Raw genomic sequence first — 57,671 nt, 5'->3', positions numbered from 1 at the left:
TGGCGTCGCCGCCGGCGTGCGCGATCCGGTCCCGGTGGTGGCCGCCCTCGCGGGTCAGCGACAGCTCGCCGGTGTCGGTGTGGTCGAAGTTGGTGCCCAGCGCGATCAGCTCGCGCACGGCCTCGGGCCCCTCGGTGACCAGCGCGCGCACGGCGGCGGAGTCGCAGGCACCGGCTCCGGCGACCAGGGTGTCCGCCTCGTGCTCGGCCGGGGTGTCGCCGGGGCCGAGCGCCGCCGCGATGCCGCCTTGGGCCCACTGGGTGGAGCCGGCGTTGAGCACCGCCTTGGTCACCACGAGGACCTTGTCGACCTGCCCGCGCAGGCGCAGGGCCGCGGTCAGCCCCGCGATCCCGGAGCCGACGATGACGACGTCGGCGCGGGTGGTCCAGCCGGGGTCGGGCGCGACGAGACGACCGGGAAGGCGTCGTACGGCGGCGGGCACTCCCTCAGACCCCTCAGGCATCCCTGCAGGCTACTTCGGCGGCCGGCTCAGCGGCCCGCGGTGACGTCGCCGCGGGACAGCGAGGCGTCGCCGAAGGTCTCCGCCGGGTCGAACCCGGTGGCCAGGATCTTGTTGTCGACGTCGACGAAGACGACGTGCGGCTGGTGCTCGCGCGCCTCCTCGGTGCTCATCTGGCCGTAGCCGATGAGGATGACCAGGTCGCCGGGGTGCACGAGCCGGGCGGCGGCGCCGTTGATGCCGATCACGCCGCTGCCGCGCTCGCCGGCGATCGTGTAGGTCTCCAGCCGGGCGCCGTTGGTGATGTCGACGATGTGCACGAGCTCGCCCGGAAGCAGGTCTGCGGCGTCGAGGAGGTCCTCGTCCACGGTCACCGAGCCCACGTAGTGCAGGTCGGCCTGGGTCACCGTCGCGCGGTGGATCTTGCTCGTCATCATCGTGCGCAGCATCAGCTGACTCCCTCGTCGGTGTTCTCGGAGCGGGCGGTGGCGCCCGCAGGTTCGCGCAGGACCAGGTCCAGGTTGTCGATCAGTCGGGTGGTGCCCACCCGGGCCGCGACCAGCGCCCGGGCCGGGGTGCCGGGGGCGGGGTCCGCGTCGAGCTCGTCCAGGCCGGGGCCGAGCACGGTGAAGTAGTCGACCTCGACGCCCTCGGTGCACGCCAGCTCCTCACGACCCGCGGCCAGCGCGGCGGCGAGGCCGTCGGCGGCGCCGGCGGCGCGGGCGGCGAACAGGGCCCGGCTGAGCGCGACCGCGGCCCGCCGGGGCTCGTCGTCGAGGTACCGGTTGCGGCTGGAGCGGGCCAGGCCGTCGCCCTCGCGGTCGGTGGGCGCGCCGAGCACCTCCACGCCCAGGCACAGGTCCTCGGCCATCCGACGGATCAGGGCGAGCTGCTGGAAGTCCTTCTCGCCGAACACGGCGGCGTCGGGCCGCACGAGGCCGAACAGCTTGGCGACCACGGTGAGCACGCCACGGAAGTGGCCGGGCCGGCTGGCGCCCTCCAGGCGACCGGCGATCGGGCCGGGGTCGACGGTGACGGCGTTGGAGGCGCTGCCGGGGTGCGGCACGCCGTCGGGGTACATCTCCTCGACGCTGGGGGCGAACACCACGTCGACGCCCTCGGCGGCGGTGAGCTCGAGGTCGGCCTCCAGGGTGCGCGGGTAGCGGTCCAGGTCCTCGTCGGGGCCGAACTGCAGCGGGTTGACGAAGATGGACACCACGACCGAGCCGTCGGCGCCGGCGCGCCGCCGGGCCGCGCGCATGAGCGTGGCGTGCCCCTCGTGCAGGGCGCCCATGGTGGGCACCAGCACGACGGGACCGGGACGCGAGCGCAGCGCGGTGAGCAGGCTCGCGAGGTCCGCCCGGCTGCATGCGACAGCGGGCTGGGCGGCGTCGGTCATGCCTGCTCGGCCTCGAGGCGGGTGCGCATCGCGGCGTGGCCGCGGGCCAGGTGCGGGTTCTCGTCGTACCCGGCGAGGACGCCGGCCATCGTGTGCGCCCGGATCGGCAGCAGCCGGCCGTCGGTGACCGCCCGGTCGAGGGTGGCCCACGCCATCGCGACGTACGACGGCAGCGTGTCGGGCGCGTTGGCGGCGATGTCGGCCAGGTGGGCCGCCACCGTCTGCACGTCGCCACGCACGATGGGGCCGGTCAGGGCGGCATCGCCGTGCGCCAGCGCGTTGTCCAGCGCGGCGTCGAGGAGCGGGCGCAGCGTGCCGGCGGGGTCGTCCACACCGGCGGCGGCCAGCAGGCCCATCGCCTCGCTGACCAGCGTGACCAGGTGGTTGGCACCGTGCGCCAGCCCTGCGTGGTAGAGCGTGCGCATCGACTCGGGCACCCAGTTGGCGGTGCCGCCGAGGTCGGCGACCAGCCCCTGGGCGATCTCGCGCTCCTCGGGGCCGGCGGTGAGGCCGAACACGCAGCCGTGCAACCGGTCGAGGTCCACGGCGGTCCCGGTGAACGTCATGGCGGGGTGCAGGGCGATCACCCGCGCGCCCAGCGCGGCGGCGGGGGCGAGCACGGCCAGGCCGTGCCGCCCGGAGGTGTGCGCCACGACCTGTCCGGCGTGCAGGGCGCCGCTGGCGGCCAGCACCTGCACCACGTTGGGCAGCATGTCGTCGGGGACGGTGAGCAGCAGCAGCTCGGCGTCGCGGGCGACGTCGGAGGGCTTGCGCAGCACGACCCCGGGCAGCAGGTCGGCGGCGCGGGAGCGGGAGGCGTCCGACTCGCCGGCGGCGGAGACGACGGTGTGGCCGGCGGAGCGCAGCCCGGCGGCGAGGACGGATCCGACGCGACCAGCGCCGATCACGCCCACACGGAAGGGGTGGGACATGGTGTGAACCTTTCGTTCCCGTCCCTCCGACCACTCCGCCCCTGCGGGCCGGAGCCGGTGTGGGTACCGGACGTTGTGCTCAGCTTGCGCCCCGGGGGCCCGGAGCGGGGCCAACGGTACGCCCAGACCGAAGCGGTGGATACCGCCCGGACGGTGGCCTGCATCACAGCGTGGGCGCCGGTCGGTGCCGGTGCGGCGCCGGTGCTTCGGGGAGGCCGGCCTCGCTGTGGGAGACTCGCGACGCCCCGGGGCGGTCCCGGGACGCGAACGGGAAGGACCTGGCTGAGCATGTCGACACCTGTGAAGAACGTGGGGGTGCTCCTCGCAGGCGGCGTCGGCAGCCGGGTCGGCCTGGACATCCCCAAGCAGCTGATCAAGGTGGCCGGCAAGACGCTGCTCGAGCACACCCTGGTCGCGTTGCACGACCACCCTGACGTCGACGAGGTCCTGGTGATGATGACCCCGGGCCACACCGACGCGGTGCGTGACATCGTCCGCAAGGCCGGGTTCGAGAAGGTGACCGCGATCCTGGAGGGCGGGGAGACCCGCAACGCCACCACCCAGCGCGCCATCGACCACCTCAGCGCGCAGCACGACCCGGCGTCGGTGCGGATCCTGCTGCACGACGCGGTCCGGCCGCTGGTCACCCCGCGGATCATCGGCGAGTGCTTCGCCGCGCTGGCCGACTACCCGGCGGTCGACGTGGCGATCCCCTCCGCCGACACCATCATCGAGGTCGCGCCCGACGACACGATCCGCAGCATCCCGCCGCGGGCCGCGCTGCGCCGCGGCCAGACGCCGCAGGCGTTCCGGCTCGACGTGCTGGCCCGCGCCTACGAGCTCGCCGACGCGGACCCGGACTTCACCGCCACCGACGACTGCAGCGTGGTGCTGCGCTACCTGCCCGACGAGCCGATCATCGTGGTGCACGGCGACGACCGGAACATGAAGGTCACCGAGCCGATCGACGTCTTCATCGCCGACAAGCTCTTCCAGCTGACCGGCATCGACCTGCCGCGTGGCCGCGACGAGGCGGGCTACGCCGAGGCGTTCAAGGGCAAGACGATGGTCGTCTTCGGTGGCAGCTACGGCATCGGCGCCGACATCGCCGCGCTGGCGTCGTCGTACGGCGCCACGGTGCTCAGCTACAGCCGCTCGACCACGGGCACCGACGTGGGCCGGCGCGCCGACATCGCCGCGGCCGCCGAGGACGCGATCACCAAGGCCGGCTCCATCGACTTCGTGGTCAACACCGCCGGCGTGCTGCCCCGCGGCTCGCTGCTGGAGACCAGCGAGGAGACGGTCTACGCCGCCACCGACATCAACTACCTCGGCCCGATCTTCATCGCCCAGGAGTTCTACCCGCACCTGCTGGCCTCGAAGGGCTCGCTGCTGCTGTTCACCTCCAGCTCCTACACCCGCGGCCGGGGCGGCTACAGCCTCTACTCCTCGGCGAAGGCGGCGACGGTGAACCTGACCCAGGCGTTGGCCGACGAGTGGGCCGAGGACGGGGTGCGGGTCAACTGCATCAACCCCGAGCGCACTGCGACCCCGATGCGCACCAAGGCGTTCGGCGCCGAGCCGCCGGGCACCCTGCTGGAGTCGGAGGCCGTCGCGCGCACCTCCGTCGACGTGCTCCTCTCCGACCAGTCCGGCCACGTCTACGACGTGCGCAAGGACGACCCCTTCGCCCTGGACTGAGGCCGGACCGCACCTGAGCCGGCTCAGCGGCGCCGCAGCCGGCGGCGCACGCGCCGGGCGAGCTCGCGGGCCAGCTCCCGACCGCCGGCGTCCTCGAGGGTGCGGCCGCTCGGCGTCGCGGACGGCGGCGGCTCGGTGAGCGCGACGCGGAAGAGCTCGTCGAGCATCCGGCCGGCGGAGTCGAGGTCGACCTGGGCCGGCACCGCGGCCTCGTCGGGGAAGCGCTCCGGGTCCACCAGCAGGTGACGCACGTCGCCGACGACGGTGGCCGCGGAGGCCGCAAGCGCCTCACCCCAGGCGTGGGCGTACTCGTTGGCCTGCTCCGCGGCCCAGCGCGGCACCGTGATCGGGTACGGCGTCGCCCCGTCGGCGATGTCCTGGAGCCCGACCCGGCGCAGGTCGCCGGCGGTGCGCATCCACGTGTCCCGGTCGCCGCCGGCGCGGGCGTAGTGCGCGGCGAAGCGGCGCAGCAGCTCGGCCTCGGGGAACGGCAGGGAGCGGTTGCTGCCCGCAGGTGCCTGCAGCAGGCCGGCCGGCACCCCGAGCAGCCGCTCGAACACCCGCAGCACCCCGTCGCGATCGTTCGGGGCGGGGATGACGAACACCAGGTTCTCCTCGCCGTACACCGCGCCCCACTGCTCGAGGATCCGGCGCGGGCTGAACCGGTGCAGCACGAGGTGCTCGGCGGGGCCGGTGGCGTGCACGGTGCCGTCGACCCCGACCTCGGCGAACCGCTGGCGCAGCCACGTCTCCAGGCCGGCGGTGTTGCCGCGGCGCAGGCCCTGCTGCCAGCGCGAGGACAGCTGGGGTGCGAGCGCGCGCAGGGTGGTGACGATGTGCGCCCGGTCGCCGAGCTGCTCGGCCAGGTAGGCGATGCGCTGCGGGGAGGCGGTGGACAGCGACTCACTCGACCAGAACGTCACCCGGGACGGACAGGTGCGGAACTCCAGGGCGAGCTCGGCCCAGCGTGCCTCGGCCGGTGCCCAGTACGACGGCACCTCACCGGTCGCGGTCAGCGCGACCCGGCGCTCGTGCTGTCCGCGGGAGACGTTGTGCGCGCCGCGGGCCTCCAGCTCGTCGCGGGTGTTCCACAACGCGGCCTGCAGCGCGGTCGTGCCGGTCTTCGGCAGTCCGATGTGCAGCAGCCGGCCACCGTCGGGCAGGACAGGCACGGCGTCGAGGTGCTCGGTCACGGCTCAGTCGGTGCCGGCGGTGTCCCGGCGCACCGCACGACGGGCCCGCTGCGCGGCACGGCGGCGCAGCTCGGCGAGCATCTCCCGGCCGCCGTACTGGCCGAGCTCGGTGCGCAGCAGGGTGCGCCGGTTCGCGGCGTGCTGCTCCATCGCCGCCACCAGGACGTCGGCCATCCGCCCGGCGGTCTCGATGCTGACCCGGGTCGGGGTGTCGGAGTGCTCGGGGTAGTCGAGGGGGTCCACGAGCAGGGCGGAGAGGTCGCCGACGACGGTGGCGTCGGACTCCTCGGCGGCCAAGATCCAGTCGGCGGCGTAGTCGTTGCACAGCTCCGCAGCCCAGCGCGGCGGCCGGATCGGGTAGGGCTCGGCCTCCAGCGCCAGCTCACGCAGGCCGGCGCGGGCCAGCGTGCCGATCGCCAGCATCCACTCGCCGTGCTCGCCACCGCGGTCGGTGTAGGCGCGGTTGAACGTGCGCAGCATCTCCGCCTCGGGGTAGGGCAGCGACGCGTTGTCCAGCACGGGGGCACGCAGGATCTCCGGCACGCCGGTGAGCGCCTCGAAGGAGCGCAGGTTGCGGGTGCGGTCGTGTGCGTCGGCGACGACGAGGACCAGGTTCTCCTCGCCGAACACCGCGCCCCACTCCGCCACGACCCGGCGCAGGCTGAACCGGTGGATCTGCGGCATCACGCGGTCCCACTCGACGGTGACCTCGCCGTCGGGGCGCACCGCGTCGAAGTGCTTGCGCAGCCACGGGTCCAGCGGCTCGGTCCCGCGCCGGCGCAGGATCTCCTGCCACTGCGAGACCAGCAGCCGCGCCAGCGGGCGGACGGTGACCATGATCCGGGTGTCGGGCCCGAGGCGCTCGGCGAGGTGGGCGATCCGGTCCGGCCCGGCCTGGCTCAGCGCCTCGCTGGACCAGAAGGTGCACCGCGCCGAGGAGGTGCGGAACTGCTCGGCGAGCTCGTCCCAGCGCCGCTCCCAGCGCTCGCGGCGCCAGTCCGGGTAGTAGCCGGGCAGCGTGCCGGCCGCGACCATGGCGACCTCGAGCTCGTGCGCGTTGGTGCTGACGTTGTGGACGCCGAGCTCCTCGAGCCGGTCGCGGGCGGCGTCGACGGCCCCCTGCAACGCGGTCGTGCCCGTCTTCGGCATCCCGATGTGCAGCAGTCGCGCACCCTGCGGGAGTGCTTCGGGCAGATCCACCGAGCGCACGTAGGACCAGCTCCCCCTAGATCGGCACCAACTGCCTTGCACCCTACAAAGGGAGTCCTGTCACCGGCTACACGGGTCGCCGACCACCCGCTGCACAGTCACCCGGGTCACGGGCCGGTCAGGGGGTGTCGAGGAACGCCCGCGCCACCCGCTCGGCGGCGTGGCCGTCCTGCAGGTAGTTGAACCGGTCGTGGAAGGCGGCCAGCTCGCCGGCGTAGCGCTCGGCCAGGCCGTCGACGTCGCGGAGCAGCTCGATCACCTCGGCGGCGGTGTCGACCATCGGCCCCGGCGCGGTGGGCGGGTAGGGGTAGAGGAAGCCCCGGACGCCGCCGACGTAGGAGTCGAGGTCGGGCACCAGGAAGATGATCGGCCGTCGGGTGAGCGCGAAGTCGAAGCGCAGCGAGGAGTAGTCCAGCACCGCGGCGTCGGCGGCCAGGATCAGGTCGTTGATCTCCGGGTACTCGGTGACGTCGAGGAACCGCGCACCACCGGTGGCGGCGGCCGCCGGGGCGTGGAAGCGGTGCCCGCGCATCAAGAAGACGTAGTCCTCCCCCAGCTTGCGGCTGGCCACCTCCACGTCGAGGTGGTGCTCGGCCTCCGCGGCACGCCAGTTGGTGGCCTTGTCGTCGCGCCAGGTCGGGGCGTAGAGCACCGCCTTCTGGTCGGGGCGGATGCCGAGGCGGCGTCGTACGTCGTCGCGGACCTGCTCGGCGTCGGGGGCGAGCAGCGCGTCGTCGCGCGGGTAGCCGGCGCTGTGGATCTCGCCGTCGTAGTCGTACTCGCGGCGGTAGTACTCGTCCATCTCCGGGGCCGGGGTCAAGATCAGGTCCCACTGCCGGGAGGTGCGCATCAGCTCGGACTCCAGGCGGCGCGGGGAGTACCGCTTGGCCTGCCACATCCGCAGGCCCATCGACTTGGCCGGGTAGCCGTGGAAGGTCTGCAGCAGCCGCTGGCCCGGGCGCTTGCGGAACCAGCGCTCGGGGTCGATGTTGAGGCACAGGTACTTCGCGGTGCTCAGCACGCGGTACCACTCCGCGGTGTCCATCAGCACCGGCACGCCGCCCTCGGGCACCCAGGAGCTGGCCGAGGAGACACCCCAGTAGATCGTCAGGTCCGGGCGGGTACGACGCAGCTCGTGGTGCAACGCCAGCTGGCTGTCGGTGGCGGAGGCGCCGACGTAGGACTGCAGGTAGACGGCCTTCTCGTCGAGGGGGACCTCGGCGCTCAGGTGCCACTCGCGCAGCCGCTCCTGGCCGTAGGGCACCCGGTCCTCGAGCGGCACGGCGGGCGCCAGGTCGAGGCCGACGGCGCGGTTGTCGTGCACGATCCGGGCGCTGTAGTGGGTGCCGTCCAGGAACTGGTGCAGCCGGTCCACCAGCCGCTCGCCGAGCAGCACCGCCTCCGCGGGCAGGCCCTCGCCGACGACGTTGAGCCAGTACCAGCCGGGCACGAACGCGCGGGCGCCCAGGCCCCAGGGGTCGTTGGTGAGGTCGAGGCCGACCCGGACCTCACCGGAGCGTGCCGGCAGCTCCACGCTCGTGGCGGTCGCGGTCATCGCCGGGATCCGGGCGAGCTCGAGCCGGGCTGCCGCGGGGGCGGTGCCCAGCCAGCGGCCGGCGACCTCGAGCCGGGTGCCCTCGACGCGGAGCTCGTCGAGCACCAGGGTGCGCCGGGCCTCCAGCAGCGCGGTGTCGCCGCTCGGGGTGCGGGTGCCGACGACCTCGCCGCCGCCGACGCCGAGCCACTGCTCCTCGACCGCCGGCCAGCCGACGGTGGCCTCGGTGCCGTCGTCGAGCACGGCGCGCAGCCGCCACTGCCGGGCACCGACGCCGGCGACCGGCAGCACGAGCCGGAAGGTCGGGGCGGAGCCGTCGGTCGCATCGACCTCGGCGCGGACCTGCTGGGAGCCGCGGACGGCACGCACGGCGGTCACCTGCGACCCCGGCTCCAGCACGCCGCACACCTCACGGCCGGCGACCTCGAGGCTGCGCAGCCGCGGGGCGGTGTCGGGCTGCACCTGCAGGCCCACCGACTCCGAGCGCGGCCGGAAGCCCACCCGGGCACCGGCGACGGGGCGCGGGGCGAGGTGGTCGCGGCCGATCATCCCGGCCGGGGCCTGGTCGTCGATGGCGGTGACCGGTCCGGTGCGGCGCACGCCGTCGACCTCGATGTCGACCTCCAGCGCCCACGTCGCCGGGGCAGGCGCGGCGGCGACGAGGTCCGCGGCGGCCACGGTGGCGGTGAACCCGCCCCAGGAGAAGTCCTGGTGGCGGCGCCGGCGCTGGTTGGCGCGCTGGTCGCGGTGCTGGTGCACCTCGAGCTCGAGGCGGGCTCCGCTGCCGGTCTCCACCAGCGCGCAGGACAGCCGGGGGTGGGCGGTCATGTGCACGAAGTCGATCGCGGCGCAGCCGGAGAGCTCGATCGTGCCGGCGTCGCTCCACCGCGCCTCGCGCAGCATCGCGACCAGCCGGGTCTCCTGGTCGGTCATCTCGAACAGCTCGGCGGGGATGTCGAGCGCGGCGTCGTCGTGGTGCGGCAGCAGCGCCCGCACGACGCCGTCGCGGGTCTCGGTGGGCACCTGGCTGCCGGCGAAGAGACGCTCGCCGAGGAAGTCCTCCAGCGCGGCGCGGTGGTCGTGCTGGAGCAGCCACAGCTTGACCCGCGACTCGGCCGAGAGGCGGTCCCAGACCTCGTGCTCGGCGGCGGCGAGCAGCATCCGGACGTGGTCGCGCAGCATCTGCCACTGCCGCTCGTCGGCGCGCTCGACGTCGGCGAGGAACGGCTGCACCGACGCGTCGAGCACGCCCCACAGCCACCACTGCAGCGCACGGTCGTCGCCGAGCGCCTCGACCTGCTGCTCGGTGCGTGCCGTGCGCTCGATCCAGTCGGGCAGCTGGCTGAGCACGTCCGGCACCGCGCCGACCTGGACGCCGTCGCGCCGCCCGGTGGGGATGTAGGTGAAGCTGGTGATCAGGTCGAAGGCGGGCGCACCCTGCAGCAGCCCGAGCACCACGTCGGTGCCCGAGGGCAGCTCGTCGGTGAACGCCACTCCGCAGGAGCGCCACAGCTCCTTGGTGAACATCCGATTGCCCAGGCCCAGGTCGGTGACGGCCAGCGGCATCCGCTCCAGCGTGGTCGCCCGCACGGGCGTGTGGTGCGCGGCGTCGTACGGCGAGTCCGGGACCCAGCCGGCGATGTCGGGGCGGCGCACCCGGCCGACCACGAGCGGGGAGCCGGAGCGCTGCTGCATGTCCAGCAGCCGCTCGATGCCGTTGTGCACGAAGTCGTCACCGCCCGCGGCGACGATGACCAGGTCGCCGGCGGCGGCCGCCACCCCGGCGTTGCGCGCGGCGGCGAGCGAGCTCTCCACCTTGAGCCGGGTCTTGATCCGCCAGTCGGCGGCGGCGTGGGCCCGCACGACCTCGTCCACGCGGGCGTGGGCGCCGTAGCGCACGAGGAGGACCTCGAGGTTGCGGTGCGACTGGACCTTCAGGGAGTCCAGGCAGGTGCCGATCCGGGTGGTCTCGTCGTCGCTGACCGGCAGCACCACCGTGACCAGGGGCCCAGCGAACTCGGAGCGGAAGCGCCGAGTGGCTCGACCGAGCGGACCGCGGACCCGGCCCGGTCCCGCCTTCGCCAGCCGGATCAGGTTCTGCTGGGCACGTGCACGGTCGAGGGGCAAGGCGTGGGCATCCTTCGGGGACGGCGGACGCGGGGCGGGAACCAGACCCGCGCGGGGAGGTCGGCGCCCGATGCTACCGGCCGCCTCACCTCGGCCCGACCGTCGTCCTCCGGGCGACGTCGCCGGCGTGAGCGGTCCCTCACCCGCAGGCGCCCTCGTGGGTCGCGAGCGCGGTCGGCGGGCTCGCCACGTCCGTGGCGGGTGGGGTCAGCTGGTGGTGGCTGGGGTCAGGCGGGGCGGCGGGCCTGGGCGCGGGCGTGCGCCTCGAGGGCGTGCACCTGGGTGCTCAGCACGTCCAGCTCGGCCTCGAGCTCGGCGACCCGGACGACGGCCTGGCCGGCCCGCTCCTCGGCGTCGGCGAGACGGGCGCCGAGGCGGTCGGCGAGGCGCTGCGCCTCGGTTGCCTCCTGGTGGGCGTCGGCCAGCTCGCGGCGGGCCTCGGCGAGCTCGGACGCGGCGTCGCCGAGCCGCTTCTCCAGCCGGGCGACGGTGGCATCGCGCCGCGCCAGGGTGCCGGTCATCTCGGCGGCGAACTCGACGTTCTCGGCCACCCGCGTCTCGGTGAGCGCGGCGTAGGCCTGGGCCTGCTCGGCGCGGTCGCGGGCCGCGTCACGACGGGTGGCCATGACCTCGGTCTGGGCGATCCGCAGCGCGGCCCCGCCCAGGACGACGGCGGCGAAGGCAGCGGCGACCAGCAGCGGCCACGAGCCCGCGGCCACGGTGCCCGCCACGGCCAGCGCGGCGAGCAGGATCAGGCAGCCGGCCACCACGATGCGGGTGGACCGCTGACGACGACGGTTGCCGGCGGGGGAAGTCATGGCTGCACGGTATGCGTCCGGCGCGCCTGGCACGGGCGCGACACGCCTGCCACATGGGTCCCATCAGCACCAGGGGGTGGTCTGCGGGCCGGATCCGGGCGTCGGACGGGTGCCGGCGACGGGCGCCGGCGACGGGCGCCGGCGTCGGGCGAGGGGTGGCTCAGGTGGCCGGCGGCGGGTCGTCCCCGCGGACCCGGCACGCCCGTTCGAGCAGCATCGCGGCCACCACGGCCAGCAGTGCGGCGCCGGAGGCGAGCAGCGAGCGGACCAGGCGCTCGTCGGCCAGCTCGGCGGGGTCGCCGATCCAGCTCAGCGCGTAGCCGAGGTACCCGCCGGTCGCGGCGGCGGCGACCAGCGCGCTGGCCCGGGCGAGCACCAGGCGGTTGACCGCCTTGTGCGGCTCGAGCCGCTCACGTCGTACCTGCACGGCGCGGTGGGTGGCCCAGGCGGCGTAGCCCAGCATCGCCGCGAGCAGCAGCAGGGCGAGCGGCTGCGGCGTGGAGATCAGCGGAGGAACCACGCCCACGCGCTCGGCGAGCGGGTGCACCGCCCAGCCCAGGACCAGGCCGAGCGCGGCCCAGCCCAGCAGGGTGCGCAGGGGTGTCGGCCGCAACGCGGCCTCCGGGGTACGACGCGGAGGCTCCTCCTCGCCCTCGGGTCCCGGCGCGTCGCCGTCGCGGCTCACTCGAGGTCGAGGACCAGATCGGGGCGCGGGGTGAGGGCGTCGACGTCGAGGTCGGCGAGCAGGTCGGCGATCGGGCCGGCCCCGGGCAGCTCGGCGTCGGGCTCGAGGTCGCTCCACGGCTTGAGCACGAACGCCCGCTGGTGGGCCCGCGGGTGCGGCAGGGTCAGCGCGTCGGTCGCCGAGCGTCGGTCGCCGACGACGATCAGGTCGACGTCGAGGGTGCGCGGGGAGTTCTTGACCTCGCTGCGGGCGCGGTCGAAGGCGTCCTCGATGGCCAGCGCGCGGTCCAGCAGCCGGTGCGCGGACAGCGTCGTGTCGGCGAGCACCACCGCGTTGAGGAACTTCTTGGAGCCCTCCGGGCAGTCCACCGGCTCGCTCTCGTAGACCGGGGAGACGCCGGTGATCCACACGTTGGGGGTGTCGGCGAGGGCGTCCACGGCGCCCTGCAGGGCGCTCATCCGCTCACCGAGGTTCGAGCCGAGGCCGATCACCACCCGACGGATCGGACGCATCTCCCCGGTCAGGGTGTCCGCGTCGATGATGTTCGGGTTGGGGGTCTCGGTCATGCTCGGCCCTCTGCCTTTCCGCTTGGTTCTCCCGGCTTGCCGCTGTCGCGGCGTCGGGTGATGGTGAGCTGTACGTCGCCGAACGTCGCCTGGATCGGCGCGTCGGGCTTGTGCACCCTCACGCGGGTCCATTCAACACGACGATCCAACAGGCACACGTCGGCGATGCGCTGGGCCAGGGTCTCGATCAGGTCGACCGGGTCCCGGGTCACGGCTGCGACCACCTGGTCCACGAGACTCCCGTAGTCGACGGTGTCTTGCAAGTCGTCCGACGCGGCGGCGCGGCGGGTGTCGACCCCGAGGACGAGGTCGATCCGGAACACCTGGCCCTCGCGCCGCTCGTGCTCGAAGACGCCGTGGTGGGCGTAGCACTCGATGCCGAGGATGCTCAGCTCGTCGAGGCCGTCGTCGCTGCCCGGACCGGCGCCGTGGTGCTCGCTCATCGCTGTTCCTGCCTTCCCGCGGCGCCCTCTGCCGGACGCCGATCGCGTGTCTCCTTGAGCTGGCTGCCGACGTGCTGGGTGCCGGCGAGCTGGGTGCCGGCGAGCTGGGTGCCGGCGAGCTGGGCGGCCACCTCCAGCGCGTCGCGGTGCGCGCGCACGGCGTGCACGCGCAGGCACCACACCTCGGCCCGGCCCAGGCCGGCGCCGAGCAGCGCGGTGAGCGCGACGCCCGCGTCCTCCCGCTCCGCGACCGGACGGGGCTCGCCGTGCACGTCGGCCAGCAGCCGGCCCAGGAACGTCTTGCGGCTGGCGCCGACGAGCAGTGGGAAGCCGAGGTCGGCGAGCGCGTCGAGGTGACGCAGCAGCTCCCAGTTCTGCTCCCCGTGCTTGGCGAAACCCAGGCCGGGGTCGAGCACCACCTGCTCGTCGGCGACGCCGGCGGCGCGCAGGGCCGCGACCCGCTCGGCGAGCTCGTCGACGACGCCGACGACCACGCCGTCGTCGTACGTCGCGAACTGCTGCATCCGGTCGCTGTGGGCGCGCCAGTGCATGGCGACGTACCGGGCGCCGGTGCGGGCGACCACGTCGAGGATCTCGGGGTCGGCCAGGCCGCCGGAGACGTCGTTGACGATGGTGGCGCCGGCCGCGACCGCCCGGTCGGCGACCTCGGCGCGCATGGTGTCGACCGAGACCACGGCGCCGTCGGCGGCCAGCGCCTCGATCACCGGCACCACCCGGTCCAGCTCCTCGGCCAGCAGCGGCCGGGTCGCTCCGGGTCGGGTCGACTCCCCGCCGACGTCGAGGATGTCCGCGCCCTCGGCGAGCAGCCGGCGCCCGTGGGCGATCGCGCGCTCGGGGTCGTGGAACCGTCCGCCGTCGGAGAAGGAGTCGGGGGTGACGTTGACGACGCCCATCAGGAGCGGGACGGCGGCACCGGTTCTCATGCGACGAGGCTATCGGCGCCGGCCGGTGCCGCTTGCTAAGGTCCGGCCACAGTGAAGACGAGGAGACCCATGGCGCCACGGCTCCGCCGCCTCGCCGGACGCGCCCTCCGGACGCTCCGCGGCCCGGCCGCCCCCACGTTGAGCGTGGTGGTGCCGGTCTACAACGTCGCCGCCTACCTGCCGGAGTGCCTGGACAGCCTGCTGGGCCAGAGCTTGGGCGACCTCGAGGTGATCGCGGTCGACGACGGGTCCACCGACGCCTGCCCGCAGATCCTGGCCTCCTACGCCCAGCGGGACCCGCGCCTACGGGTGCTGCGCCAGGAGAACGCCGGTCAGGGCGCGGCCCGCAACCACGGCGTGCAGCTGGCCCGCGGGGAGTTCGTCACCTTCGTCGACTCCGACGACACCATCCCGCCCGGCGCGTTCGCGCACATGGTCGACACCCTGCGCCGCACCGGGTCGGACTTCTGCGTGGGCAAGACCCGCCGGGTGCACTTCGGCAAGCCGCAGCCGATCCGGTGGAACCGCGTCGCCCACGACCGCGACCGGCTCGGCCTGACCATCGACGAGCACCCCCTGGCGCTGCGCGACATCATCGCCGGCAACCGGGTCTTCCGCCGCGAGTTCCTCGTCGAGCAGGTGCCGCCGTTCCAGCCCGGCATCGCCTACGAGGACCACGTGCCGATGCTGATGGCCTACGTGCGCGCGCGCCGGTTCGACCTCCTCGCGCGGACTACCTACAACTGGCGGATCCGCGAGGACCTCACCTCCACCGGCCAGCAGAAGACCGAGCTGCGCAACCTGCGCGACCGGATCGCGGTCAAGGACCAGGCGCACGAGCTGCTCACCGCCGAGGCCTCCCCGGTGACGTACGACGCCTGGATCGGCCGCTGCCTCGCCGTGGACTACCCGCCCTTCGTCTACTCGGCCTTCCGCGCCACGGACGAGTACCGCGCGCTGCTGGCCGAGACCTTCGCGGTGCTGGTGCAGCGCGCCACGCCCCGGGCCCTGGCCCAGGTCAACCCGCGCAACAAGGCGGTCGCCTGGCTGGTGGCGCAAGGTCGGTGGGACGACGCCGAGCGGCTCATCGACAGCCTCGACGACCCGCTGACGCCGTTCGACACCACGCCGGTCGGCGACGGCCTGACGATCACGCCGCCGCCGCTGGGTGGCCTGGACGACGTGCCGGCCGAGCTGTGGCGTCTCGCCGACCTCAGCGTGGCGCTGTCCGCCGCGCTGCGCGGCGTGCGGGTGCACGACGACGGCACGCTGGAGGTGTACGGCGTGGCCTGGGTGCAGCGCGTCGAGGGCGAGGCGCCGAGCGAGGTCGCGGTCCGCCTGGTGCCGGCCGGCACGGACGGGGGCACGGACGCTGCCACGGACGGCCGCGTCCCCGGTGCCGCCCACGACCTGGCGGTGCGCCTGGGCGAGGATGCCGACGCCCGGGTGTGGGCCGCGGACAGCCGGAGCGACGTCCACCCCGGTGTCTTCACCGCGCGCCTCGACGTGGCCGCGCTCGCGCCGGGCACCTGGGTGTTCGAGGTGAGCACCACGCAGCGGGGGCTGAGCAGGTACGGCGCGGTCTCCCGCGTCGTACCGGGGGCGATGGTGCCGCCGCCACTGTCGGTGGTCCTCGCCGGCCGCCGGGTCTCGCTGCGGCTGGAGACCGGGCGCGGCCTGGTCCTCGACGTCGAGCCCGCCGAGGCCGACCCGGCGGACGGCGTGGGGGCGCCGGGCACGGACGGGGACCGGGTCGTCGACGTCACGGTGTCCGAGCGCGGGCTGCTGGTCGCGGTGGCCGGCGCGAAGGTGCCGGACGCCCTCGTCGGTCCCGCCGTCCTGCCGGCCGAGGCCGGCTCCGAACCCGGCTCCGACGCCGGCCGCACGCAGGTGCTCCTGCCGCTCGCCGTCGACGATGCGGCCCCGCCCTCAGGGCGGTACCGGCTTCGCGGTGGCCCCGCCGCGCTCGACGCCTCCTTCGCGGGCCGGCTGCCGCTCTCCTGGACCACCGACCGGGTCCGGGTGACGCTGAGCGTCGACGCCGACGGCGCCCCGGTCCTCGACCTCGGCGCACCGCTGAGCGAGGCGGAGCGCAACCCCGCGTTGCAGGCGCGACTGCAACGCACCTACCGCGAGACCTCCGCCCCGCTGCGCCCCGACACCGTGCTGCTGGTGGCCGCGGACGGCCGGGCGGTGGCCGGCGATCCGCGCGAGATCGACCGGGCGCTCGCCGAGCTGCGCCCCGACCTGCGCCGGGTGTGGGCGGTGCGGGACCACTCCGTGCGGGTGCCCGACGACGCCCAGGCCGTGCTGATCGGCAGCCGGGCGTGGTTCGAGCTGCTCGCCACGGCCGGCTGGGTGATCACCGAGCGTCCCCTGGGCCCCTGGTTCGCCCGCCGCGACGGCCAGCACACCGTGCTCACCTTCGCCGGCCAGCCGTTCCGGGACCTGGGTGTGGAGCTGTGGCGCGCGCAGGGACACTCCGAGGCCAAGGTCGCGCGTGAGACGGCCGCGTTCGCCGACACGTGGTCGGTGCTGCTCGCACCTCACGAGGAGGCCGAGCAGCGCTACCGCGCCGCGTTCGACTACCCCGGCACGGTCCTGGCCGCCGGCTCGCCGCGCACCGACCGGCTGCTGCGCGAGGCCGGCCCGACCGGTCGCGCGGCGGCGCGTCGCCGACTGGGTCTCGACGAGGCCCGCACGGGTGGGCGCCCCGTCCTGTTGTTCTCCACCGACGGTGGCGACCCGCTCCCGGGCTTCGGGCGCCGGGTGCGGCCGAACGTGCTCACCGACCCCACCGACGCCGAGCTGTCCCGGCTCGCCGCCGCCACGGGCAGCGTCGTGCTGGCCCGCCGCGGCCACGGTGCGGGACGCACCCCGGCCTCCGGCGCAGGACCGGAGGTCGTCGACGTCAGCGCCCACGCCGACCCGGCCGACCTCCTGCTCGCCGCGGACGCCGCCGTCATCGACTACACCGCGACCCGCTTCGACTGGGCGCTGCTGCAGCGCCCGACGGTGCTGTGGGCCCCCGACCTGGAGGCGGCGCGGCGTCAGCACCCCGGCCTGGCGCTGTTCGAGGAGACCCCGTTGGGCCCGCGGGCGGGCACGGTCGAGGAGGCCGCTGCGCTGCTGGGCGACCTCGCGGCGACCGACGAGTCCCCCACCGAGGCCCACCGGGGTCCGGCCGCCGCTGCGGACCCGGCCGCCCATCCCGGCTTCAACGCCCGCTTCAACGCGCTGCACGACGGCGCGGCCGCCGAGAGGGTCGTGCGGGCGCTGTTCAGCGCCTGAGCGCGCCCGCCCACCGACGCGCCACACGGCGCATCCGCCGCGTGGGGCGGGCCGCCTCCCGGGCCTCGAGCTCGGCGACGCGGGCGCGCAGCCGCTTGGTCCGGGCCCGTGCCGCGGCCAGCTCGGGGGCGAGGCGCTCCGTCACGCCGTCCTCGAGCTCCTCGAGCATCGTGGTCGTGGCGCCGCCCGCCTTGCGGAGGTGGATCTTGTGCAGCTCGGCGAGGAAGCGGTGGTAGTAGGCCGGCTCGTAGTGCACGTAGAACGGGCCCCACGGGTGCTCGGGATAGGTGACCCAGCGGCGGTCGAGCAGGTCGATCACCTCCACGCCGGGCGTGGCGCTGACGATGTCGTCGAGCCGCGACCACAGCGCGTTGGTCTTCTTCACCTCCACCGAGGCGACCTTGCCCTGCTTCTTGAGCGAGACCGGCTCGGGCCGCTCAGGCAGCTGCAGCCGGTTGGTGAAGTGGCCGCGGTGCAGCACCAGGGTGGTCTCAGGCAGGTTCTCGCGGAACCAGACGAGGAACCGGTCGAACGCGTCGCGCCACAGTGCGAGGTGCTCCTCGCCGTACCGGTCGACCTGGCGCAGCCGGCCCTCCTCCGACATCCGGGCGTACCAGGTCGTGGGGCGGATCTTCCACCGGTTGTCGGTGACGTAGGTGCCGCCGTCGACCTGCACCACCCCGAAGTGGACGTCGCCGAAGAAGTCCAGCACCAGGTACGACGGCTGCAGCGCGGCGGCCTCGGCCAGGAACGACTTGTCGAGCTCGGTGCGCACGTTCCACCGGTCGTAGTCCGACATCCGGCCGGTGGGCTCCCACTCCGCCTCGATCGGCGGTGCCATCAAGGAGATCAGCGACGTCTGGTTCTGGTGCAACGGGCAGACGTAGGTCTCGGCGTAGCGCGGGTTGAACCGGGAGTTGAAGTTGTCTCGGGTGATGCAGCTGCCGGCGACGACCACCGACACCCGTCCGTCGGCGCTCACCCTCGTCCGCCCGGCTGCGTCGAGGCGACGATGGCCTCGAAGACCCGCTCGCGGCACCGGCCGTCGCGCTGGCCGAAGGTGGCCGCGATCCGCTCGGCGTACGGCGCCGCCGGCGCCCGGCCGTGCTCGATGGTCTCCACCGTCGCCTCGACCGCGGCCGCGACGTCGGTGGCGACCGGGCCGAAGCCGTCGCGGCCGTAGTCGAAGTAGCCCGCCCGGCCCACGTGGGCGCCGCCGAGGACTCGGTCGGCGTCGAACTGGAAGTAGACCACCGGCCGGTCGATGTAGGCGGCGTTGAACGCCATCGAGGAGTAGTCGGTGACCAGCACCGCGGCCCGGGCGAACAGCTTGCGGACGTCGCCGTCGAAGCCGAACATCTCGATGCCCTCGGGCAGGTCGAGCTGCTCGGCGAGGCTGGCCAGGTTGGGGTGCGGCAGCAGCGCGATCCGCAGGTTCTGGCGCTTCGCCGCGGCGGCGAGCGCGGGGTCGCGCAGGAACGCCAGCCACTGCTGCACGAACTCGGTCTCCAGCACCTCACCGGCGGTGGCCCGGCGCTGGCTGCCCACCGCGAGCGGCTTGACCAGCCACTGGCGCCACGTGGGCGCGACCAGCAGCAGGTCACGCTCCTGCGGCGGCACCGCGGCGCCGGCCTCGCGCACCAGGTCGAAGCGCGGCAGGCCGGTGAGCACCACCTCGCGGCTGCTGAACTTGTACGTGTTGCCGTCGGCGACGATGGAGTCGTACTCCCCCGCCGTGCTGGTCACGAAGGTCTCGATCGGCTTGGTGTTGAGCCACTTGGACAGGTCGTCCTTGATCACTCCGTGCTGCAGGAAGGTGAACCGCCACCGCGGCGCGGTGAACTCCAGCCCCGGCGGGTGCACGATCGGCTCGTCGGCGTGGGAGGAGATCAGGTGCTTGGCGTTGAGCATCAGCAGCTTCCAGCGGTGGCTGCCGTAGTCGACCAGGCGCCGGCCGTAGCCCTCCTTGCGCAGCCTGCGCCAGTCCGGGGTGCCCTTCTCCAGCACGAACCAGGCGTTGATCTCGGGCCGGTTCTCGCGCAGCCAGCGGAACAGGTGCTCGCCGCTGTCGTCGGCGTCGTGCACCCGGTCCATCAGCACCCACGCGTCGGCGAAGGCCCGGCGCGGCACGCGCCTGGTGGCCGCCGCGAGCAGCCGCAGCTGCTCGTCGGTGGGCGCGACGTAGGCGTGGGGGTGCACCTCGTGGGAGCCCGGCTCCAGCCGCGCGGCGTTGCGGCGTCGTACGGCGGTCCGCGCGACCGTGGGGCGCTGCACCTGCACCGGCCACGACTGGCCGTGCAGGCGGACGTGGACGGCCTGGCGGGCCGGCAGCCAGATCGTGCGCTCGCTCAGCATCACCCGACCGTGGGCCTCGAAGACCCGGGTCTTGGCGTGCGGGGGCTCGATCAGCTCGCCGCGCAGCTCGAACTCCTCGGCGGGGGTGGGCCCGGTGAACCGGTAGCTCAGCTTGACCAGGCGCTGCTCCCGGTCGTAGTCGACGATGGTGGCGGCCTCCTCCGTCCACGGCTCGTCGCGGTAGGCGTGCATCATCGCCAGGCGCCACTCCACCGCCAGCGTGGGCTGCTCGCAGCGCCGGATCACGTCGGGGTCGACGTGCTCCAGGATGCGCCGCATCAGCTCGTGGAACTCCTCCAGCCGATCGGGCGGCGGGGTGGCCGCACCGTGGCTGTTGGCGTAGGCGGTGAAGTAGTAGTGCAGCTCGTAGATGATGAAGTTCTGCAGCCACTCCGGTGCCGCGCCGTAGCGCTCCTGGGCGCTCTCGAGCACCTCGAGGTAGCCGTGGCGCAGCACGTCGATGTAGCGCCGCGAGTCGCCCAGGCTCTGCTGCAGCGTCGAGCTGGAGTCGCGGCGCTTGCGGTAGACGTAGTGGGCGCTCTGCAGGAACCCGACCCGCGGCGCCTCGAAGGCGAGCAGGTAGTGGCTGCTGAAGTGACCGTCCTCGAAGTTCGGCCGGACCTCGTCGGAGAACCGAAGGCCGGTGCGGTCCAGCACGTCGCTGCGGAAGAAGGCGGACGGCGCGCTGCCGTGGAAGTAGGACCGGTCGCGGACCAGGTCGCGGACCGAGTCGCCGCCGCGGAACATCCAGCGCAGCGGGTGGGTGTCGGTGACCTTGCCGCTGGCGTCGTCGAGCATCACCCGGTTGGTGGCGATCATGTCGACATCGGCGTGGCGGTCCAGGAACGCCGCCACCTTCGCCAGGTAGTCGTCGTGGATGACGTCGTCGGGGTCGAGGAAGGTGATCCACTGCCCGCCCACGAGGCCGCCCTCGGCGGCCAGGATCGTGTCCACCCCGAGGTTGCGGGCCGTCGACTGCCCGCCGTTGGCCTTGGTCAGCACGCGCACCCGCACCCGGGTCGTCGCAGCCCACGCCCGCACGTCGGCCAGCGTGGAGTCCGTCGAGCCGTCGTCCACGACGACGACCTCGAACTCCTCAGCCGGCAGCGTCTGCGCGTCGATGGAGGCGCAGAAGTCGGTGAGGTAGCGGGCGACGTTGTAGGCGGCGACGACGACGGAGAACCTCACGAGGCGTCATCCTACGGCCCGTCCGGCCCTCGGCTCAGGAAGCAGGTCGTCCACGACGGGTGCCAGGAACGGCGCCAGCGTCCGGGCGTAGGTCGCGGTCAGGTGCGAGCCGTCGAAGTACACGACGGCGCCGCCGACCACGCCCTCGCAGCGCTGGGGCCCGCAGATGAGGTCGTTGAGGTCGGCGCTGCGTACCCGCGGGTCGCCGATCGCGGCCACCGCGTCCACCACGACGTCGTCCGGCTCCCACTCCGAGCGCGGCGCCGAGCAGGCCTCGAGGTCGTCGAGGTGCTCGGCCACGCAGTCCGGCACGGAGTGCAGGCCGCCGTCACCGGGCGCGGGCGTGTCGTGCAGCGCCAGCACGGCGAGCCCGGCCTCCGACCACTCCCGCAGCACCGCCTCGTAGCCGCTGCGGTAGGCAGCGCCGTTGTCCTGCGGCGCGACGCCGACGGCGGAGACCGAGATCCGGTTCGAGGTCACCACGAGGTCCGGGGCCTCCTGCGCGATCGTGGCGGTGGTACGACGCACCCAGTCCTGACAGGCCCGGGAGTGCGCGTCGGTGTCGAAGCGCTGCGGCACCTGCGACAGCGCGCACTGCGAGGCGAGGTAGGTGTCGATCCGCCAGCCGCGGCTCTGCGCGAGGACCTGCAGCGCGGGCAACCAGTGCCCGGCGTGGGAGTTGCCGGTCAGGACGACGCGGACGTCGGCGTCGGCGGGCCCGAACGAGCAGCGCACGTCGTCGAAGTCCGGCCGCGAGGCCCAGCAGTCGCGGCCGCCGACCTCCTCGTAGGCCTCCGAGCGGTCCTCGGCGGCGGTGGCCGGCGCCGGCACGGGGGCACCGGTCGGTGGTTCGCACGCCGCGCCGGGCGCGAGGCTGGCCGCGCCGAAGCAGGGGTCGTCGGTGGCCTGGGCGAGCTGCTCCTGGGCCCGGGCCTGGCGGCGGTCGAGCTCGGCGCCCTGCAGCAGCGTCAACGCGACGACGACCGCCATCCCGCTCGCCCCGAGCACGTAGGTGTCGCGCAGCCGCACCGACCAGCGCCCGCCTCGGAACGGGTCCTCGACGTACTTCTTGGTGAGCGCGGCCAGCACCAGGGTGCTGGCCAGGACCGCGATGCTGTCGAGCACGCCCAGCCGACCGCTGACCTCGCCCAGCAGCACGATGATCGGCCAGTGCCACAGGTAGACGGCGTAGGAGACGTCGCCCAGCCACTGCACCGGTCGGACGGCGAGCACGCGCCCCACCCCGGAGGAGGGCGCCGTCTGCCCGGCGATGACCAGGACCGCGCCGAGCACCGGCAGCGCGGCCGCGGTGCCCGGGAACGCCGTGCCCTCGTCGTAGCGCACCGCGGCGACGACGATCAGCAGCAGGCCGAGCACGGCCAGCGCGGAGCCGGCGCGGGGTGCGCGCCAGCGGGCGCCGGTGACTCCGAAGGCCAGGATGCCGCCGGCGGCCAGCTCCCACACCCGGGTGGTGGTGACGAAGTAGGCGCGGGCCGGGTCGGCGGCGGTGTAGTACACCGACCAGGCGAACGAGGCCAGCGCGACCAGCACCAGACCGGCCCCGAGCACCGCCCGGCTGTGCCGGCGCAGCGCGCCGACGGTGCCGAGCAGCCCGAGCACCAGCACCAGGATCGGCCATCCGACGTAGAACTGCTCCTCCACCGACAGCGACCAGAAGTGCTGCACGGCGCTCGGTGCGTCGTCCGCGGCCAGGTAGTCGACCGAGCTGGAGGCCAGCAACCAGTTCACGTAGTACAGCGCCGCGGCCTGCGCCTGGTCGGCGGTGGCGCCCCAGCGGGTCTCCGGGGCGAGCAGCCGGGTGGCGGCGAGGGTGGCGACCAGGACGGTCAGCGACGCCGGGAGCAGGCGACGGATGCGGCGGGCCCAGAAGTCGGCGAGGTCGCGGCCGGTCCGCGGGCGCCGGCCCAGCAGGTGGGAGGTGATCAGGAAGCCCGAGATGACGAAGAAGACGTCCACGCCCACGTAGCCGCCGGTGATGCTGCTCGGCCACAGGTGGAAGACGAGGACCAGGGTGACCGCGATCGCTCGCAGCGCCTGGACGTCGGTGCGCAGACCGTCCTTGCGCCCCGCGGCGTGGGGACCACTCGCTCCGCTCACCGGAGCATCGACGTGCAGCAAGGCAGCGCCTCTCAGCAGTGGTCGCGGACGACGCACCGCGTCGCGACCCGCACACGGGATGTCGCCGCGACGTCGACGGCGACGCTGGGGGCGGGGAGGACGGGCACCCGACGATCCTAAGGAGGACTTCCGCTCGCAACGAACCCTCACCCGGGGTGCGTCGCATTACAGTACGGAGCACGCCGACCCCGAGGAGACTGCACATGGGTGATTCCCTGCCCCCGAAGGCGACCGTCGACCTGGTCGGCAGCTACGCCCGCCGCCGCGGCGACCGTGCCGAGATCGTGCTGTCCGAGCCGAAGGAGGTCGTCGACGGCCAGGGCTGGGCGGTGCTGCGCCGCAAGGACCTGGAGGTCTCTGCGGACCTCCGCCTCGTCACCGACGAGCGTGGCCGCCGCTACGTGGTCTCCTGCGAGAACGCGCAGCTCGCCGACGGCCGCTGGGCGCTCATCCTGTGCGGGGAGGACGGGCAGCGACAGCGGGTCAACGCCCGCCTGCTCGTGCAGGGCGAGCGGCCGCTGTGCCTGCTGTGGGGCACCCGGCCGCCGGAGTCCACCAAGCCGATCCGGCACCGCGACCGGCCCGTCGTGATCCCGGCCCCCGCGGGGGGCCCCGCGCCCGCCGCCGCGCCGGCGGCACGCACGCAGGTGCGCGCCCTGGCCGGCAAGGTCAAGCGGCGCCTCGCTGCGCTGCGCTGAGGCGCGGGAGGGCTCGGCGACCCGGCGGCTCAGCGCTCCAGCAGCGCCAGACGCTCGGCCAGGAACCGGCCCTCGTCGTCGAAGTCGAAGGTGAAGCTGGAGCCGAACGCCTCCTGGGTCCAGCTGCCGGCGGGGTGCGCCACGTCCGGCTTGCTCCACACCGAGGTCAGCCGGTGGCCGCGGGTGGCCGCGATCAGGTACTCGTTGCGGGCGGTGTAGGAGTCCGGGGCGAGGCTGAACACCTGCTTCGGCCGGTCCGTGAAGGCCAGGGAGAACAGGCCGCTGCCCGCGAACCCGGCGATCACCTCGGCCGCGCGGAACATCGCGACCTGGTCCGAGAGCGGGTGGTCCTCGGGATAGACGACCTCGAAGCCCGCGGCACGGAAGTACTCCTCCACCTCGGCGCCGTTGTGGCACGAGCGCTTCAGCGAGGGGCGCCGGGAGACGAAGATCCGTTCCGGCCAGCTCCGCGGCGTGGCGCCCGCCAGGAGGTGCTCGGCGATCCGGTCCCAGATCCGGACCATGTCCGGGTGCACGTAGGCGGGCAGGGAGAACATCGGCGTCGCGGTGTAGAGGCGCTCCGGCACGCAGGGTGAGTCGAAGACGTGGACGTCGTCGGGGGTGATGTCGAAGGCGGCGAGGACCTGCTTCTCGAAACCGAGCAGCTCGGCCGGCTCCCGGTCGTGCTGCAGCGTGGTGAGCAGCTTGATGCCCGGCTCCAGCTCGCGCGCCTGGGCGAACGCCCACAGCCGGCTGACCTGCTCGGTGAGCAGGTGCCCGAAGTGGCCCGGCCACTCGGAGTCCAGGTGGTAATAGGCGCCGGGCAGGTGCTCGGGGTCGCTGAGGTTGCGGCGCACCCGGCCGAACAGCGGGGCCTGCTCGACCACGTAGATGTTGACCATGCGCCGCATCCAGTGGTGCCGGAAGGTCTCGGGCAGCAGCAGGTTCCGGCTGGTGACGATCTGCCCGCGCGAGCAGGTCGGTGCCTGGTAGCGGCGCAACGACAGCGCCGTGCAGTGGAAGGTGGCCGGCACGAACGGGTCCTGCGGACGGTTGAGGTGGTAGTCGACGTCCGGGCGCCACGAGGTCGCGGGGACCTTGTCGAGCAGCGCGCCGATCCCGGGCCGTTTCTCGAGGACCGCGTCGACCTCCTCCTCCCGCAGCTTCGGGGACGAGGGCATGGCCTTGACCAGCCTCAGCATCTTGCTGCGGATCTCGAGCCGCCCCAGCGCGCCGGCCAGCGCCACGATGTCGCGGAAGTGCACTCCGACGCCGCGGTGGTCGGCGAGGTCGTGCAGCCGCGCCTCCTGCGCCTCGCTGAGCATGCCCCACAGGTCGCTGGGCTCGGGTTCGTGCTCGGGCAGGTTCTCGTTGGGCAGCGCCTCGGGAGCCCCGAGCAGGGCCGCGTCCTCGGCGTCCTCGGCCGCCTCCGCGGCGGCCAGCGCCGTGTCGGTCCCGGTGTCGCGCTCCGCATCGGACTCGGTGTCGGCGTCGGACTCGGCGTCGGCGTCGGCGTCGGCGTCGGTGTGCGGCAGCAGCTGCCGCACCAGGTAGACACCGTCGGGGCGCAGGTGCCAGAACGTGCGACGGAACAGACGCACCTGGTCGTGGGAGCCGGCGTCGGCGAGGTCGATGACGACGTCGTACGGGCCGCGGATGCTGAGCCGGACGTGGGTCTCGGAGACGTCGCTGTCGGCCTTGACCATCGTGACCCGCAGGCCCGGGGCGTGCTCCAGCAGCGTGCGGCGCGCGGTGCGCACCCGCTTGCCGACGACCACCACACGCGCGGTCGACCTGGGGGTGACCTCCTCGGCCACCATCTCCCAGAACGCCCGGTGCGGACGACGGCGGCCCCAGCGCTGCTGGGCGGCTATCTCGTGCAGGGCGGGGCGGGCGGCGTCGGGGGCGACCCGCTTGCGGAGGAGGCGCACGCGCACAGTCAATCAGCCAGGACGCCGGCACCCGGCCGCGGCGGTCGCACGCGGGGGTCCTAGGCGCCGGCGAGGTCGGCGAAGGCGGCGCGCACCCGGGCGGCGCCGTCCGGGGCGCCGCGGGCGGCCAGCACGGTGTCCCAGCCCGGGTGCGCCAGCAGCGCCTCGGGGTCCACGGCCCGGCTGCGGGTGAGCACCTCGGTCGGCACCGGCTGCGGGTCGGGCACGACGGCGCTGGACTCCAGCCAGTCGTCGTACCCCTCCAGGACGCCGTCGCGGGAGGCGTCGGGGCACAGCGCCACGGCGACCCCGCTGCCGGTCGTGTTCACCTCGATCACCACCACGTCCGGCCGCATCTGGCGCAGCGCGTCGAGCGCCTTGTAGACGTCGCCGGTCCAGAAGGAGGTCTCCCGGTAGCGGTTCGCCTCGACGGCCGCGCGGGGCAGCATGTCGTCGAACACGATGACCGACGCGCCGTGGGTGAACCGCTCCACGGCCAGGTAGTCGCGCAGCGACCACTCCGCGAGGTGCATGCCGTCGATGAACGCCAGGTCCAGCACCTTGATCGGCAGGTGGGCCAGCGGGTTGCGCCGGGCGAAGAACTCGTCGCTGGTCGCCTTGGCGAGGTGGATGTCGGCCTGGAGCTCGCTTGTGATGGAGAAGTCCGGGTCGATGCCGATGCTGGGCACCCGCGAGAGGGTCAGGCTCTGGCCGAGCTGCACCCCGATCTCGAGATAGGTGCGCGGACGCACCCGCTGGTGCAGGGCAGCGAGGAATTGGTGGCGGTCCACGCTGGGAGAGTACAAGGTCGAAGGGCCGCTGGGGCCCCTCTTCGACCAACGCGTCCGCGCCGTGGCGCGCTCAGGCCCGGTGGCTGTGGATGAGCGTCATCGCCTCGGCGCGGGTCGCCGGGTTGTGCATGATGCCGCGCACGGCGGAGGTGATGGTGCGGGCGCCGGCCTTGCGCACGCCGCGCATGGTCATGCACAGGTGCTCGGCCTCGATGACGACGATGACGCCGCGCGCCTCCAGGATCTCCATCAGGGAGTCCGCGACCTGGGTGGTCAGCCGCTCCTGGACCTGCGGGCGCTTGGCGAAGACGTCGACGAGTCGGGCGAGCTTCGACAGGCCGGTGATCTTGCCGGACTCCGCCGGGATGTAGCCGACGTGCGCGACGCCGGTGAACGGCACGAGGTGGTGCTCGCACATCGACCACAGCTCGATGTCGCGGACCAGCACCATCTCGTCGTGGCCCAGGTCGAAGGTCGTGGTGAGGACGTCCTCGGCGCCCATCCGCAGGCCGGAGGTGAGCTCGGCGTACGCCCGGGCGACCCGGGCGGGGGTGTCGCGCAGGCCCTCTCGATCGGGGTCCTCACCCATCGCGAACAGCAGCTCGCGGACGGCCGCGGCCGCCCGGTCGTGGTCGAACTCGGCCACCGGGGCGCCGGGTTCGGGCAGGGAGATGCGATCGGTCATCGTCAGGCTCCCCGTCAGGCGCCCGCAGTCGGCGGCACGTCGTTGGACGTCGGCGGCGCGACCGGGGTGCCGCCGTGCACGTCACCGGAGGGACCCGGCGGCGTGAGCACCTGCCCGGCGTCGCGGGAGCCGCTGACGCCGTTCTGCGCCCGGCGGCGGATCTCCTCGGGGATCTCCACCGGCGGGATGTCCGAGGGCACCCGGGTCGGGGAGCCGGTCCAGGCCGGACGGCGCGGCCGCAGCCGCAGCGGCGTGAAGATCTCGGCGACCTCGGCCTTGTCCAGGGTCTCCTTGTCGAGCAGCTCGAGGACGAGCTGGTCGAGCACGTCGCGGTTCTCCACCAGGATGTCGAACGCCTCCTGGTGGGCCGTCGCGAGCAGCTTCTTGGTCTCGTCGTCGATCGTGGCGGCGACGTCCTCGGAGTAGTTGCGCTGGTGGCCCATGTCGCGGCCCAGGAACGGCTCGGAGTTGGAGTCGCCGAGCTTGATCGCACCCAGCTTCTCGGTCATGCCGTACTGGGTGACCATCGCCCGGGCCAGGTTGGTGGCCTTCTCGATGTCGTTGCCGGCGCCGGTGGTCGGGTCGTGGAAGACCATCTCCTCCGCGGCCCGGCCGCCCAGCATGTAGGCGAGCTTGTCGAGCATCTCGCTGCGGGTCTGCGAGTACTTGTCCTCGTCGGGCAGCACCATCGTGTAGCCCAGCGCCCGCCCGCGCGGCAGGATCGTGATCTTGTGGACCGGGTCCGTGCCCGGGAGCGCCGCCGCGACGAGGGCGTGGCCGCCCTCGTGGTAGGCGGTGATCAGCTTCTCGTTCTCCGTCATCAACCGGGTACGACGCTGCGGACCCGCGATGACCCGGTCGATCGCCTCGTCCAGGGTGGCGGCGGTGATGACCTTCTCGTTGTTGCGCGCGGTGAGCAGCGCGGCCTCGTTGAGCACGTTGGCCAGGTCGGCGCCGGAGAAGCCGGGGGTGCGCCGAGCGACCGAGAGGAGGTCGACGTCGGAGTACAGCGGCTTGCCCCGGGAGTGGACCTCGAGGATCCGCTTGCGGCCCGACAGGTCGGGGGCGTCGACCTGGATCTGGCGGTCGAAGCGACCCGGGCGCAGCAGCGCGGGGTCGAGCACGTCGGGCCGGTTGGTGGCCGCGATCAGGATGACGCCGCCGCGCACGTCGAAGCCGTCCATCTCGACGAGGAGCTGGTTGAGGGTCTGCTCGCGCTCGTCGTGACCGCCGCCCATGCCGGCGCCGCGGTGGCGGCCGACGGCGTCGATCTCGTCGATGAAGACGATCGCGGGGGCGTTCTCCTTGGCCTGCTCGAACAGGTCGCGCACGCGGGAGGCACCGACACCGACGAACATCTCGACGAAGTCGGAGCCGGAGATGGAGTAGAAGGGCACGCCCGCCTCGCCGGCGACGGCGCGGGCGAGCAGGGTCTTGCCGGTTCCGGGCGGGCCGTAGAGCAGCACGCCCTTGGGGATCTTGGCGCCGACGGCCTGGAACTTGGCGGGCTCGGCGAGGAACTCCTTGATCTCCCCGAGCTCCTCGATCGCCTCGTCGCAGCCCGCGACGTCGGCGAACGTGGTCTTCGGCATGTCCTTGGTGATCATCTTGGCCTTGGACTTGCCGAACTGCATGACACCCCGGCCACCGCCCTGGACGTTGTTCATCAAGAAGATGAACAGCAGGATGATCAGGGCGAACGGCAGCAGCGTGGCCAGGATGGAGCCGAACAGGCTGGGCTGGGGGTTCTTCGAGTTCGACTTCTCGATCCCGCCGGAGGCCAGCTGCTTGTCGACCGCGGCGAGCAGGGTCTCCTGCTGGCCGTTGATGTAGTACGACATCACCTTGTCGCCGCCGTCGCGGACACCCTTGTCGAGGGTGGCCTCGATGGCCTGGTCCCCGTCGATGAAGGTGATGTCCTTGACCTCACCCTTCTCGATGTACTTGGCCATCTGCGAGGTCGGCACCTCGTCGTACCCGCCTCCGGGCGCGAGGAGCTGCAGTGCGAGGACGACGGCGAACACCGCCACCACGATCCAGAGCCAAGGGCCCCTGAAAACGCGCTTCACTGACTTCCGCTCCCCAATCCACGATCCCGGTCAGTCGACGGTACACGGCCGACCCGAGCCATATTCTGTCCGGTACCGGGCGCTCCGCCCGGTGGTGGCCACGCCTCGACACCCCGATCGGCCCCGGAGCGTGCCCCGACTGACAACGAGCGATCCGCTCCCCGAGTTCCCAGGAGCCTGGATCGGATCAGGAGTAGACGGACGGCGCGAGGGTGCCGATGTCGCGCAGGTTGCGGTAGCGCTCGCGGTAGTCGAGGCCGTAGCCCACGACGAACTCGTTCGGGATGTCCCAGCCGACGTACTTGGCCTCGATCGGCATCTGCAGCGCCTCGGGCTTGCGCAGCAGGGTGGCGATCTCCACGCTCGCCGGGCCGCGCGAGCTCAGGTTCGAGGTCAGCCACGACAGGGTCAGGCCGGTGTCGATGATCTCGTCGACGATCAGCACGTGCCGGCCGCTGATGTCGGCGTCGAGGTCCTTGAGGATCCGCACGACGCCCGAGGACTTCGTGCCCGAGCCGTACGACGACACGGCCATCCAGTCCATCTCGACGTGGCGGTGCAGCGCCCTAGAGAGGTCAGCCATCACCATCACGGCCCCACGGAGCACGCCGACGATGACCAGGTCCTTGCCCTCGTAGTCGCGGCTGATCTCCGCGGCCATCTCGCCGATGCGCTCCTGGATCTGCGCCTCGGTGAAGAGCACCTCGACGAGGTCGTCCCGGATGTCCGCTGAGTCCATGGCGCTCAGCCTGCCACAGCCGTCGGGCGGAACCGGAGGTGGCCGTCACGTCGGTAGGCCGTGGTGTGACCCGGCAGCTGGACCTCCCCGCGCACCCGTCCGGTGACCAGCCCGTGCAGCGCGGTGACGTGCACGTGGAACAGCTCGGCGTCGCGGGCGCCGGCGGCCAGCGCGGCCAGCCGCAGCACCCGGGTCGCGATCGCCGGCGGGGCGGCGGCGAGCTCGGCCACCGGCAGGCTCACCCCGGCCCCGGCCCCGTCGTCGGCGTCGTCGGCCGTGTCGCCGGCGGGCGTCGAGGCGGCCAGCTCGTCGTAGCGTGCCCGGGCGATCGCGTCGAGGGCCTCCACGTCGGCGCGGACCTGGTCGGCGGTCCGGGCCAGCGTGGCCGCCACGCCGGGGCCGAGCTCGGCCTCCAGCATCGGCAGCACACGACGCCGGACACGCACCCGGGTGAAGCCCGGGTCGTCGTTGTGCGGGTCGTCCCAGTACTCGATGCCCTCGGCCAGGCAGGCGGCGACGGTGTCGGCGCGGGCGACGTCGAGCAGCGGACGCGCGTAGTGGTCGAAGCCGCGGCGCATGCCGGCCAGGCTGCGGGCACCGGAGCCTCGGGTCAGGCCGAGCAGCACCGTCTCGGCCTGGTCGTCGCGGGTGTGGCCGAGCAGGACCAGGGCTGCCGAGAAGTGCGCGCGCATCTGCTCCAGGACGTCGTACCGCGCCCGGCGGGCGGCGGCCTCCGGACCGAGGCCGGCGTCGTCGACGTGCACCCGCGCCGAGGCGGTCTCGTCGGCGCCGAGGCCGGCCATCTGGGCGACCACCCGGTGGGCGTGCTCGGCGGAGCCGGGCTGCAGCCCGTGGTCCACGGTCGCCCCGACCACCCGCAGGCCGGCGCGGCCTGCCTCGAACACGGTCGCCGACAGCAGCGCCAGCGAGTCGGCGCCGCCGGAGCAGGCGACCAGCACCCTGCCGCCCGCGGCCACGCCCGGCGTCTCGGTGAGGGTGGCGCGCACGCCGGCGCGGACCGCGGCGACCGCCGGGTGCAGGCCCATCGGTTGCTCCGGTCCGGCTCAGCCCAGCACGCGGCGGACCCAGGACTCCGGGTCGGCCAGCTCCGCCTTGGCGGGCAGGTTCTCCGGCCCGGCCCACACGGCGTTGAACTCCTCCATGCCGACCTTGTCGACGACGGACCGCACGAAGTGCGCGCCGTCGCGGTACTGCGCCATCTTGGCCTCGATGCCCAGCAGGCGGCGCAGCAGCCGGTCGAGGGTGCCCAGGCCCTTGCGGCGCTGGGTGAAGCGGGCGCGGATCTGCGCGACGCTGGGGATGACGGTCGGCCCGACGTCGTCCATGACCACGTCGGCGTGGCCCTCCAGCAGCGACATCATCCCGGTCACGCGGTCCAGCACCTCGCGCTGCTCAGGCGAGGAGAACATCTCCACGATGCTGCCGCCCTTGCGGCCGGCCTTGGCCGCCTCGAGCAGCCGCTCGAGGCCGCCCTCGAGGAAGCCGCCGGGCTCCACCGCGTCGCTGATCGCGCGGATCTCGGAGAACAGGTGCTCCCGCATCCAGGGCACCGCGGTGAACTGCACGCGGTGCGTCTCCTCGTGCAGGCACACCCAGAGCCGGAAGTCGTGCGGGTCGACGTCGAGCTCGCGCTCGATGTGCATCACGTTGGGGGCCACCAGCAGCAGCCGGCCGTGCGGCTCGTGGAAGGGGTCGAACTGGCCGAGCACCTTGCCCGCCAGGAAGCCCAGCAGGCCGCCCACCTCGGCACCGGTGACCTTGGAGCCCACCGCCTGCCCGATCCGGCTCGGCGGCTTCTCCGCGGCCAGCTTGGCGACCATGTGCCGGCTCGCGGCCTCGAAGCCCTCGGCGTTCGCCTGCACCCAGCCCGGGCGGTCGACCACGAGGATCGGCGCCGTGCCCGCAGGCGCGTCGAGGCCGGTGAAGTCACGGACCAGACCGGTCGAGCGGTGCGCCCCGGCACGCAGCTCGGCGACCGCGTCGGCGGCCTCCGCCCGGCTCACCACCGGCCCCTCGCCAGCGAGCCGGGAGCCGAGCGAGATGGCCAGGTCCCAGTCGATCATCCGGGGAGGTTCGGCAGAGGGCACACTCATGGCCGAAGCCTACGGGGTGCTCCGAGACGCGCTCAGCGCCCGCACGAGCAGGCGCCGAGACCGGCGGCCGCCGCATCCATCTCGAGCCGGCCGAGCCCCTCCCTGCCCTCGGGCAGCCGGTCGGCCATCAGCGCGAACGCGATCGGGTTGCCCTGGGCGTCCACCGCGATGCCGGCCAGCGAGGAGACCCCGCGCAGCGTCCCGGTCTTGGCCCGCACCCGGCCGCGGCCCTGTGCGGCGGCACCCTCCGCCATGCGGTTGGTCAACGAGCCGGAGAAGCCGGCCACCGGCAGCGCGGCCAGCAGCGGACGCAGCCCGGGGTGCTCGTCGGAGGCCGCGAGCCGCAGCACACCGAGCAGCACGTCGGGCGAGAGCCGGTTGTCCCGCGAGAGCCCGCTGCCGTCGTACAGCACGGAGCGGCCCAGGGCGATGCCGTTGGCGGTGAGCGCCCGGGCCACCGACTCCTGCCCACCGACGAAGGAGCCCTCGCCCTGCTCCGCGATCCCGATGTGGCGCAGCAGCGCCTCGGTGGCCACGTTGTCGCTGACCTCGATCGCCCGCTGCACGATCTGCGCCAGCGGCGGGCTGTCCACGCCCGCCAGCTCCTCGGCGCCGGGCGCCGCGGACGCCTTGGCGAGCGGGCCGACGACCTCGATGCCGGCGCGGACCAGTGCCCGGCGGAACACCCGGGCCGCCTGGGCGGCGGGGTCGGTGACGTATCCCCAGCGGTCCGGGTCGCGGCCCTGGTCGACGGTGAGCGCGCTGACCGGCCCGATCTCGCTCGGCAGGTAGTCCGGCTCCCAGGTGGGGTTGACGGCGGGACCGGTGAACAGGGAGTCGTCGTAGCCCAGCGAGACCGACGTGACGCCCTGGGCGGTCAACGCCTTCGCCGTACGACGCGCCAGGGTGCGCACGTCCGCGCGGGCCGGGTCGAAGGTGCCGGCCTGCTCGGCGCTCGCCGTACGGGCGGGGTCGTTGGTGCCCGTCGAGCGCTTCGCGGCCAGGTACGGGTCGCCGCCGCCGACCAGCGTCAGCCGGGGCGTCGTCGTACCGGCGCCGCTGCCCGGGGCGGGCTCGGTGCCCGGGTCGAGGACGGTGGTGGTCTCGAAGACGTGCTCACCGCCCAGCAGGAGCAGCGCGACAGCGGCGGTGACGACCTTCGTGGTCGAGGCCGGGATGGCGACCGCGGCCGCGGGGCCCTTGCGGTAGGTCACGCCGGAGCCCTCCAGCGGCCCGACGGCCGCCAGCACCCGGCGGCCCAGGGCGGGGTCGCCGAGCGCGGCGAGCGCCTTGGCGACGGCGGCCTTGTCCAGCGGGACGGTGTCGGCGGGCACCCCCACCGCCTGCGGGGCGACAACCTCGGGCAGGTCCAGCTCCGGCGGCGGCGCCACCGCGGCGGGGTCCTGCGTGGGGTCCGTGCCGTTGCGCCAGCGGTCCCACTGCTCCTCGGCCCAGCCCGTGCGCCAGCCCACGACGGCGGCGACCAGGAGGATCACCACGAGCGCGGCGAGGACCTTCCGGAGGCGTCCGGATCCACGGGCCCGACGTTTTTTGGCCACTGTTCACTCTCCCCGGCTGCGCGTTCCGTGACATTGTGCGGGACAATGACGCGAACCGTGCCGTCGGGCACGGCTCGCGAGCGAGCCGCAGCCCGCGGCGGTCCCCTGATCGCGCACCGGGCCATGACGTTTGTTGGAGGAAGCCAGTGCTGGAGTTCGACGTCCTTGTGGAGATCCCGAAGGGGAGCCGCAACAAGTACGAGGTCGACCACGAGACCGGGCGCATGCGCCTGGACCGCTTCCTGTTCACCTCCACGATGTATCCGGCGGACTACGGCTACATCGAGGACACCCTCGGCCAGGACGGCGACCCGTTGGACGCCCTCGTGCTGCTCCAGGAGCCGACCTTCCCCGGCATCCTCATCAAGTGCCGCGCGATCGGCATGTTCCGGATGACCGACGAGGCCGGCGGCGACGACAAGGTCCTGTGCGTGCCCGCCGGCGACCCGCGCATGGAGCACCTGCGCGACATCAACCACGTGCCGCGCTTCGACCGGCTCGAGATCCAGCACTTCTTCGAGGTCTACAAGGACCTCGAGCCCGGCAAGTCCGTCGAGGGTGCCGACTGGGTCGGCCGCGCCGAGGCCGAGGCCGAGATCGCCGCCTCCTTCGAGCGGTTCAAGTCCGGCCACTGAGCCCCACCCTCCCGACCGCCGAGTCGTGAGTTCCCGCCCCCCGAGTCGGGACTTGTCGCGCGCCGAGTCGTGAGTTTCTGACCGCCGAGTCGGGAGCTCACGACGTCGTACGACGAGAAGTCGCGACTCGGCGGACGGAAACCGACGACTCGCGGGACGGGAACTCACGACTCGCGGGGCGGGAACCCCCACGTCGGGGGTCAGCGGCGGGTGCCGCGGAAGTACACGATCCCGCCGCTGGGGCGCAGTACGACGTCGGCGACCCGGTTCGCGGCCAGCCAGCGCACGAGCTCGCGGCTGGTGCAGCCGCGCCCGACGACGCCGAGGGCCCGCCCGCCGCGGCGGATGTGCTCGTAAGCCCAGCCGGTGTCGTCGAGCAGCGCGCTGCCGGTGATCACGGCACCGGGCTTGAGCACCCGGGCGAGCTCGGCGACCGCGGTCTCGGGGTCGGTGAAGCAGTGCAGGCCGGTGAGGCTCAGCACCAGGTCGAAGGAGCCGGTGGCGAACGGCAGCGCCTGCGCGTCGGCGACCCGCGCCTGCACCTGGTCGGCGACCCCGCGCTGCTGCGCGACCCGCTCGGTGCGCGCCAGCATGGAGGCCGAGATGTCCGCGGCGACGTACTCGACGCCCTGGCCCGGGCGCAGGCCACGCAGGCCGACCCCGCCGCCGCAGGGCACGTCGAGAACTCGGGCGCCGGTGGGCTGCCGGCCCACCTCGGCGGTGGCGGCGTACAGCAGCCGCAGGTCGCTGTTCAGGCCCAGGCGCCACAGCGGGACGCCGGCGGTCGGGTTCTCCACGGTCCAGTCGTAGAACCGGGCCCACAGCGGGTCGCTCTCCCAGCCGCCGACGCCCGGAAGCCGGGACAGGACCCGCTGGATCATGCGGTGCGCTCCCCGAGCAGCGCGGAGGCCCGCAGCATCTCGGTCGGCACCGCGAACGCGTCGACCAGGTCGCCGGCGATCGGACGGACCCGGCGGCACAGCTCGCCGATCTCCTTGGTGATCGCCTTGGAGCGCTGCGTGGTGAGCCGGCCGTGCTCCATGAACCAGGCGGCGTCGGCCTCGATCCCGCTCAACGCGTGCAGGTCGCACATCAGGTTCAGCGCGAACTTGTTGTCGCCGTCGGGCAGCTTCTCGACCACCCCGACGAACGCCTCCAGCACGATCCGCTCCACGTGCGCCCGGGCCGCCCGGATGAGGTGCTCCTGGACCTCGGAGAAGACCTCGCCGGCGTTGGCGCCGGAGTCCACGCCGCGCTTGAGCCGCCGGGCGGCGCCGCCGATGAGGTGCTCCTCGCGGAAGCGGTACATCGCCAGGTGGTAGTCGGGGTCCAGCAGCCCGGAGTCGGTGTGCCACTCGTCGCTGCCGCCGCCGGGCAGCACGTCGCGGATCTGCTCCAGCAGCTTGTGCACGCTGGTGCGCTCCAGCACCGTCTCCACCGCCAGGCCGGCCACGAACCGCACCATGCCGAGCTGGTCGAGGTCGGAGAACTCGCTGGCGTAGTCGGTGAGCAGGCTCTTGCCGACCAGCTGCAGCAGGACGTGGTTGTCGCCCTCGAAGGTGGTGAAGATGTCGGTGTCGGCCTTGAGCGCGGCGAACCGGTTGGCCGAGAGGTAGCCGGCGCCGCCGCAGGCCTCGCGGCACTCCTGGATGACGTCGGTGGCCAGCCAGGTGGCCAGCGCCTTGGTGCCGGCGGCACGCGACTCCAGCAGCCGGCGGGACTCCTCGTCGGTGCGGATCCCGGAGAAGACGTCGTGCAGGTCCTCGGTGAGCACCTCGGAGGCGAAGTGCAGGGCGTAGGTGCGCGCCAGCCGCGGGAACAGCCGGCGCTGGTGCAGGCCGTAGTCGAGCAGCAGCTGCTCCTCACCGTCCTCACCGTTGCCGGTCTCGAACTGCCGGCGGCGCAGCGCGTAGTGGATCGCGATGGTCAGCGCCACCTTGGCCGCGCTGACCCCGGCGGAGGCCACCGAGACCCGGCCTTGGACCAGCGTGCCGAGCATGGTGAAGAACCGGCGGCCCTGGCTCTCGATCTCGCTGACGTAGGTGCCGTCCTCGGTGACGTCGGCGAACCGGTTGAGCAGCGCCTCGCGCGGCACCCGGACCCCGTCGAACCAGATCCGGCCGTTGTCGACGCCGTTGAGCCCCATCTTGGGGCCGTCGTCCTCGATCCGCACGCCGGGCAGCACCGTGCCGTCCTCGGCACGCAGCGGCACCACGAAGGCGTGCACGCCGTGCCCCTCCCCCGCGACCTCGAGCTGGGCGAACACCACGGCCACCCGCCCGTGGGCGGCGGCGTTGCCGATGTAGTCCTTGCCGGCGTCCACGGTGGGGGTGTCGATGACGAACTCGCGGGTCTCGGCGTCGTACGTCGCGCGGGTGCCCAACGCCTGCACGTTGCTGCCGTGCCCGGTCTCGGTCATCGCGAAGCAGCCGAGCAGCCGCCCGGAGACGATGTCGGCGAGGTAGGCCCCGTGGTGCCGCTCGGTGCCCAGCTGCAGGATCGCGCCGCCGAAGAGCCCGAACTGCACGCCGGTCTTGACCAACACCGACAGGTCGCCGTACGCCAGGGTGCTGAAGGCGGCCACGGAGGCGCCGATGTCGCCACCACCGCCGTGCTCGGGCGGGAAGCCCATCCCGGTGGCGCCGCTGCCGGCCATCTCCTGGACCACCTCGAGGACACGCTCGCGGTACTCCCCACGGCTCATCCGTTCGGCGTCGTCGAGCAGGGAGGCGTACGACGGCAGCAGCGTGCGGACCGCGGTGCGGATCTCGGCGTGACGGCCGTCCAGGACGGCGGTCAGCTCGGGCACGTCGAGGCTCAGCTGGGGCGGGAAGGCGGTGATCGGGTCCTCGGCCATGGTGGTGAAAGTAGCCGACCAGACAACCCCTGTGCGGCACTGCGCGGCACTGCGTGGCACTGCGCCGCGAACGCGTCGCGGTGCGGCGCGGTGGCGCTACCCGTGCTGTCCAGGCAGGTCGGCGGGCACCTTCGCGGCCTCCGGCGGGCGCGCGTGCAGGCCGTGGTCGAACCGCTGCCCGCTGACCAGGCCCCCGATGTAGAAGGAGACCACCGCGATCGCGACGCCGGCGATGTCGTCGGCGACGTAGTGCCAGCCGAAGTACAGAGTGGCGATCACGGTGAGCCCGAAGTTCACCCAGAACACCCACTTCACGACCCTGGAGCGCAGCGTGTACTGCACGATCAGCGCGAACAGCAGCGTGATCGCGCAGTGCAGGCTGGCGAAGCCGGCGATCGAGTTCACCGACCCGGGGGCATCGCCGTAGAGCACCTTGCCGCGGGCGTTGACGATGCTGTTCATCAGGTCGGTGGTGCCGGTGTGCGCGAGCGCGGTGTACTCCGGCCAGTAGGCGATCCCCGGGCCGAGCGTGGGCAGCAGGTAGTACGACAGCGTGCCCAGCGACCAGGCCAGGCACTGCGAGGTGACGAACCAGTAGCCGTAGCTGATGTTGCGCGACCACACCAGCCAGGCGGTGACGCCGAGCGGGACCAGCGGCAGGAACGCCAGGTAGATCGGGGAGAGCACGTGCGCGGTGAGGCTCGTGCCGAGCACGGTGTGCAGCACGTCGCTGGGGTCGGCGCCGAAGAACAGCACCCGGTCCACGATGTGCAGCTCGCGGTCGTACGACAGCGCCTTCACCTCACCGGGCGCGGCACTCGGGTCGGAGCGGACGAACGGCAGGAAGGACTTCAGGTTCCGGTAGCTGACGTAGGTCAGGTAGAAGCTGATCACCCCGACCGCGACCAGGGTGGTGCGCTCCCGGGTCCAATGGGTGCGCAGCCGGTGCCGCACCAGCGGCACGAACCGGGCCGGGCGACCGCCCGAGTCCCACAGCGTCATCGGCAGCAGGTCCAGCAGCAGCGCGCCAAGCAGCAGCAGCGGGAGCCGGATGTAGGACGGCCCCAGGAAGCTGCCCTCCGGGTCCAGCAGGCGCCGGTCGAGCTTCACCGCGGCGAGGACCGCCAGCCCCAGCATGACCGCGGCCGTGCCGACCAGGAGGATGCAGGAGCGCCGATACACCCGAGGGAGTCTAGACAAGCCGCTACGACGACCGCGGGGCACGCAGGAGCTGCCCGCTACCCCGGCGGGGGCAGCACCGCGCACCCCTCCCGCGTCACCCGTACGACGACCGCGGCCCCCGGCGCGAACTCCGCGTCGGCGTCCGTCCCAACGTCTGGCTCGGTCCCCGGGTCGTCCCGCGGATCGGCGCCGGGGCCGGCGACGGCGTCCAGCGCCCCCACGCCGGGGACGTCGACGACCAACCGCGCCCCGTCCGGGGTCGGCCGCACCGAGCGCACCACACCGGGCAGCCCGCACCCGCCCGGGGTGCCGCTCGGCGCAGCAGGAGTGACGAGCACGCCGGAGGCGCGGACCGCGACGGCGGCACCTCCCGCTGCCGGCGCGTCCGACGCGTCCGGTGCGACCAGCCCCGCCGCACGGAGCACGGTGGCCGCGGCAGCGCCGTCGAGCACCCGGCTGTAGCCGAGGAACAGCGCGGTCGCGGCGTCGGCGGGCGCGCGCCACACCTGTCCGGTGGGTCCCTCCTGCACGATCCGGCCCGCCCGCATCACCGCCACCCGGTCGGCGACGGCGAAGGCCTCGGCCTGGTCGTGGGTGACCATCAGCGCAGTGGTCCCGGTCTCGGCCAGGATCGTGCGCAGGTCGCCGGCCAGGCGGGCGCGCAGCTCGGCGTCCAGGGCACTGAGCGGCTCGTCGAGCAGCAGCAGCCGCGGGCGGGCGGCCAGCGAGCGGGCCAGGGCGACCCGTTGCCGCTCACCGCCGGACAGCGTGCGCGGCATCCGGTCGTCGTACCCGGGCAGGCCGACCAGCTCGAGCAGCGCGGAGGCCTCGGCGGCCGCGGTGGCGCGGCTGCCGCGGCGCAGCCGGCGGGCGTAGGCGACATTGCGGGCGACGCTGAGGTGGTCGAAGAGCTGGCCGTCCTGGAACATCAGCGCGAACCCGCGGCGGTGGGTGGGCGTGGCGGCCAGGTCGGCGCCGTCCCAGCCGATCCGGCCGGCGGCGAGGCGCTCCAGGCCGGCCACCGCCCGCAGCAGGGTCGACTTGCCGCAGCCGGAGGGTCCGAGCACCGCCAGCACGGTGCCGTCGGCGACGTCGAGGTCGACGTCGTCGACCGCGGCCACCCCCTCGAACCGCACCTGCACGCCGCGCAGCGACAGCCCCATCCTCACCACGCTCCCGTTCCCGGCACCCGCAGGCGCTCGACCAGCCCGATCACCACGGCCGTGGTGATCGCCAGCACCACCGACGCGGCCATCGCGGTGCCGTAGTTCAGTGCGCCCGGGTGGCTGAGCAGCCGGTAGATCGCCACCGGCAGGGTGGGCTCGGCCGGGCGGACGATGAAGGAGGTGGCGCCGAACTCCCCCAGCGACACCGCGAAGGAGAACCCGGCGGCGGCGAGCAGCGGGCGCCACACCACCGCGAGGTCGACGGTGGCCAGCGTGCGCAGCGGCCCGGCGCCCAGCGAGGCGGCCGCCTGCCGCTGCCGGTCGTCGATGCCGGCCAGCACCGGCACCAGGGTGCGCACCACCAGCGGGAGCGCCACCAGCGCCTGGGCGATCGGCACCAGCAGCGGCGAGGCGCGCAGGTCCAGCGGCGGGGAGTCCAGCGCGATCAGGAACCCGAAGCCCAGCGTCACCGCCGAGACCCCGAGCGGCAGCATGAAGAAGCCGTCCAGCACCGCGCGCAGCCGTCGTACGGCGCGGGTGCGGACCTGGCGGGTGACGACGAAGGCGATGATCGCGCCGAGCGCCAGCGACATCCAGGTGGCGTCGACCGCGATCCGCAGCGACGCCATCAGCGCGTCGGCGACCGAGACCTGCAGCAGCCCTTCCCCCGAGCCGGACAGCGCCCGGTAGTAGGCCAGGCTCCAGGTGCCGTCGTGGCGCACCGAGGAGATCGCGAGGGTGAGCACCGGCAGCGCGACCAGGCCCAGGGTCAGCGCGGTGCACGCCAGTGCCGGGACGTCGCGGCGACTGGGTCGGGTCGGGGCGGCGACGGTACGTCGTACGGTCTGCTCGGGCACCGCGCGCAACCGGCCGACGACGACCAGCAGCGCCACCACCGCCAGCATCTGCACCAGCGACAGCGCGGCGGCGGCGGGCAGGTCGAGCAGGTCCGCGGTGAGCAGGTAGATCTCGGTCTCCACCGAGGAGTAGCGCACCCCGCCGAGCACCAGCACCACCCCGAACGCGGTGGCGCAGAACAGGAAGACCACGCTCGCCGCGGACACGATCGCCGGACGCAGCGCGGGCAGGGTGACGGTGCGCAGCACGGTGAACGGCGAGGCGCCCAGCGCCGCGGCGGCCTCGCCGGGGCGGCGGTCCAGCCCCTCCCAGGCCACCCCGACGGTGCGGATCACCACGGCCACGTTGAAGAACACCAGGCCCGCCACGATCGCCACCGGGGTGCCGTCGAGGTCGAGGAAGCCCAGCGGTCCCGACGGCGCGATCACCTGGCGCACCGCCAGGCCGACCACCACCGTCGGCAGCACGAACGGCACCAGCAGCGCCGCCCGGACGACGGCACGGCCGGGGAAGGAGAGCCGGTGCAGCACGTACGCCGCGGGCAGGCCGAGGACGACCGCGACCACGGTGGCCACGCTCGCGGTCCACACGGTGAACCACAGCACCCGGCCGGTGCGCGGACGGGCCAGCACGTCGAGCACCGCCCCCGGGGAGAACGTGGTGCCCCCGCCGGGCGCCGGCACCCACAGGCCGCGCTCGAGCATCGCCGCGACCGGCAGCACGAAGAAGACGCCGACCACGAGCACCGGCACCGCGGTGAGCGCGACCAGGCCCAGCCGGCCCGCGATCCGTGTCATCGCGAGATGATCTCGGTCCACTCCTCCAGCCAGGCGGACCGGTTGGCGGTGACCTCGTCGGGATCGAGCTGCTCGGTGCGCTCGGGCCGTACGGCGAACTCGGCCCACTCCGCGGGCAGGTCCACCTGGGTGGAGACCGGGAAGACGTACATCTGCGTCATCGCAGCCTGTACCTCGTCCGAGACCAGCCAGTCGATGACCGCGCGCGCCCCGGCGGTGTTGGTGCCCTCCCCGTCCAGCACGCCGGCGTACTCCACCTGGCGGTAGCAGCCGTCGAGCAGCGCGCTCGTGGTGGACCGCTTCCCGGCCTCGTCGAGGGTGAACACCGGGGAGGAGTCGTAGGAGACCACGATCGGCCGGTCGCCGCCGGAGAAGGTGAAGTCGGTGAAGTAGGCGTCGCTCCAGCCCTTGACCACCTTGGCACCGTTGTCGACCAGCCGGGTCCAGTAGTCGGCCCAGTCGTCGCCGTACCGGGCGATGGTGGCGAGCAGGAAGGCCAGGCCGGGCGAGCTGGTGCTGGCCCCGGGCAGCACGAACAGGTCGCGGTAGGCGGGCTTGGTCAGGTCCTCCAGCGTCCGTGGCGCGGGCAGCTTCTTCGCCGCGAACCAGGCGTCGTCGACGTTGACGCACACGTTGCCGGTGTCGACCGGGGTGAGCACGTCGGCCCCCTTGCCGTCCAGCGCGTAGTCGGCCGCGCCCTCGGGCAGCTGCGGGGCGTACGGCGCGAACACGCCCTCGTCGACGGCGCGGGTGGCGAAGGTGTTGTCGATGCCGAAGACGACGTCGCCGACCGGCTTGTCCTTGGTCAGCACGAGCTCGTTGGTCAGGGCGCCGGCGTCGTCGAGCTTGGCGATCTCGAGGTCGTAGCCGGTGTCCTTCTCGAACTCGGCGATGAGCTCCTCGGGCAGGCCGAAGGACTCGTGGGTGACCAGGGTGACCTTCTTGTCCGAGTCGGCGCCGTCGTCGCCGCTGCCGACCAGCGAGCAGCCGGTGAGGGCGAGGACGGTCGCGGTGGTCACCGCGGCCAGGACCTGGTGGGTGGACGAGCTGCGCATTCGCATCTGACTGACTCCCTACACCGGTGCTAGCCGGATCAGGTTCGGAGGGTCTGCGGCGGTTCCGCACTCTCAGCACCCAGCGGTGCTCCCCTGTCTGTGGCGCCTACTGTACGACGCTTCACACGACGCGGTAGACGACTCCCTCGTCGTGGGACTCGGCGGCGAGGAGGCCGCGTGCGACGAGCAGGTCCAGGTGGGCCTTGGTCTCCATCGCCGCCATCCCCTGGCTGAACGGGTCGAGCTCGGTGAAGGCGCGCTCGTGGCGGGTCCAGCCCAGGTCGCGGGCCACCACCAGGGCGGTCACCGTGCCGCGGGAGCGCACCGAGTCCAGTGACTGCTCCAGGCGCGTCTCGTGGTGGGCGAGCAGCTCGTCGACCCGCTCGTGGGTGGACGGTGCGACCGGCCCGTGCGCGGGCAGGAGCCGCAGGTCGGGCAGCTGGCGCACCCGGGCCAGGGAGGACATGAACTCCCCGAGCGGCTGCTCGGTGGCGGGCACGGTGAAGCCGATCGACGGCGTGATGGTGGGCAGCACGTGGTCGCCGGCGAAGAGCACGCCCTCGGCCTGGTCGGCGTACACGTAGTGCCCGGGGGTGTGGCCGGGCGTGTGCACGGCGTCGATGGTGCGCCGGCCGACCTCGAAGCTGCGGTCGCCCTCCAGCCACAGGTCCGGGAACGCCCACTCCACCTTGGTCGGCAGGTTCTCGTCGTCGGCGCCGGCGGCCCAGACCTCGGCGATCTCGGCGGCGCCGGCGGTGCGCAGGACCTCGAGGAAGGGGCTCTGGTGCAGCTCGGCGTCGGCGGCGCGGTGCAGCAGCTCGAGCGCGGGCCGCTCCTCGATCCCCAGCGCCACCTCCGCACCGAACTCGTGGCCGAGCACGGTGGCCAGCGTGTAGTGGTCGCGGTGCACGTGGGTGACCAGGAAGCGGCGGATGTCGCCGAAGCCGGAGCCGATGGAGCGCAGGCACTTGTCGAGGAGCTCGCGCGCGATCGGGATCGACCAGCCGCCGTCGATCAGGGTCAGCCCGTCGTCGCCCTCGAGGACGTAGACGTTGACGGCCTTGAGCGCGTCCATCGGCAGCGGCAGCGGGATCCGGTGGATGCCCTCGGCGACCTGCCAGGCGCCCTCGTCAGCCCAGTGTCGGCCCGAGTCCGGAGAGATGGCGTGGCCGGTGGCGACACCCTTGCTGCTGGTGCTGGCGCTGGGGTTCGTCGAGCCGCTGGTCCGGTTGCCGTCGATCGTCACCCGGCCACCCTAGGAGGCGGCCGGGGAGGGCGCCGGGGAGGGGACGGTCCCGGGCTGCGGCGCCAGGTCCGGCAGGTTCAGGTCCAGGTTGGGCTGCTGGATGCCACCGTCGACCTCGAGCATCTTGCCGGTCAGGTACTTGCCTGCGGGCGAGGCCAGGTACAGCACCGCCGCGGCGACGTCCTCGGCCTCCCCGATGGTGCCCAGCGGCGTCTGCTCCTCCAGCTGGGCCTTCATCTCCGGCACGCCGGCGACGAACTCCAGCGCGCTGGTGAGCACCGAGCCGACGTAGATGCCGTTGACCCGGATCCGGGGGTTGAGGTCCGTGGCGGCCAGCTTGGTCCAGTGCGCCAGCGCCGCCTTCGCGGTGCCGTAGGCCAGGTAGCCGCGCCCGCCGAGGCGACCGAGCGCCGAGGAGATCGAGACGACCGACTTCTGCCGCGGCTCCGCCTCGGTGCCGAGCGAGGCCAGCATCAGCGGCACCGCGGCCCGGGTGAGTGCGTGCGCGGTGGAGACGTTGAAGTGGAAGGCCTCCTCCAGGTAGGAGACGTCGGTGTCGGTGAAGGCGTTCGGGATGGTGCCGCCGACGTTGTTCACCACCACGTCCAGGCGGCCGAAGGCGTCGTACGCCGTCTGCGCCAGGGCGGCGACCTCCGCGGTGTGCGCCAGGTTCGCCGGTACGACGACCGCGCGACGCCCGACGGCCTCGATCCGCTCGGCGACGACTCGCAGCTGGGACTCGGTGCGGGCGGCGATCACCACGTCGGCGCCGGCCTCGGCGAGCGCGATCGCGCTGGCTGCGCCGATGCCGCGGCCGGCGCCGGTGACGACGGCGACGTGGTCGGTGAGGGTGAACCGGTCGAGGATGGATCCCATCTCAGGCACCCGCCTTCGCGACGAGGCCGCGGCCGGTGACCAGCGGCAGGTCGAGCGCGGAGAGCAGACCGGGCTCGGCGGCGACGACGGCCGGGATGGCGTTCACCAGCCGCTGGGCGGTGACGATCATCCCGGAGACGTTGTGGTCGCCGTGCTCGCCGTGGTGGCTGAAGTCGACCTGCATGCACGGCTCCCCGGTGATCTCGATGCGGTAGCCGCCGTCGCCCTGCAGGGGCGTGGGCCAGTCGGGCTCGGAGTCGGGGTCGGTGCGGGTGACGTGCTCGAGGGTCACCCGCGGCACGCCGTCGACGGTGCCGACGACACGGAACCGCACCGAGCCCATGGTGCCGGCGGGGATGTCGACCGAGACGGTGCTCCGGTCGCTCGCGGCGGGGCGGCGCTCCACCTCCTCGACGAGCTTCTCGTCCAGGGTCAGGCCCAGACCGGCGGCGATCACCCGGACCACCGGCCCCCAGGCGCTGCCGAGCACACCGGGCTCCCACAGCAGGGGGTGGGCGTCCATCGGCTGGCCGAAGCCGAAGAGGTCGCGCATCACCACCGGCTGGTAGTACGTGGCGTAGTCGGCGATCTCGCTGACCTTCACGTGGTCGATGCGCTGGGAGAGGCTGCTCATCACCAGCGGCAGCACGTCGTTGGCGAAGCCGGGGTCGATGCCGTTGACGTGCAGGCTGGCGCCACCGGTGCGGCCGGCCTCGGCGAGGTCCTCGATCATCTGCTCAGGCAGGGTGCCCTGGGGGTAGAGCAGGATGACCGGCCCGGAGGAGACCACGTTGACGCCGTCGCGCAGGAAGCCGGTGAGGTCCTCGATCGACTCGAAGACCCGGTCGTCGGTCATCGCCGCGTGCAGGATGCAGTCGGGGCGCAGCGCGACCAGCTCGTCGCGGTCGGTGGTGGCGGCGATGCCGAGCTCGCGGCCCAGCCCGGCCAGCTCGCCGGCGTCCTTGCCGTTCTTGTCCGGCGTGGAGGTCCACACCCCGACCAGCTCGAGGTCGGGGTGGGCGTCGATGCCCGCGATCGCGTGCCGCCCGATCGTGCCGGTGGACCAGACGACGACGCGCAACGGCTTCTCCGGGATCACCTGTGACATGAGCCACAACCTAGAACATGTTCTAGTTTTTCGGAAGGTGCGGCGCCGAGTCGTCACCTTCCGTCCCCCGAGTGGGGACTTCCCGCCCCCCGAGTCGTGAGTTTCCGTGCGCCGACTCGTGAGTTCCTGTCCCCCGACTCGTTAGCTTCCGTGCGCCGACTCGTGAGATTCCGTACGCCGACTCCGGACTTCCTGTCACCGGAGCCGGGAAGTCACGACTCAGGGGACGGAAACTCCCCACTCGGCGCACGGGAAGTCACGACTCGGCGTACGGGAAGTCACGACTCGGCGTACGGGAAGTCCCCACTCGGGGGACGGAAACTCACGACGCGCGGGGCGGGGGGGGGTGGCTCAGCGGAGGACGGGGACCGGGATGACCTGGTCGGGCTGCCACTCGGGGCACTGGGTGCCGGAGTAGATGGTCGGCATGCAGCGGTTGCAGTGGATGCAGATGCCGCGACGGACCTCGCCGGCCTGCAGCCGGTTGACGAGGTCGGGCTCGCGGAGCAGGGCGCGTCCCATGGCGACGAACTGGAAGCCGTCGGCCATCGCCTGCTGCATGGTGTCGGCGGTGTTGATGCCGCCGAGCAGCATCAGCGGCATGTCGACGGCGGCGCGCACCTGCAGTGCCTTGTCCCGGAAGTAGCCCTCCTCGAAGGGGTAGTGCTTCAAGAACCCCTTGCCCATCGGGCTGCGCATGCCCCAGCGCACGACAGTGGGCATCGTGGCGGCGAACTCCTTGACGGGGGTGTCGCCGCGGAACAGGTACATCGGGTTCATCAGCGAGGAGCCGCCGGAGAGCTGCAGCGCGTCCAGGTGACCGTCGGCCTCGAGCATCTGGGCGAGCTCGATGCCCATCTCGAGGGTGAAGCCGCCCTTGTAGCCGTCGGAGAGCGAGGTCTTCGCGGTCACGGCGACGGCGTCGCCGACCTCCTCGCGCACCACGCGCGCAACCTGGCGGGCCAGGCGGGCGCGGCGCTCCAGGGGTCCGCCCCAGCGATCGCTGCGACGGTTGAGCGCCGGCGCCAGGAAGGAGGAGATCAGGTAGTTGTGCGCCATGTGCAGCTCGAGTACGTCGAACCCGGCGCGCACCAGCGTGCGGGCGGTGTCGACGTACGCCTTGGTGACGCGGGTGAGGTCCTTCTCGGTGGCCGAGCGCACCATCTGCATCGACAGCGGGCTGGGCATCGGGCTGGCCGCGATGCCGTGCACGCCGTTGGAGCGGCCGTTGGCCACGGGCCCGGCGTGGCCGACCTGGCCACCGACCTTGGCGCCGGTCGCGTGGATCTCCTCGGCCAGGCGGGCCAGCCCGGGCAGGGTGTCCTCGCCGACGACGATCTGCTCGCGATGGGTGCGGCCGTCCGGTGAGACCGCCAGGTAGGCGACCGTGGTCAGCCCGACGCCGCCGGCCGCGGGGGCGCGGTGGTAGGCGATCAGCTCGTCGGTGACGACGCCGTGCGGGGTGCGGCCCTCGAAGGTCGCGGCCTTGACGGTCCGGTTGCGCAGCCGCACCGGGCCGAGGTCGACGGGGCTGAAGACGTCGGGGACGCCGGCGTCGGGCACGGGGCCGCGCGGATCGGTGCTCACGACAGAACTGTAACGTGTTCCACTAGCATAAGATCACTTACGGGCGTTATGGTCGGGCATGGCAAAGACGCTGTGGCGCGATCGTAACGAGCAGCTGGACCCCGAGACCGACTACGTCGAGATCGTCCAGAACCTCACGCTCTACGAGTTCACCTGGGACATCACCCAGGCCCTGAGCTTCGCGCTGTTCCGCACCTACGCGGTGCCCAGCGTCGGCCGGCTGCTGCACCGCACCGGCGCGTTCACCGAGGACGTCCAGAAGCGGTACGACGACACGGCCCTGCTGCTCGAGGCGCCGTTCGTGCACGGCTTCGACAGCACCGAGGGCAAGACCGCGATCCGCCGCATCAACCAGATGCACAAGCGCTACGACATCAGCAACGAGGACTTCCTCTACGTGCTGTCCACGTTCGTGGTGGTGCCCAAGCGCTGGCTCGACGACCACGGCTGGCGCCCGCTGACGCCCACCGAGCTGCGCGCGACCGTGAACTACTACCGCACCCTCGGCCGGCACATGAACATCAAGGACGTCCCGCAGACCTACGAGGGCTTCGAGACGCTGATGGACGACTACGAGCGCGCCCACTTCGACTTCGACACCGGCGGGCGCAAGGTCGCGGACTCGACGCTGGCGCTGATGACCTCGTTCTACCCCGCGCCGCTGCGCCGGCCGGTGCGGGTGTTCAGCTACGCGCTGATGGACAAGCCGCTGCTCGACGCGTTCGCCTACCCGCAGCCGAACGCGCTGGTGCGGGCGGCGAGCCGGGGCGCGATGAAGGCGCGGGCCCGGCTGCTGCGGCACACGCCGTCGAAGCGCAAGCCGACCTTCAGCGCCGACCTGCCGCGGATCAAGAGCTACCCGGGCGGCTACGTGCTCAGCGAGCTGGGCACCTTCGCCGAGCCCGACGCCGCGTCGGCAGCCGCGCCCGTCGCCGGCTGCCCCGTGCCGCACGGCGCGGCCGCCGCCACCTGACCCCGAGTCGCGACCTTCCGTCCGCCGACTCGGCACTTTCCGGCCGCCGACTCGGCACTTTCCGTCAGGCGAACCTGGGCGCGCGCTTCTCCACGAACGCGGCGACGCCCTCGAGGCCGTCCGGCGAGCCGGCCAGGGAGCGAATCGCCAGCGACTCCTGGCGCAGCGCGGCCTCCGGGGTGGCGGTGGCGACGTCGCGCAGCAGCCGCTTGGCGGTGGCGTTGGCGGTGCCCGAGCCGGCGGCCAGGGTGGCCACGACCTTCTCGGCGGTCTCGGCGAGCTCGGCGGCCGGTACGACGCGGGCCACCAGCCCGGCGTCGTACGCCTCCTGCGCGGTGAGCAGGTCGCCGAGGATCGCCAGGCGCAGGGCACGGTGCAGGCCCAGGGTGTGCACCAGCAGCGAGCTGCCGCCGTCGGGTGAGAGGCCGACCTTGGTGTAGGCGAGGCTGAACTTCGCGGTGTCGGCGGCGAGGACGACGTCCGCGGCGGCGGCGAGCGGGAACCCGGCGCCGGCGGCGGTGCCTTGGACCACCGAGACGACGACCGCCTCGGAGCGCACCAGCTCGCTGACCACGCGGTGCAGCGCCTCGGCGAGGTCGTCGATGAAGACGGTGACGTCGTCGGCGGCGGCGAACGCGCCGAGGTCGCCGCCGACCGAGAAGAACCGGCCCTGCGCGGCGAGCACGATCACCTTCGCGGCGTCGCGCTGCGCCCGTCGTACGGCGTCGTGCAGCTGGGCCACCGACGCCGGGTGGATGGGGTTGCCCCGGTCGCCGTCGGCGAGGGTGATCCGGGCGACGCCGGAGTCGTGGGCGTAGGTGACGTAGGTCTCGGGCTCACTCACGGCGCCCATGATGCACCGACGCTCAGGCGGCGCAGTCCCCGGTGTCCTTCTCGCTGCTCTCCGCGACCCCGGCCCGGGCGGAGGCGGAGACCTGCTTGGCGGTCAGCGCGTAGCCGGTCTCGGGGTCGGTGACGGAGGCGGCGAAGACGACGCCGGCGACGTCGCCCGACGGGGTCACGATCGGGCCGCCGGAGTTGCCGGGGCGGACCAGACCGCGCAGCGAGAACACCTCGCGCACCACCGTGCCGGAGCCGTAGATGTCGGGTGAGCGCAGGTTCTGCATCGACCTGATCCGGCCGCTCTGCACGTCGAAGGGCCCGTCCTGCGGGTAGCCGACGACGGCGATGGCGTCCTCGGCGGCGACGTCGTCGGTGAAGTCGAGCACCGGGGTGTCGCCGGTGTCGAGGGCGAGCACGGCGATGTCGAGGTTCTTGTCGTAGAGCACCACCCGGGCCAGCTCGGTGCCGTCGCCGATGCTGACCTCGGGGTCGGCGACGCCGGCCACGACGTGGGCGTTGGTCATCACGCGGTCGGGGGCGTAGACGAAGCCGGTGCCCTCCACGCCGCGACCGCAGCGGTTCGCGCCGCGGATCTTCAGCACGCTGGAGCGGGTGCGCTGCACCTTGCCCGCCTTGGCCAGCCCGGAGGGCCCGGGCGCGACCTCGACGATCTGCTCGCGGGCGAAGGGCTCCAGGTAGCGCGGGAAGAACCCGGTGCCGACCACGTTGTTGAAGCTCTGCAGGGTGCGCGGGGCGGCGTCGGGCAGCGCCTGGTCGACCTTGGCCAGCACCGTCGAGCTGCGCACCATCGAGGTGACCGAGCCGATCCGGGTGCCGGTGACGGCCACGCCGAGCGCCCACGCGACGAGCAGCACCGCGAACGCGCTGAGCAGTGCGCCGCCGACCGCGTCGAGAGCGCGGGCCGGCTGCCAGGTGATCCGCTCCCGGGCCCGCGCGCCGACGTACTGCATCAGCGCCTGGCCCAGCGAGGCGCCGAGGATGACGATGAACAGCGCCCCCAGCGACACCGCCAGGGAGGGGTCCATGTCGCCGAGCAGCACGGGGGCCAGCGCGATGCCGCCCAGGCCGCCGGCGAGCAGCCCGGCGGTGGCGAAGGCACCGGTGACGAAGCCCTGCCAGTAGCCGGACAGGGCGTAGGCGACCACGAGCGCGATCAGCAGCCAGTCGAGGACGTTCACTCGTCGGGCTCCAGGATGTCCATGCTGTCCCTCGGGCTCTCGTCGGTCGCCACTGCGCCGGTACGCCGTCGGTACTCGCCGAGCATGTGGTCGGGAAGATCATGCACCGGCGGGTCCTCGACTCCGGGCAGCCACCCCAGGAACGTGAAGAACCGGGTCAGGATCCCGCCGGTGAAGCCCCACAGGATGACGTCCTTGTCCTCGCCGATGAGGAAGCCGGGGCCGGTCCACCCGCCGGGGTGGCGTACGGCGATCCGGTGGGCGGGGTCGAAGAGCTCGCGCAGCGCGACCCGGTGGATGGCGTGCACCTCGTCGGGCGAGGCCACCCGCACGCCGCCGGGCTCGCGCCACCAGCCCAGGATCGGGGTGACCGCGAAGTTCGACGGCGGCAGCCACAGCTCGGGCAGCTCGGCGAAGACCTCCACGCCGCGCGGGTCGACGCCGATCTCCTCCCACGCCTCGCGCAGCGCCGCCTGCACGGTGGTCTCCCCCGGGTCGATCGAGCCGCCGGGGAAGGACACCTGGCCGGGGTGGGAGCGCATGTGGTGGGCGCGCTCGGTGAGCAGCACGTCGCCGTCGCCCTCGGCGTTCTCGCTGAACAGCATCAGCACCGCGCCGCGTCGTACGGGCGCGCCCTCCGGCGGCAGGAACTGGCTCAGGTCACTGCCCTGGATGGCGCGGGCGGCCTGGGCCAGCGGGACGAGCCACTCCGGCAGCCCGTCCGGCGCGGTGGCGGGCACCGAGGTGGGCAGGGCGGCCCGGATGTCCTCGGGCAACGGCGCGTTCATCGCTCCCCCTTCGCGGGCTCGAGCTCGATGTCCAGGTGCGTGCGCACCAGGGCCACGACCTCCTCGACCGACTCCACTCCCCCGGCGGACTGCGCGATGCTGCCGTCCTCGGCGACGAGGACGAACTGGGGCAGGCCGAGGATCCGCAGGTCGGTGTCGGCGAGGTCGCCGCAGGCGTCGGCGAGCGAGGGGTAGGTGACCCCGCTGCGCCGCGCCAGGTCGATCGCGGCGCCGGGATAGGTCTCCAGGTAGTCCACGCCGAGCACGCTGACCTGGTCGCCGTAGCGCTCGTGGAACTCCTGCAGGGCGGGCAGCTCCTCGCGGCACGGGCCGCAGTTGGAGGCCCAGAAGTTCACCAGCGCGGGTCCCTGCAGCGAGGACAGGCTCACCGGGGCGTCGGCGCCCAGGCAGGGCAGGTCGACGTCGGGCAGGTCCGCGCTGCCGGACTCGCGCAGCGGGATGGCGGTGCAGCTGGCGATGCCGGCGGCCTCGCGGTCCGCGACGAGGTCGGGGGTGTCGACGTCGACCTTGCAGGCGAGCGCGGCGGGGCGCCCGCCGTCACAGCCGGTGAGCAGGACGGCGGCGGCGAGCAGGACGCCGAGCGCCGCCGGGAGGCGCCTCAATTCGGCCCCTCGGTGCGGACCAGCAGCTGCGCGGCCTCGGGGTCCGTGGGCCCCGTGCCGTACGACGGGCACCACCGCGCCACCGGGCAGGCTCCGCAGGCGGGCTTCTTGGCGTGGCAGCGCCGGCGGCCGTGCCAGATGAGGTGGTGCGAGAGCATCGTCCAGTCCCGCTTGGGGAACAGCGCGCCCACCGCGTGCTCGACCTTCACCGGGTCGGTCTCGGCGGTCCAACCCAGGCGCCGGGCGAGCCGGCCGAAGTGGGTGTCGACGGTGATGCCGGGCACGTCGAAGGCGTTGCCGAGCACCACGTTCGCGGTCTTGCGGCCCACGCCGGGCAGCGTGACCAGGTCCTCGAGTCGGCCGGGCACCTTGCCGTCGTACCGCTCGACGAGGGTGGCGCTGAGCTTGAGCAGGGACTCGGTCTTGGCCCGGAAGAAGCCGAGCGGTCCGACGATCTGCTCCAGGTGGGCGCGGTCGGCGGCCGCCATCGCGGCCGGGTCGGGGTAGGCCGCGAACAGCCGCGGCCGCACGGCGTTGACCCGCTTGTCGGTGGTCTGCGCGGACAGCACGGTGACCACCAGGCACTGGAAGGCGTCGTCGAAGTCGAGCTCGGCCTTGGCGTCGGGGTAGGTCTCGGCCAGCACCCGGTTGATCTTGCGCGCGCGGCGCACCAGCTGCGCCGGGGTCTCGTCGTCGACCACGATGGCCCGCCTGATCTCCCGCACACCGAGCAGCCTACGGTGGCCCGCTCAGCGCCTCGTCGGGTGCCGTCAGGGGACTCGCCGAACGTCCCAGCGACCCGCGGGCTATGTGTGAGATCTCCCACTGGCTAGGATGCCAGACGAGAGCGGTCCGCCTTTCCGTCCCGGAAGGACCGCCAAGGTCAGTGATCAGGAGGAAGCGTGGACATCGACGTACTCCGTCAGGCGCCGCTTTTCAGCGCGCTCGACGACGAGGCCATGACTGCGCTGCGCTCGTCGCTCGCCACCACGCGGCTGCGCCGAGGTGAGGCGCTGTTCCACGAGGGTGACAGCGGCGACAAGCTGTACGTCGTCCTGGAGGGCAAGGTGAAGCTCGGCCGCACCTCCTCCGACGGCCGCGAGAACCTGCTCGCGATCATGGGTCCCGGCCAGATGTTCGGCGAGCTGTCGCTCTTCGACCCCGGCCCGCGCTCGGCGACGGTCACCGCGGTCACCGACGCCGAGTTCGCCTCGCTGTCGCACGAGGACCTGCTGCGCTGGCTCGAGGGTCGCCCCGTCGTGGCCCGCGGCCTGCTCGCCCAGCTCGCCGGTCGGCTGCGCAAGGCCAACGACGTCGTCGCGGACCTGGTGTTCTCCGACGTTCCCGGCCGGGTGGCCAAGGCGCTGCTCGACCTCGCCGACCGCTTCGGCCGCACCGCCGACGACGGCGTGCACGTGCACCACGACCTCACCCAGGAGGAGCTCGCCCAGCTGGTGGGCGCCTCGCGGGAGACGGTGAACAAGGCGCTCGCCGACTTCGCCTCGCGCGGCTGGGTGCGCCTGGAGCCGCGCTCGGTGGTCATCCTCGACATGGAGCGGATGGGCCGCCGCGCCCGCTGAGCCTGCTCGTCCCGACAGCCCCCGCCCTCGGCGGGGGCTGTCGTGCTTCCTGGGTGTTGCCGCCCCGCTGCTGGGCTGGTCGCGGCGGTGCCTAGCCTTGTCCGGTGAACCTGCCCGTCGACCGCACCCCGGCCCGCGCGTGGTGGGTGTGGATGGTCGCGGTGCTGGTCTACCTGCTCGCGGTCTTCCACCGCTCCTCGCTCGCCGTCGCCGGCCTCGCCGCCTCCGAGCGGTTCGGGATCAGCGCTGCGCAGCTCGCCACATTCACGATGCTGCAGCTGCTGGTCTACGCCGGCATGCAGATCCCGGTCGGCCTGCTGGTGGACCGGTTCGGCCCGCGCCGGGTGCTGCTCACCGGCAGCGTGCTGATGCTGCTGGGCCAGACCGCGTTCGCGCTGGCGTCCACGTTCCCGGTGGCCCTGGCCGCGCGGGTCTGCGTCGGCGTCGGCGACGCGATGACCTTCATCTGCGTGCTGCGCCTGGTCACCACCTGGTTCGCGCCGCGCCGTATCCCGCTGATGACCCAGGTGACCGGGATGCTCGGCCAGCTCGGCGCGGTCGTGGCCGCGCTGCCGATGACCTGGGCGCTCGGCCAGCTCGGCTGGACCCGGTCCTACCTGCTCGCGGCGTCGGTCGGGCTCGTGCTCGCGGTGGCGCTGCTGGCCGTGGTGCACGACGGCCCGACCTCCCGCTCCCTGACCGGTCCCGCGCTGTCGCTGACCCAGGTGCGCGCCAGCCTGAGCGCCTCATGGGCACAGCCCGGCACCAGGCTCGGGTTCTGGATCCACTTCACCACCCCGTTCAGCGGGACCACGCTGGGCCTGCTGTGGGGCTACCCGTTCCTGGTGCGCGGCGAGGGGCACTCCGAGCAGACGGCCGGCGTGCTGCTCACGGTGATGGTCGTCGCGGTGATCGCCGTGGGCCCGGTGCTGGGCTGGGCGATCGGCCGACACCCGTGGCACCGCTCCTCGGTCGCGATCGGCATCGTGCTCGCCATCGTGGCCTCCTGGACGCTCGTGCTCGCGTGGCCCGGGCAGGCACCGATGCCGCTGCTGGTGCTGCTCATCGTGATGTCCGGCATCGGCGGGCCGACGTCGCTGATCGGTTTCGAGATGGGCCGGATGGCGAACCCGGCGGAGCGGCAGTCCAGCGCCACCGGGATCATCAACCAGGCCGGGTTCGTCTCCACCCTGCTGGTGGTGCTGGCGATCGGGCTGGTGCTCGACTGGCGCACCCCCGGCGGCGGCACCGACTACACACCCGCCGCGTTCCAGGCCGCGATGTCGTGCCAGTACGTGCTCTGGGGTCTCGGGCTGGTCCAGGTCCTGCGCTACCGCCGTCGTACGCGGGAGAGGCTGCGCGCCGACGACCCGCAGGCCTACGCCCGGATGCGCAAGATCCTGGCCTGAACCGCTTCCCAAGCAGATTTGCTGGTTTCTCGCCGGAAACGGACGAATTCGCTTGGGAAGCGGAGCGTCAGCGGGTGGAGCGTCAGCGGGTGGCCAGGTAGGCCAGCTGGGCGCGCACCGAGGACTCGGCCGCCAGCCACAAGGACTCATCGACGTCGGCGTAGACGACCTCGACGACCCGGCGGGCCAGCCCCGGCTCCTCCGCCACGTCCGGCGGCAGCTGCTCGGCGCTCAGCCCGAGCCGCCCCAGGGCGCTCTCGACCTGACCGAGACGCTGCAGCCGGTGCACCCGGTAGTGGTCGAGGATCCCGGCCGCATCCGGCAGCACCGGGCCGTGCGCCGGCCACAACGACGTCGCGCGGCCCTCGGTGACCAGCGCCTGCATCTTCGCCAGCGAGTCGAAGTACGAGCCCAGGTCGCCGTCGGGGTGCACGATCACGGTGGTGCCACGGCCCAGCACCATGTCGCCGGTCAGCAGCGCGCCGTCGGCCGCCACGAGCAGGGAGACCGAGTCGCGGGTGTGGCCGGGGGTGGTGAGCACCTGCACCGACAGCCCGGCGACGTCGAGCACCTCACCGTCGCTCAACGGCTCCGAGCGCCAGCACTGCTCGGGGTCCAGGCCGCGCACGCCGCAGCCCATCCGCTCCGCGAACGAGCGCGCGGCCTCGGTGTGGTCGAGGTGGTGGTGGGTGACCACCACGGCCTCCACCCGGCCGGCCGCCTCGGCGACGGCGTCGAGGTGGTCATCGTGCAGCGGGCCGGGGTCGACGACGATCGAGGACTCCGCGCCCGGCTCCCGCAGGATCCAGGTGTTGGTGCCGTCGAGTGTCATCAGGCCGGGGTTCGGCGCGAGCACGCAGCGACCGCGCTCGCCGTACGCACCGCCCGTCCAAGGTCCGGGGGCGCTCACGGGTCAGGCCCTCCGCTCGGCGACCAGTGGCCGCAGCGCCTCCGGCATCGTGAGGGCGTGGCCGCCCTCGACCGTCTCCACGGACGGGGTGAACATCTCGACCGTGCGGTCCGCGGCGGCGTCGAAGACGGCATCGAGGCTGCCCAGGGTGCCGATCTCCAGACAGGTCAGGTACGTCGGCGGCAGCATCGCCAGGTCGCCGGCGTCGGCGGCGTCCGCGGCCGCCGCGGCGCTCAGCCACGTCACCGACGAGGACTCCGTCGACACGTCCCGGGTGACCTGGCCCTGCGGCAGCCGCGCCACGAAGAACCAGGTGCGGTACCGCTTGGGCTCGAACACCGGGGTCAGCCAGCCGCTCCAGATGCCGAGCAGGTCGGTGCGCAGCACCAGTCCACGCCGGTCCAGGAAGTCGGTCATCGCCAGCTCACGCGACTCCAGCGCGACCCGGTCGGCCTCCCAGTCCTCGCCGGTGGTGTCGGCGACCACGTCGGAGTCGCTGCCGCCGGCCAGCAGCACGCCGGACTCCTCGAACGTCTCGCGCACCGCGGCGCAGACCAGCGCGCGGGCGACGTCCTCGGTCGTGCCCAGCCGCGCGGCCCACTGCGCCGGCGTCGGGCCGGCCCACGCCACGGCGTGGTCGTAGTCGCGCGGGTCGACGCCGCCGCCGGGGAACACGCACATGCCGCCGGCGAAGTCCATGCTCAGCTGGCGGCGCAGCAGGTACACCTCGGGCTCGCCGGCAGCACCGGGGCGCATCAGCACCACGGTGGCGGCGTCGCGCGGCTGCGCCGCCGTACGACGGCCGTCGGCGTACTCGCTCGCGAGGTCGGCGATGCGCTGGTCGAGGTGGACCGGCGGCAGCGGGATCCTCACGGAGCCAGGACCTCGGCGGAGATCTCGACCTCGACCGGGGCGTCGAGCGGCAGCACCGGCACGCCGACCGCGGAGCGGGCGTGCACGCCGTGCTCGCCGAAGACCTCGCCGAGCAGCTCCGAGGCGCCGTTGGCGACGCCGGGCTGGCCGGTGAAGTCGGGGGTGGAGGCGACGAACGCGACCACCTTCACGATCCGCACCTGCGCCAGGTCGTCGACCACGGAGGCGATCGCGGCGATCGCGTTGAGCGCGCACTGCCGGGCGCACTCGTAGGCTGTCTCGGCGCTGACCTCGGCGCCGACCTTGCCGGTCGCCAGCAGCGCGCCGTCACGCATCGGCAGCTGGCCCGCGGTGTGCACCATGACGCCGCTGCGCACCGCCGGCACGTAGGCCGCCACGGGCGGCACCACCGGCGGCACGCTCAGGCCGAGCTCGGCGAGGCGCTGCTGCGGAGTCGTCATTCCACCGGCCGCTTGAAGTAGGCGATGTCGTTGCCGCCCTGGCCGGGCACGAGCGTCACGAGCTCCCAGCCGTCCTGGCCGAAGTTGTTGAGGATCTGCGCTGCGGCGTGGTTGAGGACCGGAGCCACGCTGTATTCCCACTTGGTCATGGCTCGCAGACTACTCAGCGCTGTGATCGGCCTCCGGCCGGACCTGTGCCACGTCGCCGGCGTCGTCCTCGGTGCCGCCGAGCCGCGCCCGCGACTCGGCCAGGTAGGCCAGGCGGCGCAGCGCCTCGATGTTGCGCAGGTGCAGCACCGGGTCGCGCAGCGGCTTCAGCAGCAGCGTGGCGGGGCCGGCCGAGGCGTCCTCCTCCATCACCACCTCGGTGCCGCGCTCGTGCGGCGTCAGGGTCAGCCGGACGACGCCCTCGCCGGCGGGCCACGCCCGCACCTTCAGCTCGAGGTGGTGCGGCGCGTCGACGGAGATCACCGAGGTGGAGTCGCTGAGCAGCAGCGGCCAGGCGCCCACGGAGTGGTGGATCTCGCTGCCGGGGTCCGGCCAGGAGGTGTCGACGTCGCGGATCCGGGCCGCCCCCACCACCCAGGTGGAGTAGCTCCAGCCGTCGGCCAGGACGTCGAAGACGTCCTCGGGCGTGCACTCGAAGATGCGCGTGGTGCGGCTCATGGAGGGCCGGTACCCGGTGGGCCGTCGTACATGCCGGCGGAGCACACCGGGTGCTTCAACCGGCCACAACGGGTGATTCGGCGAGCCACCAGGGGTGATTCGGCGGACCACCAGGGGGGATTCGGCTCAGACGACCAGCCGGAGCACCTGACCGCCCACCCGGCGGCCGAGCCCGGCGACGGTGCGGACGACGGTGTCCAGCGGGGTGGCGCGCAGGGTCTCCTGCAACGAGCTGGTCCGGGCGCGGTCGTCGAAGGAGCCGTGGCAGCCGTGGTCGCCGGGCAGCGGCTTCCACAGGTTGTCGCCCTTGGGCGCGGGGCGGTCGGAGACCTGGCCGTCGTACCCGGTCGAGGCGAGCAGGTGGTCGAGCGCGCCGGGGACGAGCCGG

At 73.3% G+C, this 57,671-nt stretch carries 50 protein-coding genes, 1 pseudogene and 1 riboswitch (2 of these 52 running past the window's edge); of the genes and pseudogenes, 7 read left to right on the top strand and 44 right to left on the bottom strand.

Annotated elements, in window-relative coordinates:
- The 4 genes in view from KG111_RS01770 to KG111_RS01755 are tightly spaced (at most 26 nt apart) and all read right to left on the bottom strand, a layout consistent with a single transcriptional unit that may run on beyond the window.
- On the bottom strand, positions 1–463 hold the start of the coding sequence (locus KG111_RS01770; RefSeq protein WP_205292368.1) for an L-aspartate oxidase. The gene continues 1,280 nt to the left of window position 1, outside the view; the window shows 463 of its 1,743 coding nt (coding positions 1–463); its start codon is at positions 461–463; its stop codon lies beyond the left edge, outside the window.
- Positions 464–489: 26 nt separating this feature from the next.
- Positions 490–909 (bottom strand): aspartate 1-decarboxylase, encoded by a 420-nt coding sequence (gene panD / locus KG111_RS01765; protein WP_205292367.1) that lies wholly within the window; start codon positions 907–909, stop codon positions 490–492.
- Positions 909–1,859, bottom strand: a complete 951-nt coding sequence (gene panC / locus KG111_RS01760) for a pantoate--beta-alanine ligase (protein WP_205292366.1) — start codon at positions 1,857–1,859, stop codon at positions 909–911. The genes panD and panC overlap by 1 nt, the downstream gene beginning before the upstream one ends.
- A complete protein-coding gene (locus KG111_RS01755) occupies positions 1,856–2,791 on the bottom strand; it encodes a Rossmann-like and DUF2520 domain-containing protein (RefSeq protein ID WP_205292365.1) in 936 nt (311 codons plus the stop codon). The genes panC and KG111_RS01755 overlap by 4 nt, the downstream gene beginning before the upstream one ends.
- A gap of 288 nt (positions 2,792–3,079) precedes the next feature.
- Between KG111_RS01755 and KG111_RS01750 the strand changes: the two genes are divergently transcribed.
- Entirely contained in the window at positions 3,080–4,492 is a 1,413-nt protein-coding gene (locus tag KG111_RS01750) for a bifunctional cytidylyltransferase/SDR family oxidoreductase (protein ID WP_205292364.1), read from the top strand.
- 23 nt (positions 4,493–4,515) lie between these two features.
- Here the strand turns inward: KG111_RS01750 and KG111_RS01745 are convergent, their stop codons facing one another.
- From KG111_RS01745 to folP, 8 genes and pseudogenes are all read right to left on the bottom strand, one after another.
- Positions 4,516–5,685: a hypothetical protein gene (locus KG111_RS01745; RefSeq protein ID WP_205292363.1), complete on the bottom strand. Its 1,170-nt coding sequence runs from the start codon at positions 5,683–5,685 to the stop codon at positions 4,516–4,518.
- A gap of 3 nt (positions 5,686–5,688) precedes the next feature.
- Positions 5,689–6,885 (bottom strand): hypothetical protein, encoded by a 1,197-nt coding sequence (locus KG111_RS01740; protein WP_205292362.1) that lies wholly within the window; start codon positions 6,883–6,885, stop codon positions 5,689–5,691.
- 127 nt (positions 6,886–7,012) lie between these two features.
- Entirely contained in the window at positions 7,013–10,576 is a 3,564-nt protein-coding gene (locus KG111_RS01735; RefSeq protein WP_205292361.1) for a bifunctional glycosyltransferase/CDP-glycerol:glycerophosphate glycerophosphotransferase, read from the bottom strand.
- A 227-nt stretch (positions 10,577–10,803) separates the two neighbouring features.
- On the bottom strand, positions 10,804–11,394 hold the full coding sequence (locus KG111_RS01730; protein ID WP_205292359.1) for a hypothetical protein: 591 nt from the start codon (positions 11,392–11,394) through the stop codon (positions 10,804–10,806).
- Between the two features lie 160 nt (positions 11,395–11,554).
- Complete coding sequence (locus KG111_RS01725; protein WP_249666258.1) at positions 11,555–12,079, bottom strand: DUF3180 family protein; 525 nt, start codon at positions 12,077–12,079, stop codon at positions 11,555–11,557.
- Positions 12,076–12,645 (bottom strand): 2-amino-4-hydroxy-6-hydroxymethyldihydropteridine diphosphokinase, encoded by a 570-nt coding sequence (gene folK, locus KG111_RS01720; RefSeq protein ID WP_205292357.1) that lies wholly within the window; start codon positions 12,643–12,645, stop codon positions 12,076–12,078. The genes KG111_RS01725 and folK overlap by 4 nt, the downstream gene beginning before the upstream one ends.
- A complete protein-coding gene (gene folB, locus KG111_RS01715) occupies positions 12,642–13,088 on the bottom strand; it encodes a dihydroneopterin aldolase (RefSeq protein WP_205292355.1) in 447 nt (148 codons plus the stop codon). Before folB ends, folK begins: the two co-directional genes overlap by 4 nt.
- Before the next feature lie 116 nt (positions 13,089–13,204).
- Positions 13,205–14,032, bottom strand: a pseudogene (gene folP / locus KG111_RS01710) (dihydropteroate synthase); the annotation flags it as partial.
- Positions 14,033–14,101: 69 nt separating this feature from the next.
- Between folP and KG111_RS01705 the strand changes: the two are divergent.
- On the top strand, positions 14,102–17,323 hold the full coding sequence (locus KG111_RS01705) for a bifunctional glycosyltransferase/CDP-glycerol:glycerophosphate glycerophosphotransferase (protein ID WP_205292353.1): 3,222 nt from the start codon (positions 14,102–14,104) through the stop codon (positions 17,321–17,323).
- On the opposite strand, the gene KG111_RS01700 is transcribed toward KG111_RS01705, so the two are convergent.
- From KG111_RS01700 to KG111_RS01690, 3 genes are read right to left on the bottom strand one after another with little or no spacing between them, the layout of a single operon-like run.
- Positions 17,313–18,305, bottom strand: a complete 993-nt coding sequence (locus KG111_RS01700) for a DUF6270 domain-containing protein (RefSeq protein WP_205292351.1) — start codon at positions 18,303–18,305, stop codon at positions 17,313–17,315. The two genes, KG111_RS01705 and KG111_RS01700, sit on opposite strands and share 11 nt — an antisense overlap.
- Positions 18,302–20,866, bottom strand: coding sequence for a bifunctional glycosyltransferase/CDP-glycerol:glycerophosphate glycerophosphotransferase (locus KG111_RS01695; protein WP_205292350.1), 2,565 nt, complete (start codon positions 20,864–20,866; stop codon positions 18,302–18,304). Before KG111_RS01695 ends, KG111_RS01700 begins: the two co-directional genes overlap by 4 nt.
- A gap of 6 nt (positions 20,867–20,872) precedes the next feature.
- Entirely contained in the window at positions 20,873–22,984 is a 2,112-nt protein-coding gene (locus KG111_RS01690; protein WP_205292348.1) for an acyltransferase family protein, read from the bottom strand.
- Between the two features lie 224 nt (positions 22,985–23,208).
- Between KG111_RS01690 and KG111_RS01685 the strand changes: the two genes are divergently transcribed.
- Positions 23,209–23,703 (top strand): hypothetical protein, encoded by a 495-nt coding sequence (locus KG111_RS01685; protein ID WP_205292347.1) that lies wholly within the window; start codon positions 23,209–23,211, stop codon positions 23,701–23,703.
- Between the two features lie 29 nt (positions 23,704–23,732).
- Here KG111_RS01685 and KG111_RS01680 read toward each other — a convergent pair whose 3' ends face one another.
- The 8 genes from KG111_RS01680 to dacB form a co-directional block, all read right to left on the bottom strand.
- Positions 23,733–25,634 (bottom strand): glycosyltransferase family 61 protein, encoded by a 1,902-nt coding sequence (locus tag KG111_RS01680; RefSeq protein ID WP_205292346.1) that lies wholly within the window; start codon positions 25,632–25,634, stop codon positions 23,733–23,735.
- A 59-nt stretch (positions 25,635–25,693) separates the two neighbouring features.
- Positions 25,694–26,425: a class I SAM-dependent methyltransferase gene (locus tag KG111_RS01675; RefSeq protein ID WP_205292345.1), complete on the bottom strand. Its 732-nt coding sequence runs from the start codon at positions 26,423–26,425 to the stop codon at positions 25,694–25,696.
- Positions 26,426–26,495: 70 nt separating this feature from the next.
- Positions 26,496–27,110 carry a GTP cyclohydrolase I FolE gene (gene folE, locus KG111_RS01670; RefSeq protein WP_205292344.1) on the bottom strand — a complete coding sequence of 205 codons (615 nt, stop codon included), beginning with the start codon at positions 27,108–27,110 and terminating at the stop codon, positions 26,496–26,498.
- A gap of 14 nt (positions 27,111–27,124) precedes the next feature.
- Entirely contained in the window at positions 27,125–29,179 is a 2,055-nt protein-coding gene (gene ftsH / locus KG111_RS01665) for an ATP-dependent zinc metalloprotease FtsH (protein WP_205292343.1), read from the bottom strand.
- 187 nt (positions 29,180–29,366) lie between these two features.
- The gene (gene hpt, locus KG111_RS01660; RefSeq protein WP_205292342.1) at positions 29,367–29,918 is read right to left on the bottom strand and encodes a hypoxanthine phosphoribosyltransferase; all 552 of its coding nucleotides are present in this window, start codon (positions 29,916–29,918) and stop codon (positions 29,367–29,369) included.
- 5 nt (positions 29,919–29,923) lie between these two features.
- Positions 29,924–30,964, bottom strand: coding sequence for a tRNA lysidine(34) synthetase TilS (gene tilS, locus KG111_RS01655; protein WP_205292340.1), 1,041 nt, complete (start codon positions 30,962–30,964; stop codon positions 29,924–29,926).
- Positions 30,965–30,982: 18 nt separating this feature from the next.
- Positions 30,983–32,032 (bottom strand): zinc-dependent metalloprotease, encoded by a 1,050-nt coding sequence (locus tag KG111_RS01650; protein ID WP_240195974.1) that lies wholly within the window; start codon positions 32,030–32,032, stop codon positions 30,983–30,985.
- Between the two features lie 32 nt (positions 32,033–32,064).
- A complete protein-coding gene (dacB, locus tag KG111_RS01645; protein WP_205292339.1) occupies positions 32,065–33,531 on the bottom strand; it encodes a D-alanyl-D-alanine carboxypeptidase/D-alanyl-D-alanine endopeptidase in 1,467 nt (488 codons plus the stop codon).
- Between the two features lie 206 nt (positions 33,532–33,737).
- Here dacB and KG111_RS01640 point away from each other — a divergent pair, with 206 nt between their 5' ends.
- The gene (locus KG111_RS01640) at positions 33,738–34,226 is read left to right on the top strand and encodes an inorganic diphosphatase (RefSeq protein ID WP_432806869.1); all 489 of its coding nucleotides are present in this window, start codon (positions 33,738–33,740) and stop codon (positions 34,224–34,226) included.
- 200 nt (positions 34,227–34,426) lie between these two features.
- Here the strand turns inward: KG111_RS01640 and KG111_RS01635 are convergent, their stop codons facing one another.
- From KG111_RS01635 to KG111_RS01590, 10 genes are all read right to left on the bottom strand, one after another.
- On the bottom strand, positions 34,427–35,107 hold the full coding sequence (locus KG111_RS01635) for a class I SAM-dependent methyltransferase (protein WP_205292337.1): 681 nt from the start codon (positions 35,105–35,107) through the stop codon (positions 34,427–34,429).
- The gene (locus tag KG111_RS01630) at positions 35,104–37,083 is read right to left on the bottom strand and encodes an acyl-CoA dehydrogenase family protein (RefSeq protein WP_205292336.1); all 1,980 of its coding nucleotides are present in this window, start codon (positions 37,081–37,083) and stop codon (positions 35,104–35,106) included. The genes KG111_RS01635 and KG111_RS01630 overlap by 4 nt, the downstream gene beginning before the upstream one ends.
- Positions 37,084–37,179: 96 nt before the next feature.
- Complete coding sequence (locus KG111_RS01625) at positions 37,180–38,265, bottom strand: phosphatase PAP2 family protein (protein WP_249666257.1); 1,086 nt, start codon at positions 38,263–38,265, stop codon at positions 37,180–37,182.
- A gap of 56 nt (positions 38,266–38,321) precedes the next feature.
- The gene (locus KG111_RS01620) at positions 38,322–39,428 is read right to left on the bottom strand and encodes an ABC transporter ATP-binding protein (protein ID WP_205292426.1); all 1,107 of its coding nucleotides are present in this window, start codon (positions 39,426–39,428) and stop codon (positions 38,322–38,324) included.
- Between the two features lie 2 nt (positions 39,429–39,430).
- Positions 39,431–41,086: an ABC transporter permease gene (locus KG111_RS01615; RefSeq protein WP_205292335.1), complete on the bottom strand. Its 1,656-nt coding sequence runs from the start codon at positions 41,084–41,086 to the stop codon at positions 39,431–39,433.
- The gene (locus KG111_RS01610) at positions 41,083–42,141 is read right to left on the bottom strand and encodes a thiamine ABC transporter substrate-binding protein (protein WP_205292334.1); all 1,059 of its coding nucleotides are present in this window, start codon (positions 42,139–42,141) and stop codon (positions 41,083–41,085) included. The genes KG111_RS01615 and KG111_RS01610 overlap by 4 nt, the downstream gene beginning before the upstream one ends.
- Positions 42,140–42,246: riboswitch (TPP riboswitch) on the bottom strand. It overlaps the preceding gene by 2 nt.
- A gap of 16 nt (positions 42,247–42,262) precedes the next feature.
- Positions 42,263–43,387, bottom strand: coding sequence for an MBL fold metallo-hydrolase (locus tag KG111_RS01605; RefSeq protein ID WP_249666256.1), 1,125 nt, complete (start codon positions 43,385–43,387; stop codon positions 42,263–42,265).
- Between the two features lie 9 nt (positions 43,388–43,396).
- On the bottom strand, positions 43,397–44,263 hold the full coding sequence (locus tag KG111_RS01600; protein ID WP_205292333.1) for an SDR family oxidoreductase: 867 nt from the start codon (positions 44,261–44,263) through the stop codon (positions 43,397–43,399).
- 1 nt (position 44,264) lies between these two features.
- Entirely contained in the window at positions 44,265–45,371 is a 1,107-nt protein-coding gene (locus KG111_RS01595; protein WP_205292332.1) for an NAD(P)H-dependent amine dehydrogenase family protein, read from the bottom strand.
- Positions 45,372–45,722: 351 nt separating this feature from the next.
- The gene (locus KG111_RS01590; protein ID WP_249666255.1) at positions 45,723–46,958 is read right to left on the bottom strand and encodes an NADH:flavin oxidoreductase; all 1,236 of its coding nucleotides are present in this window, start codon (positions 46,956–46,958) and stop codon (positions 45,723–45,725) included.
- Positions 46,959–47,016: 58 nt separating this feature from the next.
- On the opposite strand from KG111_RS01590, the gene KG111_RS01585 reads away from it, so the two are divergent.
- A complete protein-coding gene (locus KG111_RS01585) occupies positions 47,017–47,931 on the top strand; it encodes an oxygenase MpaB family protein (protein ID WP_205292331.1) in 915 nt (304 codons plus the stop codon).
- Between the two features lie 64 nt (positions 47,932–47,995).
- Here KG111_RS01585 and KG111_RS01580 read toward each other — a convergent pair whose 3' ends face one another.
- Genes KG111_RS01580 through nth form a run of 5 tightly spaced genes read right to left on the bottom strand, consistent with a single transcriptional unit; the run spans position 47,996 to position 52,109 of the window.
- Positions 47,996–48,775, bottom strand: a complete 780-nt coding sequence (locus tag KG111_RS01580; protein WP_249666254.1) for an enoyl-CoA hydratase/isomerase family protein — start codon at positions 48,773–48,775, stop codon at positions 47,996–47,998.
- Positions 48,776–48,797: 22 nt separating this feature from the next.
- Positions 48,798–49,973, bottom strand: a complete 1,176-nt coding sequence (locus tag KG111_RS01575; protein WP_205292329.1) for a MarP family serine protease — start codon at positions 49,971–49,973, stop codon at positions 48,798–48,800.
- Complete coding sequence (locus tag KG111_RS01570; protein WP_205292328.1) at positions 49,970–50,761, bottom strand: NUDIX hydrolase; 792 nt, start codon at positions 50,759–50,761, stop codon at positions 49,970–49,972. Before KG111_RS01570 ends, KG111_RS01575 begins: the two co-directional genes overlap by 4 nt.
- Positions 50,758–51,384, bottom strand: coding sequence for a TlpA family protein disulfide reductase (locus tag KG111_RS01565; RefSeq protein ID WP_205292327.1), 627 nt, complete (start codon positions 51,382–51,384; stop codon positions 50,758–50,760). The genes KG111_RS01570 and KG111_RS01565 overlap by 4 nt, the downstream gene beginning before the upstream one ends.
- Positions 51,381–52,109 carry an endonuclease III gene (gene nth, locus KG111_RS01560; protein WP_372440174.1) on the bottom strand — a complete coding sequence of 243 codons (729 nt, stop codon included), beginning with the start codon at positions 52,107–52,109 and terminating at the stop codon, positions 51,381–51,383. The genes KG111_RS01565 and nth overlap by 4 nt, the downstream gene beginning before the upstream one ends.
- Before the next feature lie 177 nt (positions 52,110–52,286).
- Between nth and KG111_RS01555 the strand changes: the two genes are divergently transcribed.
- On the top strand, positions 52,287–52,964 hold the full coding sequence (locus tag KG111_RS01555; RefSeq protein WP_205292326.1) for a Crp/Fnr family transcriptional regulator: 678 nt from the start codon (positions 52,287–52,289) through the stop codon (positions 52,962–52,964).
- Positions 52,965–53,068: 104 nt separating this feature from the next.
- Positions 53,069–54,373 (top strand): MFS transporter, encoded by a 1,305-nt coding sequence (locus tag KG111_RS01550; RefSeq protein ID WP_249666253.1) that lies wholly within the window; start codon positions 53,069–53,071, stop codon positions 54,371–54,373.
- 82 nt (positions 54,374–54,455) lie between these two features.
- Here KG111_RS01550 and KG111_RS01545 read toward each other — a convergent pair whose 3' ends face one another.
- From KG111_RS01545 to KG111_RS01520, 6 genes are all read right to left on the bottom strand, one after another.
- A complete protein-coding gene (locus KG111_RS01545) occupies positions 54,456–55,283 on the bottom strand; it encodes an MBL fold metallo-hydrolase (RefSeq protein WP_249666252.1) in 828 nt (275 codons plus the stop codon).
- A gap of 3 nt (positions 55,284–55,286) precedes the next feature.
- The gene (locus tag KG111_RS01540) at positions 55,287–56,156 is read right to left on the bottom strand and encodes an NUDIX hydrolase (RefSeq protein WP_205292325.1); all 870 of its coding nucleotides are present in this window, start codon (positions 56,154–56,156) and stop codon (positions 55,287–55,289) included.
- Positions 56,153–56,617, bottom strand: a complete 465-nt coding sequence (locus KG111_RS01535) for a RidA family protein (protein WP_205292324.1) — start codon at positions 56,615–56,617, stop codon at positions 56,153–56,155. Before KG111_RS01535 ends, KG111_RS01540 begins: the two co-directional genes overlap by 4 nt.
- Complete coding sequence (sp36, locus tag KG111_RS01530) at positions 56,614–56,766, bottom strand: Sp36 family protein (protein WP_205292323.1); 153 nt, start codon at positions 56,764–56,766, stop codon at positions 56,614–56,616. The genes KG111_RS01535 and sp36 overlap by 4 nt, the downstream gene beginning before the upstream one ends.
- A gap of 10 nt (positions 56,767–56,776) precedes the next feature.
- The gene (locus KG111_RS01525; RefSeq protein ID WP_205292322.1) at positions 56,777–57,283 is read right to left on the bottom strand and encodes an SRPBCC family protein; all 507 of its coding nucleotides are present in this window, start codon (positions 57,281–57,283) and stop codon (positions 56,777–56,779) included.
- Positions 57,284–57,409: 126 nt separating this feature from the next.
- Positions 57,410–57,671 carry the 3' portion of an SDR family oxidoreductase gene (locus KG111_RS01520; protein WP_205292321.1) on the bottom strand. It continues 767 nt past the right edge of the window, so the window shows 262 of its 1,029 coding nt (coding positions 768–1,029); its start codon lies beyond the right edge, outside the window — the gene reads right to left on this strand; the stop codon is at positions 57,410–57,412.

The organism is Nocardioides faecalis (genome assembly GCF_018388425.1).
Taxonomy (GTDB): Bacteria; Actinomycetota; Actinomycetes; order Propionibacteriales; family Nocardioidaceae; genus Nocardioides; species Nocardioides faecalis.
This window is presented reverse-complemented; position numbering and strand designations above follow the sequence as displayed.

Coding starts and splice junctions, on each gene's coding strand:
- folK (WP_205292357.1), bottom strand. CDS start 12,645: ATGACCGAGACCCCCAACCCGAACATCATCGACGCGGACACCCTGACC.
- KG111_RS01615 (WP_205292335.1), bottom strand. CDS start 41,086: ATGACACGGATCGCGGGCCGGCTGGGCCTGGTCGCGCTCACCGCGGTG.
- KG111_RS01600 (WP_205292333.1), bottom strand. CDS start 44,263: ATGGGATCCATCCTCGACCGGTTCACCCTCACCGACCACGTCGCCGTC.
- hpt (WP_205292342.1), bottom strand. CDS start 29,918: ATGGACTCAGCGGACATCCGGGACGACCTCGTCGAGGTGCTCTTCACC.
- KG111_RS01685 (WP_205292347.1), top strand. CDS start 23,209: ATGGGTGATTCCCTGCCCCCGAAGGCGACCGTCGACCTGGTCGGCAGC.
- tilS (WP_205292340.1), bottom strand. CDS start 30,964: ATGGGCCTGCACCCGGCGGTCGCCGCGGTCCGCGCCGGCGTGCGCGCC.
- KG111_RS01650 (WP_240195974.1), bottom strand. CDS start 32,032: ATGAGTGTGCCCTCTGCCGAACCTCCCCGGATGATCGACTGGGACCTG.
- panD (WP_205292367.1), bottom strand. CDS start 909: ATGCTGCGCACGATGATGACGAGCAAGATCCACCGCGCGACGGTGACC.
- KG111_RS01755 (WP_205292365.1), bottom strand. CDS start 2,791: ATGTCCCACCCCTTCCGTGTGGGCGTGATCGGCGCTGGTCGCGTCGGA.
- KG111_RS01570 (WP_205292328.1), bottom strand. CDS start 50,761: ATGAACGCGCCGTTGCCCGAGGACATCCGGGCCGCCCTGCCCACCTCG.
- KG111_RS01620 (WP_205292426.1), bottom strand. CDS start 39,428: ATGGGGCTGTCGCTGCGCGGCGTGCAGGTGCGGTTCGAGGGGGTGGCC.
- folB (WP_205292355.1), bottom strand. CDS start 13,088: ATGAGCGAGCACCACGGCGCCGGTCCGGGCAGCGACGACGGCCTCGAC.
- KG111_RS01535 (WP_205292324.1), bottom strand. CDS start 56,617: ATGACGACTCCGCAGCAGCGCCTCGCCGAGCTCGGCCTGAGCGTGCCG.
- folE (WP_205292344.1), bottom strand. CDS start 27,110: ATGACCGATCGCATCTCCCTGCCCGAACCCGGCGCCCCGGTGGCCGAG.
- KG111_RS01635 (WP_205292337.1), bottom strand. CDS start 35,107: ATGATCCAGCGGGTCCTGTCCCGGCTTCCGGGCGTCGGCGGCTGGGAG.
- KG111_RS01705 (WP_205292353.1), top strand. CDS start 14,102: ATGGCGCCACGGCTCCGCCGCCTCGCCGGACGCGCCCTCCGGACGCTC.
- KG111_RS01730 (WP_205292359.1), bottom strand. CDS start 11,394: ATGACTTCCCCCGCCGGCAACCGTCGTCGTCAGCGGTCCACCCGCATC.
- KG111_RS01525 (WP_205292322.1), bottom strand. CDS start 57,283: ATGAGCCGCACCACGCGCATCTTCGAGTGCACGCCCGAGGACGTCTTC.
- panC (WP_205292366.1), bottom strand. CDS start 1,859: ATGACCGACGCCGCCCAGCCCGCTGTCGCATGCAGCCGGGCGGACCTC.
- KG111_RS01630 (WP_205292336.1), bottom strand. CDS start 37,083: ATGGCCGAGGACCCGATCACCGCCTTCCCGCCCCAGCTGAGCCTCGAC.
- KG111_RS01595 (WP_205292332.1), bottom strand. CDS start 45,371: ATGTCACAGGTGATCCCGGAGAAGCCGTTGCGCGTCGTCGTCTGGTCC.
- KG111_RS01750 (WP_205292364.1), top strand. CDS start 3,080: ATGTCGACACCTGTGAAGAACGTGGGGGTGCTCCTCGCAGGCGGCGTC.
- sp36 (WP_205292323.1), bottom strand. CDS start 56,766: ATGACCAAGTGGGAATACAGCGTGGCTCCGGTCCTCAACCACGCCGCA.
- KG111_RS01610 (WP_205292334.1), bottom strand. CDS start 42,141: ATGCGCAGCTCGTCCACCCACCAGGTCCTGGCCGCGGTGACCACCGCG.
- KG111_RS01585 (WP_205292331.1), top strand. CDS start 47,017: ATGGCAAAGACGCTGTGGCGCGATCGTAACGAGCAGCTGGACCCCGAG.